Consider the following 51619-nt stretch of genomic DNA (forward strand, 5'->3'; position numbering starts at 1 on the left):
AGGTCCTGGCTGACAGTGCACTGACCGCTTGACACCGCCCATATGGCATAGAGGAACGCCACACGCCACGACCTGACCATCGCCCGCCGCCGTCTCCGGGGTGAGCGGCCCGAACCGCACGCACCGCTCCCGTGAGGCGTCGGGGCGAGCAGGCGCCTGGGCGGGACGGAGTCCGGGGCGGGCAGGCGTCGCGGAGCTCAGGGGCTGGGGAGGTCAGGCGCCGGCGGAGGGGGTCTCGACGCGTGAGTCGGCGGTCGAGGCGGCGCGGCCCGCCGCCCCCAGCCGGATCGGCAGGAACGCCGCCAGGCCCAGCGCCGTCACGATCACGATCCCGAGGATCCCGGTGCGGGTCTCGCCGGAGAGCGCGACCGTCGCGGCGAAGGCCGCGGTGCCGAGGAACCCGAGCGCCCGGCCCGTCGTCGCGTAGAGGCCGAAGTTCTCCGTCTCCCGGCCCGGGAGCGAGAGCCGGGTGAGCAGGTTCCGCGAGGCGGACTGCACGGGGCCGACGAACAGGCAGATCGCCAGGCCCGCGACCCAGTACACGATCGTCGGCTCGAAGGCGAGCACCACCAGGCCCAGCACGATGATGCCGGCGCAGCCGGCGATGATCACGGGGCGGGGGCCGACGCGGTCGTCGACCCTCCCGCCGAGGAACACCCCGACGCCGGCGACGAGGTTCGCGGCGATGCCGAAGACGATGATCTCCACCGCCCCGAAGCCGTAGGCGTTCGCGGCGAGGACGCCCGCGATCGAGAACACGGCGCCGAGTCCGTCGCGGTAGATCGCGGAGGCGACCAGGTACTGGAGCATCACCGGCTCCTCCTTCACCGCCCGGAGCACGCGGCGGATGATCGAGGCGTAGCCCTGCCAGGGGTTCCAGCGCTCGCCGGGCGCGGTGGCCGGGTGGCGCGGGGCGCGCAGCATCAGCGGGAGCGTCCCGATGAGGATCCACAGCGCCACGAACAGGGGGATCGCCCGGTAGTTCCAGCCGTCCTCGCCCGTGATCCCCAGCATTCCCGTCCCCGGCATCACGAAGAGCACCAGCACCAGGCCCAGGCACACGATCGAGCCCCAGTAGCCGACCGCCCAGGCGGTCCCCGAGACCCGCCCCCGGTTCTCGGGGGTGGAGATCTCCGGCAGCACCGAGTTCACGAACACGCCGGCGAGCTCGCTGAACACGACCGCGAGCGCGATCAGCACTGCTCCGAGGGCGAGGTAGTCGGAGTCGAGCCTCACCAGCGGCATCAGCGCGACGGTCGCCACGGTGGCGAGCGTCGTGATCCGCAGCAGGGCGTTGCGGGCGCCGCCGGAGTCGGCGAGGTTGCCCAGCAGCGGGGCGAGCAGCGCGACGGCGACAGCGCCGATCGACTGCCAGGTGGTCAGCACCTGCGAGCCGTGGGCCTGCGCGGCGGTGATCGCCTCCTCGCCGACCGCGCCCTCGGAGGCGACGCCGCTGGCCACGTAGGTGGCGAAGACGAAGGTGAGGATCACGGAGCTGAAAGCGGACATGCCGCCGTCCCACAGTGCGAAGGGGACGACCGGGGGACGGAGCCGTCGGGGCGAGGTCATGGCCACACTCTACGGAGCGACGGGCCCCGTGCCGTGGGCCCCGCCCGCTGTGAGATCAGTGGAGGCCCGGGAACGGAGCCGCCCCCTCCCGTAGGATGGCACCTGGCCCTTTCCCCGCGCCGGACGGAGATTCCGTGTTCACGATGCTGCTCGCCCACATGGTGGCGGCACTCGTGGCTCCCCTCCTCGTCCGCTGGATCGGGCGCAGCGCGTTCTACCCCCTGGCGGTGGTGCCCGCCGCCTCCGCCGTGTGGCTGGCGACCTTCGATCCGCGCTCCCTCGGGGAGGCGCCGGTCGAGGTGTCCGTCCCCTGGATCCCCGCCTTCGGGATCGACCTCGCCTTCCGCCTGGACACCCTCAGCTGGGTGCTCGGCCTGATCGCCACCGGCATCGGGGCGATGGTGCTGCTGTACTGCGCGCGCTACTTCAAGGACTCCGAGCCGGGGCTGGGCCGCTTCGCCGGCGTGCTCACCGCCTTCGCCGGCGCGATGGTGGGTCTGGTCCTGGCCGACGACGTCATGGTGATCTACACCTTCTGGGAGCTCACCACCGTCTTCTCCTATCTGCTGGTGGGCCACTACCAGGACAAGCAGGCCTCTCGCCGTGCGGCGCTGAACGCCCTGATCTCCACCACCGCCGGCGGCCTGGCGATGCTGGTGGGCATGCTGATGGTCGCCGCCGAGGCGGGCACCCTGCGCCTGTCCGAGATCGTCGCGGACCCGATGTGGACCGAGGCAGGCCCCTTCCTGATCACCGCCATGGTGCTCATGCTCGCGGGCGCGACCAGCAAGTCCGCGCTCGTGCCGACCCACTTCTGGCTCCCCGGCGCGATGGCGGCCCCGACCCCGGTCTCCGCCTACCTGCACGCCGCGGCGATGGTGAAGGCGGGCATCTACCTGATCCTCCGCATGGCGCCGGCGCTGACCCACCTCGAGGTGATCACGGTCGTCCTGGCGGTGCTCGGCGCGGCGACGATGCTGCTCGGCGGCTGGCGCGCGCTGCGGCAGACCGACATCAAGCTGCTGCTCGCCTACGGCACCGTCTCCCAGCTCGGATTCCTCGCCGCCGTCACGGGCCTGGCCACTCACGACGCGGTGCTCGCGGGGCTCGCGATGCTGATCGCCCATGCGCTGTTCAAGGCACCGCTGTTCATGGTCGTGGGCATCATCGACAAGCGGTTCGGCACCCGCGACCTGCGCATCCTCTCCGGCGTGGGCCGGGTAGCGCCCGTCCTCGCCGTGATCGGCACGCTCTCGGCGGCCTCGATGGCCGCGGTCCCGCCGCTGTACGGCTTCGTCGCCAAGGAGTCGATCTACTCGGCGCTCTGGTACGCGGGTGGCTGGCAGCGCCTGCTCCTGATCGCGCTGGTCGCCGGCTCCGTCCTCACCGTCGCCTACTCCTGGCGCTTCGTGCGCGGTGCCTTCGGCCCGGCACCCGGCGCCCCCCGCGTCGCCGCCGTGCGGATCACCCCGCTGTACTGGCTCGCGCCCGCGCTGATCACCGCAGCGTCCCTCGCCCTGATCGTGCTGACCTCGCCGCTGGAGGAGGTGCTGCGCACCTACGCCTCGGTGCTCCCGGAGACGGGGGAGGGGATCCACCTGGTGGTCGTCCCGCACCTGGGAGTGCCGCTGCTCGCCTCGGCGATCACCCTCGGCCTGGGCATCGTCCTGTGCCTGATCCCGCGGCCCGTGGCGCTGCTCCAGAAGGCGGTCTCCCCGTTGACCTGGGCACCCGAGCGGGCGCTGGACGTGCTCGACGCCGAGCGCGGCTTCCGCCGCATCCTGCGCACGGTCGACAAGCTCTCGATCATCATCACGCCCCTGTTCCAGCGGGGCTCGCTGCCCTACACCCTGGGCACGATGCTCGTGGTGCTGCTGGCGCTGGTGGCCCCGGTCGCGCTGACCCAGTCGCCGCTGCCGGACAACCTGGTGCTCTTCCAGCACCCGGTCGAGCTGATCGTCCTGCCCGTCGCGGCGCTCACCGCGATCGGCGCCGCGCGCTCCCGGCGCCGTCTGCGGGCGGTCTTCCTGATCACCGTCACCGGCTACAGCGTGGCCGTGCTCTTCCTGGTCGCGGGCGCTCCCGACGTCGCCACCACCCAGGTGCTGGTCGAGACCGCGATGACCGTCGTGCTCGTGCTCGTGCTGCGCCGTCTGCCGCTGCACTTCTCGCGCCGGCCGCTGCGGATCGGCGCCTGGGGCCGATGGGCGATCGCGATCTCGACCGCGCTCGTGCTGTGCGGCGGCACCCTGTATGCGGCCGACGCCCGCTACCGCGAAGCGCTCGGCAAGGGACTGATCGAGCCTGCCTACGAGATCGGCGGCGGCCACAACGTCGTCAACGTGACCCTGGTCGACGCCCGCGTCTGGGACACGATGGGCGAGATCTCCGTGCTGCTCGTGGTCGCCACCGGCGTCGCCTCGCTGATCTTCGTGACCCGGCGCGAGCGGCCCATCGCCCGCGTGCGCGACCTCGACGCCTCGCGCACCTCGATCTGGCGCCGTCGCGCGGACCCGGCCCTGCCGCAGAACGCGCTCGACTTCGATGCGCGCCCCGATGACGTCGCGGGCGGCAACCGCTGGCGCACCTGGCTCTCGGCCGGGCTGACCCTCGCGCCCGAGCGGCGGATGGTGATCCTGGAGGTCATCACCCGCATCGCCTTCCCGATGATGATGATGTTCTCCGTGTACCTGCTGATGGCCGGTCACAACCTGCCCGGCGGCGGATTCGCCGGAGGTCTCGTCGCGGGGCTGGCCCTCGCGGTGCGCTATCTCGCCGGGGGCCGCTACGAGCTCACCGAGGCCGCCCCGGTCCAGGCCGGCTTCGTGCTCGGCACCGGCATGGCCCTCGCGGTGATCTCCGGGGTGCTGCCCCTCCTCGTCGGCGGCAACGTCTTCTCCCAGGCGACGCCCGTGGTGCACGTGCCGCTGCTGGGCGAGCTGCACTTCCCGACAGCGCTGCTGTTCGACCTGGGCGTGTACCTCGTGGTGGTCGGCGTGATGCTCGACTTCCTGCGCTCCCTCGGCGCCCAGATCGACCAGCAGCAGGAGGCCGATGTCGATGCCCGTTAGCCTCGCCCTCCTCCTGACCGCCGGGGTGCTGATCGCCTGCGGCATCTATCTCGTGCTCGAGCGCACGCTGACCCGCATCATGCTCGGCTTCGTCCTCGCCGGGAACGGCGTGAACCTGCTGTTCATCGTCGCCGCCGGACCGATCGGGACCCCGCCCTTCGAGGGCAGCGGCGACCCCGAGCAGATGACCGATCCGCTGCCCTTCGCGATGGTGCTCACCGCGATCGTGATCTCGCTGGGCATCACCGCCTTCGGCATGGCGCTCGCGTACCGGGCCTGGCAGCTGTTCGGCCACGACGAGGTCCCCGACGACGTCGAGGACCGGCGCGTGCTGCGCCGTCGTCGGCGTCGCAGCGAGGACGCGGAGCGGCTGCCCTGGTCGCAGGCTCTCAGCGAGGAGGCGCGGCGCGGCGCGCTCGCCCAGTCCCAGGGGCTGGACGACGAGGACGACGACCCGCTGGGCTCGGACCTCACCAGCGCCGAGGACGTCCCCCAGGACGCGACGGAGGCCGACGAGGGCGACGCCGACTCGCTGCGCGAGAGCGCGCGCCGCCGCCGCGAGCACCGCCGCGGGGAGGCCGTGGCGCTGCGCCACGAGATCCGCGACCGCACGAGCGACGAGGAGGACATCTGAGCATGGAGCTCCTCCTCGCCCTGCCCGTGATGCTGCCGCTCGTCGGCGCCGCGATCACGCTGCTGCTGCGCCACCACACCCGGCTGCAGCTCGGCCTCGCGGTGATCACGCTGCTGGCGATCTTCGCGATCGCGCTGGTGCTGGCCTGGCACGTCACCCAGGAGGGCGTGCTGGTCCTGCAGATCGGCAACTGGACCCCGCAGCTGGGGATCGTGCTGGTCGCGGACCGCCTGACAGCGCTGATGCTGACCGTCTCGAGCTTCGTCACCCTCGCGGTGCTCGTCTACTCGAGCGCGCAGAGCGTGAGCGAGAACGTCGAGCGGACGCCGGTGGCGATCTACCACCCCACCTACCTCACCCTCGTCGCGGGCGTGTCCATGGCGTTCCTCGCCGGGGACCTGTTCAACCTCTACGTCGGCTTCGAGGTGCTGCTGGCCTCGAGCTACGTGCTGCTCACCCTCGGCGGCTCCGCGAGCCGCGTCCGCGCCGCGACCACCTATGTGATCGTCTCGGTGCTCAGCTCGGTGATCTTCCTGTCCGCGATCGCGGCGATCTACGCCGCCGCCGGTACCGTGAACCTGGCCGAGCTGGCGGTGCGGCTGGACGGGCTCGAGCCCGGCACCCGCATGATCCTGGAGCTGATGCTGCTGGTCGCCTTCGCGATCAAGGCCGCGATCTTCCCGCTGAGCGCCTGGCTGCCCGACTCGTACCCGACCGCACCCGCGCCGGTCACCGCGGTCTTCGCGGGGCTGCTCACGAAGGTCGGCATCTACGCGATCCTGCGCCTGGAGACGCTGCTGTTCCCCTTCTCGCAGATCTCGAACCTGCTGCTGGCCGCGGCCGGGCTGAGCCTGTTCATCGGGATCCTGGGCGCCGTCGCGCAGACGGACCTCAAGCGCGTGCTGTCCTTCACCCTGGTCTCCCACATGGGCTACATGCTGTTCGGCATCGGCATGGTCACCCAGCTCGGCATGGCCGCGACGATCTATTACGTCGCCCACCACATCACTGTGCAGTCCACGCTGTTCCTCGCCGCCGGGCTGATCGAGCACCGCGGCGGGACCACCAACCTCATCCGGCTCGGCGGACTCCAGAAGCTCGCCCCGCTCATCGCGGTGCTCTTCTTCATCCCCGCGATGAACCTCGCCGGCATCCCGCCGTTCTCCGGCTTCATCGGCAAGGTCGGCCTGATCGAGGCCGGCATCGCCTATGACAACACCGCCGGGTGGATCCTCATCGCCGTCAGCGTCATCACCAGCCTGCTGACCCTGTACGCGATCGCGAAGATCTGGAACCGCGCCTTCTGGCAGGAGCCGAGCGAGGAGATCATCGCCCGGGACGTGCCGATGCCGAAGGTGATGACCGGCGCGACCACCGCCATGATCGCCTTCTCCCTGGCGCTGACCGTCTTCGCGGGCCCGCTGATGAACTACGCCGACGAGGCCGCGCACTCGGTCCTGCAGCGCACCCCCTACGTGGGTGCGGTGCTCGGTGACGAGGCGGCCGGGGACCTGCGCTACCGGATCGACGACCAGGGCCAGCGGATCGAGGACGGCGTGATCGCGGAGGTGGACGGATGATCTCGCGACGGTTCCGCGACCTGCGCCGCTCCTGGCTGTGGGTGCTCACGGCCGTGGCCCTGTGGTGCCTGCTGTGGGGCGGGGTCGACCTGAAGAACGTGCTCGGCGGCGCCCTGGTGGCCGTGCTCGTCTTCGTGCTCTTCCCGATGCCGCCCACCGGCCACGAGCTGACCCTGCGCCCGGTGCGCTTCACCCTCTTCGTGCTGCGCTTCCTGACCGACTGCGCGATCTCGGCGGTGCAGGTGGGCTGGTTCGCGGTGCGTCCCGGCCCGCAGCCCCCGAGCTCCGTGATCGCGGTGCAGATGGCCTCCCGCTCGGACTTCTTCCTGACCTTCACGGGCGTGCTGTGCACCCTGATCCCGGGCTCGGTCGTGGTCGAGGCGCAGCGCGCCACCGGCACCCTCTTCCTGCACACCTTCAACGCGGGCACCCCGGAGGCCGTGGAGAAGGCCCGTGAGAGCGTGCGGGCGCAGGAGGAGCGTCTGCTGTGGGCCGTCGGCCGTCGCGAGATCCTCGAGGAGGCGGGTCTGCGATGAGCGCCTTCGACGTCGTCCTGGTGGTCTACGCCACGATCCTCGCCCTCGCCGGCCTCGCGATCGTGTACCGCATGATCGTGGGCCCCACCATCCTGGACCGTGCGATCTCGAGCGACTCCCTGGTCACCCTCGTGGTGATGGGCCTGGCGCTCCACGTGGCGCACTCCGGCGCGGCCTGGGCGGGGCCCGCGATGCTGAGCCTGACCGGGCTCGCCTTCGTCGGCACCGTGACCTTCGCGCGCTTCGTCGCGCGGGAGGACCCGATGCAGGGCCGGCGCCGCCCCCATCCCCAGGAGCCCGACGCGGACACCGGGCCGCACGAGGCGATCCACCTCGAGACCGACTCGGCCTCCGAGGACGGCTTCGCCACCGAGGGCGGCTTCGTCTCCGAGGACGGCTTCGTCGGCGAGGACGGGTTCGGTCAAGAGGCCGGCACGGTCGCCGAGGACGGTGCCCTCGCGCCCGATGACGGGCACGCCCGTGTGCTCGGGGCGGCGGACGCGTCGGAGCAGGCCGACGACGGCTCCGAGAAGGGCTTCGGCCTCGACGGCACGGCGGACGGCTCCGACGCGGGCGACCGGGGCTTCGAGGACGACGACCGGCTCGCGGACGGTCCGACGGGAGGTGCACGATGAGCGCGGTCGAGATCATCGCGTCGGTGCTGATCGGCGCCGGACTCCTGCTGGGCGTCCTCTCCGCGATCGGGCTGAACCGCTTCGACGGGGTGCTGATGCGCATCCACGCCGCCTCCAAGCCGCAGGTGCTCGGCCTGATCCTGGTCTTCGCCGGGGCGGCGCTGGCCGCGAGGTCGTGGAGCGTCGCGGCGTTCCTGCTGGTCGTGCTGCTCGCGCAGATGCTCACCGTCCCCGTCGCGAGCGCGATGGTGGGGCGCGCCGCCTTCCGCCGCGGCTTCGTGCGCGGCGGCGACTACGCGATCGACGAGCTCAGCGAGCGGCTCGCCACCCCGTCCGACGACGATGACGACGAGGACGGCTTCGTCGACGAGCCGGACGACGACCACGAGGACCTGCACGGGGGCGGCCATGAGCTGTTCCCCGAGAACGTCGTCACGGACACCGTCGCGCCCCTCACCGGACGGAACTGGGAGGAGCCGGAGGGCGGCGCCGCGGACGTCGAGGACGAGGACGGGCTGGACATCGACCTCGACGACGAGACCGAGCTCGAGGCCGAGGAGGTCGCCGAGCGCGACGAGCGGCGCTGACCGGCGACACCGACGACGACGCCCGTGCCCGCGATCACCGGGCACGGGCGTCGTCGTGCGGGGGAGCGGGGGTCCGGGACGCTCGGCGCGTCCCGGACCGGCCGGGCTCAGAACAGGCCGATGGACTCCCCGGTCTCGGTCACGCCCATGCGCAGGGCGGCTGGCTCCTTGGGAAGTCCCGGCATCGTCATGATCGCGCCGGTGAGCGCGACGACGAAGCCCGCTCCAATCTTCGGCACCAGATCGCGCACGTGCAGCACGTGCCCGGTCGGGGCGCCGAGCGCGGAGGGATCGTCGGAGAACGAGTACTGCGTCTTCGCCACGCACACCGGCAGGGTGTCCCAGCCGTTGCGCCTCAGCATCTGCAGCTGCGCCGGGGCGCGGTCCTCGAAGACCACGTCCTCGGCGCCGTAGACCTCGCGGGCGAGGGTGCGCAGGGACTCCTCGATACCGTCGGCGGGGTCGTAGAGGTGGTGGAAGTCGGGCTCGTCCTGCTCGATCGCGGCGAGGACCTGCTCGGCGACGGCGCGGCCTCCCTCGCCGCCCTTCGCCCACACCTCGGACAGCGCGGCGCGGAAGCCCTGCTCCTGCGCCCAGCCGAGGACCGCCTCGAGCTCGGCCTCGGTGTCGGTGGGGAAGCGGTTCAGCGCGATCACCGGCTCGAGGCCGAACTTGCGCAGGTTCTCGACGTGGCGGGCGAGGTTCTCGGTGCCGCGCATCGCGGCCTCGACGTCCTCGGTCGCCAGATCGGTCCTGGCGACGCCGCCGTGCATCTTCAGCGCGCGCACCGTGCCGACCACGACCGCGGCGTCGGGGGCGAGACCGCCCACCCGCGACTTGATGTCCAGGAACTTCTCCGCCCCGAGGTCGGAGCCGAAGCCCGCCTCGGTGACGGTGATATCCGCGAGCGAGAGCGCGAGCCGGGTCGCGGCCAGCGAGTTGCAGCCGTGGGCGATATTCGCGAAGGGGCCGCCGTGCACGAGCGCGGGGGTGCCGCCGAGGGTCTGGACCAGGTTCGGCAGCAGCGCGTCCTTGAGCAGCATCGTGATCGCGCCGCCCACCTCGAGGTCCTCGACGGTGACGGGCCTGCGGTCGTAGGTGAAGCCCACGACGATCCGGTCGATCCGCTCCTGCAGGTCCTTCAGATCCGTGGCCAGGCACAGCACGGCCATGATCTCGGAGGCGACGACGATGTCGAAGCCGTCCTCGCGCGGGACGCCCTGGGCGGCGCCGCCCAGGCCGATCACGGTCCTGCGCAGGGCGCGGTCGTTGACGTCGACCACGCGCTTCCACTGGATGCGGCGTGGGTCGATGCCCAGCGCATTGCCCTGGTGGATGTGGTTGTCCACGAGGGCGGCGAGGGTGTTGTTCGCGATCTGGATCGCGTGGAAGTCACCCGTGAAGTGGAGGTTGATGTCCTCCATCGGCACCACCTGGGCGTGGCCGCCGCCGGTCGCACCGCCCTTGATGCCCATGATCGGGCCGAGCGCGGGCTCGCGCAGCGCGACCATGGTGCGGTGGCCCATCAGCGAGAACGCGTCGGCCAGGCCCACGGTCGTGGTGGACTTGCCCTCGCCGGCCGGGGTCGGGGACATCGCCGAGACCAGCACCAGGCGCCCCTGCTTCCCGCTCGGGGTCATCTGGCGCACATCCACCTTGGCCTTGTAGGAGCCGTAGGGCACGAGCGCCTCCCCGGGCACGCCCGCGCGCTCGGCGATCTCGGTGATGGGTTCCAGGGTCGCCGCCTGGGCGATGGCGAGATCAGGGTTGTCGGCTGACATCATCGTCCTCCACTTCGTGGTCTCACACCCGGGCATCGGCGTCCGGGCAGGGTCGTGGCCCACCTTACGGGGCAGATCCTGGGCATATGCCGCCCCTTCGTCGGATGGACGTCGCCCGGTCCTCGCGCCGCTGCGCGACGGCCCGACCGCCCTGTCGGCCCGTTCGCCGCGCGTCGTCCCCGAGCGGTGTGACCGACCAGCCGCCCGGCGGCCGGGGACATGGGGACCTCCGGCTCTCGCCGTCCGACAAGCGCTGTGGGAGGTTCGGCCGACGACACAGCGCACGATCCCCGCCAGGGACCGCTCCCGATGCCGGCGCGCAGCAGCGAGGCATGTCCGAGGAGCGATCTCCGCCCGCGGCTCGGTGCCCGGAGGGAAGGAACCCGACATGGCGAGCGAGGGCGCAGCCGCACCGCGCACCACCGACATCCTGACCAGGCGGAGGATCCTCGGCTGCGCGATGGGCGACGTCGCCGACAACGTCGCCTTCCAGATGACCTCCCTGTACCTCATGGTCTACATGACGGGCATCGCCGGGGTCTCCGCGGGGATCGCGGGCGCGATCTACGGCGTGACGAAGGTGTGGGCGGGCGTGACCGATCTCGTCGCCGGCAACACCGTCGGCCGCCGGGAGACGAAGCACGGCCGCCTGCGGCCGTGGATCCTCGGCGTCAGCCCGCTGCTGCCGATCGCCCTGGTCGGGCTGTTCACCTCCCCGGCCGGGCTCGCGCCGATGGCGACCGTGGCGTGAATCCTGCTCTTCGACGCCGCGTTCCAGCTGTTCTACTCCTTCGTGAACATCCCCTACGGCTCGCTCTCCGCGGCGATGACCGAACTCCACCGACCGCTCCCGCCTCGCGGGCGCCCGTTCCATCGGTGGTGCGGTCACGGGCGTCGCGCTCTCGCTCGTGCTTTCCCCGCAGTTCGAGGACACCGGGGCCGACGGGATTCGGCTCAAGTTCACCATTCCGACCGTCGTGCTCGCCGTGGCGGCGCTCGCCCTGTACTGGGTCTACTTCGCCGAGGTGGTGGGCCTGGTCAAGGGCTTCGGCGCCGTGGTGCTGGGCCGCGACGCGACCGCGATCCTCGGCTCGATGCGCGGCGCTGTGCACATCCGCATCATCGGCGACACCGAGGACCGCATCGAGCGGGCCATGCGGGACCACAGCCTCCCGCGCGAGGTCGCCGAGCAGCGCCAGGTGTGCGAGGACCGGATGCGTCCGCGCATGTCCCGCCGCCTCATGCACTGGGAGCCAACGGACGAGGGTCGCTACCACCTCATCATCGACTCGACCCGGATATCGCTGGACGAGGCGGTCGAGGAGAACGTCGCCGCCGTCGAGGCCGAACGGGAGATGGTCGACCTGGACGTCCCGCCGGAGGAGCGGAGCGAGGGTTCGCCCGGGGACGACGCGCGGGACTGACGTCAGATGAGGGAGGGGCGGGGCGCGGACCGGTGACGGCCGGCGCCCCGCTTCGTCGCGGTCCCGCCCGTGTTGGGTGACCGGCCTCCTGCCCCAGCGCAAAGGGGCTCTTCCCAGATGAGGGTGTAGGTCGGCGGGGCGCGTCGGTCCGCAGATAGACGTCGAGATCTCCCGACGATGGAGGTTCCTACGCCATCCATCCGAAAGACCTCGACGTGACCGACGCTACCCCGCCGGCCGGCTTTTGCTGAGAGGTGGTTCCAGTCGAGCACTAGCACACCGGCTACAGGCATTGCGATAGGTCAGGAACGGCGTCGCTCCCTACGCAGGAGGGAGCGCAGAGTCTCGGCGTTCGCGTATCCGACCCTTAGCGCGATCTCGGCGGAGGTGAGGTCCGTGGTTGCTGAGAGGTGCTGAGCTCGTTCGATGCGAAGCCGTTGGACGAAGCCGAGCGGAGTGAGGTTGAGCGCCGCACGGACTCGTCGTTCGAGGGTGCGCCGGCTGGTGCCGAGCGACTGCGCGACGAAGGCGACGTTGAACGGTTCGTCCAGGCGGGCGCGCACGAAGCGTTCGAACTCGACGACGATCGGGTCCTCGTGCCGGAGATGTTCGTAGGCGACGAAGGCCGCCTGCGACGGGCGCTCGTCGATGATGAGGAGCTTGGCGACATGTTGGGCCAGGTCGGGGCTGATCGATCGCACGAGTGAGAGCGCGAGGTCGATGTGGGCGAACGCGGCGCCGGCGGTGACGAGGTTCCCGTCGACCACGACCATGGTGTCGAGATCGAGGGCGACGGTCGGATAGCGCTTCAGGAACTCCGGCCCCAGGAACCAGCTGGTCGTCGCCCGCCGATGATGCATCCGTCCGGTCTCGGCGACAGCGAACACGCCGGTGCACGCCGCGGCGATCCGGGTGGTCGCCTCGTCGAGGCGCCCGAGCGAGGCGATGACCGAACGAGCATCTCGGCTCTGGAGGACGTCGTTGGTAGCGGCGGCCGTAAGGGTTCCAAGCGCAGGGACGACGACCACGTCGAACTCTCCGGACTCCGACAGCGGCTGGTCCACCGACAGGGTCATCGATGCCGTCGTGGTCACTCGCCGTTTCGGTCCGAGGATGGCGAGTTCGATCGGGTCGATCCGCGGGTCGACATCGCCGCGAGCTCCGTCGGCCACCCGGACGATGTCGATGACCGACGCGACAGCCGAACCGAAGCAGCCGTCGATCGCGATCAGTCCGATACGCATGACGTAAACAATAGCAATACTGCCGTATACGCCACTCCCCATCGGCCCTCGCTCGTCATACGCTGAACTCGTCCCACGAAGAACCCCGACACCTAGGAGAGTCCCTCATGTCCACACCCGCATCACTTCCGTATGCCTTCGTCGCCAAGATCGTCGCGGCCGATGGACAGCACGACGCGCTCGCCGATCTGCTCGCCGGCGCTGTCGCACTCGCCAACGAAGAAGTAGGAACGATTGTCTGGTTCGCGGTCAGGACCCACGCCGACACCTTCTGGATCTTCGATGCATTCCCCGACGAGGCCGCTCGCGACGCCCACGCCAACGGCGCCATCGTCGCAGCCCTGATGGCCAACCAGCACCTCCTCAGCGCAGCACCCGAGATCCTGGCGGCCGACGTCCTCGCGTCCAAGCTCCCGTAGTCCGCCAACGCACGAGACGATCGCGCCCCGCCGAGCCGTCGCTAGGTCGCGACGCAACGCCATGCTGCGTTGCCGAGCGGTGCGAGGCCTATCGGCACACGGACAGAACCGGCCGCGAGCGCTCAGCCGGCGAGGGGTCCGTCGCAGAGGAGAGCGACGTCGGTGTCGGGCAGAGCCGTGAGGCCAGCGCATCGCGCGACCACCAGAACCGAACCGTCCCTGACCTGCGTTTCCGCAGGTCAGGGGCGGTTCGCCGGAGCCGCCTGTCGGAATCGAACCGACGACCTCATCACGTCGGCTTTGCGTCTATCGCTTGATGCGCCCACTGGGCGAAAGAGCCGCTGACCTGCGCAAACGCCGAGCGTGGCGGACGCCGCCATCCGGTGGTGACCGACGACGACCGACCAGTACCGACCGTTTCACCGGAGCTTGCGGCGGCGTCGAAGCCGAGCAAGCTCCATTCCTTTAGCTCACCGCGCCCTCCTCCTCGCCGGTCCCGTCATCGTCGAAGACGTTTCAGGGGTCTTCAGCAATAGAATGGTCAGTCAGCCTGACTTTCGGACGCGGGGGCGCCATCGGGCGTCATGTCGGTCGTATGCCGCCGTGCCGAAGCGGAGCAGTCTCAAGGTGGAGAAGCTGGGGGGCGAGAGTCCCGGCGGACAGTACCGAGCAACGACGAAGCCCCCTGGCGGACCAGGGGGCTTCGTGGTGGTGGCTCCGACCGGCGTCGATCCGGTGACCTTTCGATTTTCAGTCGAACGCTCTACCAACTGAGCTACAGAGCCGTGGTCGTCGTGACGACCGAGGACAAGCGTAACAGCCCCTGCGCGGTGGTGCGCACCGGATGCGCCCCGGTGAGAGGCAGACCACGGCGACGGGTCCGGGGCTCGGGGTGCACAGGCCCGAGCCTGTCCGCAGCCGAAACGCCTCCGTCTCCACCCCGACCCGCCCGGCAGCCCCGGCGCGGGTCGGGCGTGCGAGTCAGGACGGCGTGATCAGCGCCTTGCCGAGGTTATCGCCGCGCAGCATCCCGACGAACGCCTCCGGCGCCCTGTCCAGCCCGACGGTGACGTCCTCGCGATAGCGCACCTCGCCGGCGGTGACCCAGGCGCCCATCTCGCGCTGGAAGTCCTCGAACATCGTCGGCGCGAACTCGCGCTGGATGAAGCCGCGCAGGGTCAGGCTCTTGGCCAGCACCTGGCCCATCAGGGCGCCGCTGCGGTCGGGCCCCTCGGGCAGTGAGGTGGCGTTGTAGTTCGCGGCGAGCCCGCACACGGGCACGCGCGCGAACTCGTTCAGCAGCGGCAGCACTGCGTCCCAGACCGCGCCGCCCACGTTCTCGAAGTACACGTCGATGCCGTCCGGCGCCGCCGCGGCGAGCCGGCCCGGCAGGTCCGGGGCGCGGTGGTCGAGCGCCGCGTCGACGCCGAGCTCCTCGAGCAGCGCGATCTTCCGCTCGCCGCCGGCGATCGCGATCGTGCGGGCACCGCGCAGGCGGGCGATCTGCGCGACCGCGGAGCCGACGGGACCGGCCGCCGCGGCGACGGCGAGGGTCTCCCCGGGCTGCACCTTCCCGATCGCGGTGAGACCCGCATAGGCGGTGAAGCCGGGCATGCCGAGCACGCCGAGGGCGGTGGTGACCGGCGCGGCCGCGGGATCGAGGCGGCGCAGCCCAGCGACCTCCTCGACGCTGTACTCCTGCCAGCCGCCGTAGCCGAGGACCACGTCGCCCGGGGCGAGGGAGTCGTCGGCGGAGTCGACGACCTCCGAGACGGTGCCGCCGACGATCACGTCGCCGACCTCCATCGGAGCGGCGTAGGACTTCGCATCGTTCATCCGGCCGCGCACGTACGGATCCAGGGAGATGTGCAGCGTGCGCAGCAGCGCCTCGCCCGGACCGGGGGAGGGAACGGGTGCGGTGTCGTGGAGGAAGTCGGAGGGGACCGGCTCGCCGTGCGGGCGGGAGGCGAGGCGGATCCGGCGGTTCTGCAGTTCGGTGCTCATGCCTCGAGCGTATGCAGATCCGCAAGGGGCACGAAGAAAGCCCCGGAGCGATGCTCCGGGGCCTTCTCGAGGGGCGACCCTGACCGGGCTTGAACCGGCGACCTCCGCCGTGACAGGGCGGCACTCTAACCAACTGAGCTACAGGGCCTCTCGTGTCTTCCGGCTTCTCGCCTTTCGACTCGAATAACTCTACCGGAGGTTCTGGGCTCTCACGACCACTTTCGCTGTGAGCCGCCTCGCACCTCGGCGGAGCAGTACCCCCAACGGGATTCGAACCCGACCGGACAGTCGGCAGATTCGGTGCTTGGCCAGCGCGTGCGCTCGATCTGACCCCGAGCCTACCGCGAGCACCCGCACGCAACCCACCTGCACCGATAGCGCAGGGGTGAAGCCAAGACTACAGCGGCCGTTCGAAGGGCCCGGAATGGAGGTCGTTCTCCCGCACGCCGACTGTCTCTCCGCGCTGCCAGACTCCGCTCCATGGACGCCAGCGGCCACGAGCTCTACTTCGCGCACCAGCGCGCCGTGCAGACCATCCACGGACTCGTCGTCCGATACCGGCTCGCGTTCATCGGTCCGCGCATCGACGTGGCCCACTCCGAGCTCGACCAGTCCCTCCCCGAGCACTCGATCCGGGTCCGCGCCGGCGACGCCGAGCTGCTGATCGACTCCGCGGACTGGGTCGGGCGCCGCACCGAGCTCGAGGAGCATGCCCTCGCCTGGTTGCTCGAGCATGTCGACCTCCGCGCCGCCCGGCCCCGCCCCGCAGCGCGCCGCTATGACGAGGTGTGGATGCAGGCGTGGAGGGACGCGAACCCCGGACGGCGGTGATGCTACGGGGGACGGGCCGGGAAGCCGTGCGCGTGAGAGTACCGGAGCCCGTGGAAGCGGCTCGCAGGAGGCGCTTCGTTGGTACCCTGCGCTCAACGGCTAACAAGGAGAGAAGATGCCCGCTACCTGCGCTGTTTACAACTGTGGCTCCGAGGGGGAGCGGGTGCTCCCGCTGCTCGCCGGCGGGGAAGTCCGGATCGAGTATGTGACGTGCGTCGATCACGACGCCGCGATCCGAGGCGGAGAGGAGTACCTCATCGAGGGCCGAGGTCGGTCTGGACGAGAGATTCTGATGGGGAACGACCTTCCCCCGAAGCTGAAGTCGATCTCGACGAGCGGACTGGGGAACTCCTCGGTCCTCTACCTCAATCTAGTGCTGCGCAACGGCGAGGAGGGGCAGGTCGCCGTCACGGTCACCCCTGAGGACCTCGAGCTGCTTGGCAATCCGATCAGCAAGGAGTCGATGTTCGAGCCGACCCCGATCGCTGAGCAGTGAGCACGGCACAGTAGAAGCACGAAAGCGCCCCCACCCAGCCATGTAGGCCAGGTGGGGGCGTTCTCATCGTCGGCAGGCGTCGTGGTCGGCGGCGTCGTCCTCGTCCGCGCACCAGCGCGCCGAGGTCGGGTCCGTGTACCGTGCGCCGCAGCTCGGGCACTCGAACTTCAACCACCGACCTCAGCGGTCACGTGCGTTTACCGGGCGTGTGCGATCAGCACTGAGCCGGCCGATTCGTTCGGAATCCGGTGACGAACACTGCCTGGTCATTGTTCACGCCGCTGGTGATCGCCTGTCGTCCCAAATTGTCGTAGCGGATGGTGAACGTCTGGACCGGCCCTGTGAAGGCGATGTCGATCTGTCCGCCAGGTCCATCCTCGCTCTTGTTCCCCTCGGTGCTGTTCTGCCACGGGCTCGCAACGGTGCCTGCTCCCGTGACGGCGGACCCGCTCGGGACGGTGGCAGTGAACCGCGAGCTGCTGGTCAGAGAGACGCCGTCGATGAAGTCTCTCGTCGTAGACGTCCAAGCGCGGTCGATGTCGGTGATCGAGAAGCGCAGGTTGCTGACGCTCTCGCTGAACGTGAATCTGATCGTCTGATAGTCGTTGTCGCTAGGCGTCGTGCTTCCCGTCGCCCCGATCTGCTGCCGGACGTAGTAGCCGACCTGACCGATGCCACCGACGTTGAAGGTCGAGATGGTGCCGTTCGGGGTGGAGCCTCGCGCCTGACCGAAGTACGTGTGCACGATCGTGGCCCGGAGCGGCGAGTTGAGGCTCGGATAGGTTCCGTTCGGCGGGTTGGGATTGAAGGTCACGTTGGTCGTGAACGACGAGGTCAGCGACGGAGTCCCTGAGTACTGGGCGACGCCCCAGTTGAGAGCCACGTCCTGGCTCGCGCAGGTGGGGGACACGGCGAGGGCGGGTGCCGAGACGCTGGCAATGGCAATCGGCGTAGCCCACGCAGCTCCCCGCATCACGCTTCGTCGAGTCGTCGAGTGAGTACTTTGGGATCGTGGCACGTCGCCTCCAGGTCTGGGGGTCTACAGATGTCCCGATGGCCGCGCGATGGCGCAGCACCCCCGGGGCATCGTTGATTACGGTCGCACGTTACCCGCGGGTTACGAGTGGCGAGCCGGCAACTCTGGGCGTGTGATCGAGTCGACGATGAAGCTGAGAACCTCCAGGAAGAGTCCTGGATGTGTGAACCCGCGCACTTCGGATCCCAACGGCCCGGCAAGTAGTTGCGCCACCACTACGCTGATGCAGGGAGACGTTTCGCGGAATGAGTCGTGTTGGCGTGGGTCAACACGTCGATGATCGTCGGCGTCAGACTGCGACCCGAGCAGCTTCGACGAGGCCGAGGTTGTGCGCTAGGAGGGCCAGCTGTCCGCGTTCTCGCCCACGATTTCCCTGAGGATCCTGGTGAAGGCCTCGTGGTCTTCCTGGAGCGCGGAGAGGAAGCGCGCATCGCGCTCGGCGGTCTGGTTCTGTCGGTGGTACTGGTCCACGGCTTCGTAGAACGCCTCCCGCTTCTCTGCGGGCAAGCCCGGGCTCGTGGTGTCCAGCCACACCGTCGCCTCCCGACGCCAGCAAGGCATGTTCTCCACATCAGCCCGTCATCAGTCTCCTGCGACTCTACGTGGCTGACCAGTAACTTCGCGACTTTCCGAGACGGGTGACCGCATTCTGAAACGCCCCCACCCTCCCGCAGGAGAGTGGGGCGCTTCGCTGCTCAGGGCTCGTCGTGCAGGTGTTCGGCCTCGCACTCGTCACGGTCGACCGGGTCGGAGTAGCGGGCCGGGCAGAGGCGGCACTGGAACACCGCCTGGTCGACGTACTTCTCGTCAGGCGTCGCCATGGGACCGCTGCACGTTCTCGGCGAGGGCCCGGGCCTCGGTGTGCACGCCAGTGCCGAGCCCGATCACCTCGAGGACGGGCTGAGCCCACGGACGGGTGAGCAGCCACTGCACGAGCCCGGTGCCGACGACCCATGCCGCCGCGGTGAGGGAGTCGATGATCGGCTGGGACAGCGGGGTCAGGTCGACGCCGAGGACGCGGACGAGCCACGCGAGGACGACGCCGACCGCCGCGGCCACGAAGGTCCGGACGACGGAGCGCCACGGGTGCGCCTCCTGCGTCGAGACGGGGACTGCACGGTGGGTGTTCACGGGGTGACCTCCTCGGTCGGGGTAGGTGTAGGTGCGGGGCCGTCGGGGGTCGCGGCGATGCACGGCCCGGCGTCCTCGCTCGTGTCGTCGGAGTAGGTGATGGTCCAGCGGCCGTCGGTGCCGCACTGCGCGGACTTGATGCCGCGCCCATCACTCCCGTCTGCCCCCGGCGGTCCCGATGGGCCAGCGGGCCCGGGCACGGTCGAGTCCTTGCCCGGTGCCCCGTCCTTGCCCGCCGGGCCGACAGGCCCCTGGGGGCCGGTCACGGACTTGCCGTCTCGGCCCGCCGCTCCGGTGTCGCCCTTCTCGCCCTTCACGGACTCGCCCTGATCACCCTTCGGGCCGGGGACAGTCGAGTTCTCGCCATCGGCGCCCGGTGCGCCGGTCGGGCCTGGCACGGTGGAGTCGTCTCCGTCCGTGCCGTCGCGTCCGTCGCGGCCAGGCTCGGCCGGGTAAGCATCCGCCCCGTCTGCGCCGTCCGCCCCGTCACGGCCAGGCCGGCCCGGTGGCCCCTGCGGCCCCTGCTCGCCCTTCGCCTGCGCCACTGCCTGCTCAGGATCCTCCTGCGCGGCCTGCTCGGCCTCGTCGCAGACGGCCTGCCCAGCGGCGTCCTGCTCGATCGCACCCGACTCGCACAGCTCGAGGACCGTCCGGGCCTGGGCCTGGCGTTGCTCCGCGACCTGGACGGCCGCCGAGTCGGTGTCCGAGAGCTGCTCGGCGAGCGCGTCGACCTGCTGCTGCCGCTGATGCCCCATCGTGAGGCCGTACGCGGTCGCGCCGGCGAGGGCCAGCACGATGACCAGCAGTACCCACACGCCGACCTGGCGGTGACGGCGTGCACGGGTCTCGTCGTGCTCGAGCTGCTCGAGGGTGTCTCGCTCGTCCTGGGTCACAGGTCATCACCGTCCTCGATCGGGGGGATGGGGTCGATGCCGTGCTCGATCAGCAGACGCCAGTAGGCGCGGGCCCTCGCCCACGCCCGGTCCTCGCGTTTCTCCGCCGCTTCGGCGCGGGCCTTCGCCTCGTCGGCCTGTTTCTTGTAGAGCTCGATCATCTGGGCCTGCCTCGTGTCGGAGCGGCGGTAGGACTGGATGACGAGCCAGCCGATCCCGCTCGCGATGAGGGGGAGTAGGACCAGCAGTTGCGCGTTGACGTCAAGCACACGCCCCCTCACCTCCTGCCGGTCACTGGGCGTTGAGCCAGCGCTGCAGCGCCTTGGTGGTGCCTTCGTAGACGACGCCGTCCTGGGCGACACCGACGAGCTTCTGCAGGCGCCGCATCGTCTTCGAGCCTTTGGACTTGCGGCCGGAGAACACCCACCCGTTCGGGGAGATGCCGTTGCCGAGCTCGGTGTGCCGGTAGGACTGGTGCTCGATCACCCCGTCCACGACGGGATGGCCGAGGAACCGCTGCAGCGCCTTCCACGTCGCGGGGCCAGTACGCCCGTCGACCTTGAGCCCTGCCCTCACTTTCGCGTTGAGGAACCGCTGCAGGGCGGACGTGGTCACGGTGCCCCACCGGCCGTCCTCGACGAGCTTCCCGTCCTTCACGGCGGGCTTCGCGGCGGGGACCGAGGCCCCACCGGACGAAACCTTCACCGGGGCCTTCACGCCCCGTGCGAGCCGGTCGATCTTCCCGAGGTCCCACACGCCTGGGCACGCCGTCGACGTCCACGCCCGGTGCGGCTTGAGTGGCAGGTCCCCGTACACGGCGCGGAGGTCAGCGACGAGCGCAGCCACGGTCGCGTAGTCGCCTTCGGTCGCTTCGGGCCGGCACTCGATCCCGATGCTCTCGTGGTTGCCCTTGCTCGAGCCGGCGTGCCAGGCGCGGCGGTCCGGATCGACGATGCACGCGACTCTCCCCGCCTCGACGACGTAGTGCGCGCTGGTGCCGGCGCGCTCGTCGCACAGCCAAGAGACGACGTTGTCGAATCGCTGACCGCGGGACCCCCAGTGGTGGATCGTGATGGACTTGATCTTGGAGTTGCGGGCGTTCTGGTTCGGGCTGGTCCTGCTGGTGATGTACGTGTAGGCGCGAGCCATGAGGTGCCACCTTTCGGGCATGAGAAAGGCCCCCGCGATCGTGCGAGGGCCGAGAGGGGTGCGAGGGGTCAGGTGTCGGGGTGCTCGTCCTGCTCCGCGAGCCTGGCCTCTGCCGCGTCGGCTCGCGCTTCGGCGAGGACGGCGCGCTGAGTCAGCCTGGCGACCTCCGCCCCGTAACGGGCGATCAGGTCATCGACGGTAACGGTCATGCATCTGCTCCTGTAATAGCTTCAATGAGAGTGATCTGGTCCCCGCCGTTGTCGCGGTACTCGTGGTCACCCCGCCACGTACGACATCGGCGAAAGCTGGATGACCGTCGTCCCCGCCACGCTTCGGGGAATCCACACTTGGAACTGCCCGGACGTGTTCGTCTGCAAGTATGTTTCCGGGACTTGCGACATGGCGGACGTGATCGTCGGTCGCTGCACGTTAAACGTGGGGGTCGCCGCAGCGGGGAGTACACCAATAGTTGTCCATCCCCCCGACCAGCTAGCACCGGGCAGAGTCACCGAGCCGCGCAAAAACACGGTGCCGCTCTTGATGCGGTACGCGGGAGAGCCCGCGCCTGCGAGGGCCGAGTTCATCGGGAACGTACGCCAGCCCGTGTCACTCGCGGTCTCCTCAAGATTCCACGACTCCGTCACGCCCGACCTGTTCGTCGTCACCCACGTGCCGCTAGTGTCCACGACGAGAGAGCGATCAACGGTCCCGCCCGACTTCACTATGGCTTCACCATTCTGGCGAACCTCGATAGAACTAGAGACACCCCCCGCCGCAGCCTGGATTGTCGCATAGCCCGGGATTTTACTCCCGCCCACCACCTGGGAGAGTGCGGAGCGCACAGTCGCGCTCTCTGATCCGTCAGTAACCCTGGACTGCAAGCCCACGCCGCTATTGTTAGCGGTGAAGCTGTTGACCTTCTCGGCACTTCCAGCCGGGGTAGTTACCGTCGCGGCCAACCCGCTCGACCTCACGTTTAGTGTTGACGTGTTGCCGCTTTCGGACTTGCCGCCACTGAGTGCAAGCTGATCGCCAAGGATGCCTAGACCAGGCGGGTGAATCATCGTAGAGCCCGCAGGGGTGAACCGAATCCCAGGAGCTGCGTACCCGTCGTGCGGGTAGATGTATGCCCTATCCCCGAGCGTGAACGATCCACGGGACTCGTCCGAGCCGGTGCGAATCTCGCCGCCCTCGATCACGGTTCCGTACAGGTACTCGCCGGACATTTCTTTGGCGAGCAGTTCCCCGGTCACGTTCACGTTAGCGAAATCGACCGTGCCCGTAAACGCGCCATCCTTGCCGACGAGCTTGTCGGTGACGTTGATTTCCTGGACAACAGTCTCGCCGAGTAGGGTTGCGTTCCGCAGAATCTCGTCCTCGCGGATATGCCCCTCAGCATCGAGCGCAGTATCGATCCGTGTCTTCGCTCCTGCGAGGTCTCCCTCGGCGTCTTCGATCCGCTGCCGGGCGTCCGCGATGTCAAGGTCCACGTCCCGCACAGAGACAGCGGTCCCGTCCGGGCGGGGCCACACCACGTCACCCGACAGGCCGAGGTCCTTCACCCCGGCCGCGCCGGTCGCCGACCCGCGGGTCTGGATCTTCTCGTCGATGATCTCCCGGAGCGACCGCTCCGGGGGCGCGTTGAGGTTGGTGTACTGGGCCACTACTCGATCTCCTCCTCGTCCAGATAGTCGTCGGGGCCGTGCACCGCGTCGTCCTGGAACGACAGGTCGACCATGCTGTTCTTCCACGACCCGGACGCGGCGATGATCCGCTTCGACGTCGTCCCAGCGGGGACAGTCAGCCACTCGTCACCCATCGTGACCCTGGCCGCGTCACCGACCCTCCACCGGCCGATCTCCGCCCGCGGATCCGCGCCGTTGACGCGCATGTCGATCTGCGTCACCGGGGTCTTCGATGCGGCGAGCTCGCCGAGGGCGTGGTCCCGGATCAGGTTCCGGTTGTCGGAGTCCGACGTGGAGCCGACGGTCTCGAGCAGCGGCATCTGGTCCGCGAGCCGGGAGCGGTCCTCCGCGACACGGACCATCGTCGTGGAGCCCTCGCCGGCGCCCGTCCAGTAGACACGGGACGCGAGACGGGACGCGTCCGTCGTGACGTTCACGGAGGCGATGGGGGAGCGGTGGGACGTGGTGTCGAGGTCCATCGCCCAGGTCTGTGCGATCTGGGGTTGCGCGTGGGTGCCGTGCACCATCACCCACTCGAGGTTCCCGTCGTCCCGCCAGCGGGGGCGGAACGCGATGTCCGGCCCGTTCCGGACACCGGACAGTTCGGCGAGGCGCTTCCACACCTGGTTGTTCGCGAGGTTGTACCCGTCGTAGGTGCGGGTCCTGAGCGTGGAGCCCTGCTCCCTCGGGGACCCGAACACGATCGGATAGGACCCGCCGACCTTCGCGAGGCCGCGCTTCACGACCTCCTGTGCGATCGTGCCGTAGGACATGCCGGCGTAGCGGAGGTTCTTCGTCATCATCTCGACCTGCGCCGCGGTCGACAGGTTGATCGGCTCCTGCGCTGTCAGGACCCGCTCAGCAAGCGCGGCACCGATCCCTCGGCATGGCAGAGTCGCCGTCGTCCTAGACTCTCCCGACGGAAGGTTGACGAGCGGGCCGGCGACCCATGCGTCGAGGGACCCGTCCTCACGAACCCACGACACGGCGACCGAGACGCGCCACGGCTTCCACCACAGCGGGTCCAGGCGGAGGAGCTGCCGCTTCCCGACCGTCACCGAGAACTCCTCGATGCCGTTCAGAGGGATCTCCCACCCGCCCTCATTGGAGAGGGTGAGCTGCGCGCCGCGGGCACCGTCCATGGTGCGGACCAGGTGGGCGACCCAGGTCACTGCGCGACCCCGACGTGCCAGACCTCGAAGCGATTGCCCGGCCAGCCGTCCCCGCCCCCGTTGTGGTGCCGCCAGCCCGGACCGGACAGGCCCTCGATCTGATCCTGGAGGATGTGCACCTTGTGGCTCCCCTCGCTGAGCTTCTTCGTGAAGCTCATGAAGTTCGTCTGCGGCGCGGCGCGCGTAACACGAGTGGTGAACGTCGCGGGCTCGATGACGTCGTCGATGTAGACCCGCCACCGGATCGCCGCCGACGCTTGGGACGTCGGATCCTCCTGGATCGCGGAGATGCAGTGCAGCATGTCGAACCGCACCCACGAGTCCGCCGGGAGCGGGGGCAGCATCTTCGTCGCGAGCTGGATCGTGGAGACGTTGCCCTTGATGCCGTCGGCTTCATCGTGGAACAGATGCATGGGGCCGAGCGACGCGCCGGCAGGGACGGCGAAGTTCCGATCCACCGTCTGCTGAGCAGACCGGGTCGACGTGACCCCCGCCGGGACCAGGTACCGGCCCAGCGTGATCCCGCCCCCGGGCGCCTCGCCCTGCGTCACGTACACGAGCCCGTCGCGGTCCATCACGATCCGGTCCCATCGGGACCCCGTCGAGGGTGCGGGGATCGTGTTCACGGTCTGCTGCTCGACCGAGTACGCGAGTCCTCGGCCGGCCCCGTCCTTGAGGACGACCGACCCCGCGGTGACGAGGTACGCCATGGACGAGGTGCCATACACCTCGCATCCGCCGGTGGGCTTCACGCCCGAGGTATGCCAGTTCGCGCCCTCGATGCGCTGCAGCTCCTCCGAGGACGTGCCCTGCAGGATGTCGACGACCGTAGGGGCGGGCTGCTCGCCGATCTTGATGGGGGCCTTCGGCCAGGGATGCACCATCACGTGCTCCTCTCAGATGTTGGTGTCGCGGTGGCGGACAGTCGCCCAGCCGGTCCCGCCGTTCAGGAATTCGAAGCGCACGGACTCGATCTCTCCGGGCGGGACCAGGCCCCAGCGCCGCTCACCGAGGAGGTGAGACTGGTCGACGCCGCCGACGAGGACCGCGCCGGCCATGTCGACCGTGATCGGGATGTCCATGAACGTCGGCCACGGGTACGTGACCCGCTTGTCGCCGACGCTCACCGCGAACCCAGGCGAGTTCGCAGTCACCACGAACTGCGGTGCGGACCAGGCGTTGCCCTCGTTCCACACCCACTCATCCGTGCTGACCGCAGACCCGAACGTGATCACGCCCCCGCGGGAGAAGGGCGCGAACTCGAACCCCACCCCCGCCCCGACGGGCTGTAGCGTCGACTCACGCCACGCCGAGTACAGGAACGCGTCCTCGGAGTGCATCGAGATCTGCCACGACGCCGTCACCGGGCCGAGGGGCTTGAACTCGACCCGGTCGATCAGCTGGAAGTCGCCGCCGATGTTCTCGCCGGTGTGCCGGCCCCAGACGGGGAACGTGCCCCCGTCCGGGGCCGCGGCCGTGAGCGCGTTCCGCATCCACTCGAGCTCCGCATGGTCCTTCGCGGTCGCGAGCCCGGACGCGACGACGACCCGCCCCGCCCATCGGCCCCGGGCGGCGAAGTCGCCATGCCCCAGACGGGACACGGACTCGACCTCACTGCCCGGGGTGTCCCACCAGCCGTCTGTCAGCTCGAGCCCCCACCGGTCCGCGGTGAGGTCCAGGCCGTTCACGGACAGGTACTCCATCAGGACCCCCTCAGTGAGCCGACGACACGGTTGAGGACGCGGGTTGCGGAGATCTCCGCCGCCTCGCCGCCGACCTCGTGGAAGTGGTTGGTGACGGAGGGTGCACCGCTGACTCGGCCCCCGCCGAGGGATGCGGCGAGTTCCGCTCTCGTGGCGCCCGCGTTGATCGCAGCCAGCGTCGCGTTGTGCTGCGCCGAGGAGACAGGGTTGATGACCCATTCCCCACCGGCGAGGGGCTGGTCCAGCCACCTCCCCGTCGCAGCGCCCTTGAGCGGCCACAGGACGTTGTCGATCCCCGGTCCCGGGTAGGGGGCAGGGACCATCCCGTACCCATCACCGACGGTCCCGCCAGAGGCGAGGCCCGACGCGATCCGGCCACCGTTCGCGTAGGCGAGCTGTGCCCGCGTGCCACCGCCCGGACCGTTCGTGCGCACCGTGATGGTGGACGTCCGGTTTCGGGCCAACCAGTTCAGCTGGTTCTCCGCCGTCCAGGTGGTGGCGTCAGCGGTGATCCGCGAGGACCGGTTCCGGGCCGTGTGGTTGATGTCGGAGTTGGCCCCTGACGTGTTCGCATCGACGTCGATCGTGCCCGTCGTCCCGTCGGCCTTCCGCTTCGCGGAGTCCGTGGCACGGTTCGCACCCGAGTTGTCACCCTCGATGTCGACGACGCCCTCGGTCCCGTCGATCTGCCGCTTGACCTCGCCGGTCTTGAGCTGGGCGGGGACCTTGTTGCCGTCGATGTCGACCGTGCCACCACTGTTGTTGATGTGGTCGGTCAGCTGCAGCAGAGCCGCCTCCGCGTTCACGGGGGTTCCGTTGATGTCGACGTACCCCTGCCCCGCGTTGACCTCCTGCACCAGTGCGGCCAGAGCCTGCTCACCGTTCAGGGTCTCCCCATTGATGGTGACCGTGCCGCCAGCCTCGTTGACCGCGCCCTGGAACTTCCGCAGCTGGTCCTCGCCGTAGTACGTGTCCGCGTTGATGATCACCGTCGCCGGCACATCCCCAACCTGCGACCCGAAGACGTGGACATCTTCCTCAGCAGTGGAAGTGTCCGCCCCGACCGTGACGTCCGCGGGATTGTCACCGACGCCGCCTCGGAACTGCTGCACATCACCCTCCGCCGGGGCCGTGTTCGCGGTGACCGTGATCTCCGTACCCTCGTCCGCGAGCGCCATGACACGCCCGACCGCGTCCTCAGCCTGGACCGTCTCACCGTTGATCGTGAGGGTCCCGTCAGAGTTCGCGACCTCCTCGATGAGGGTGTTCATCGCTTCCTCACCACCGGTGGTGTCACCGTTGATGGTGATCGTCCCGCCGGGGAGAGAGTCGACGTGCGCGACGAAGCTGTCGAGGTCCGCGGCCATGCCGTTGATCGCGTCGTTCAGCCTCGCCTGCATCTCGACCGGACCGGCGAAGTCGAGGAACTTCTGCTCCGCCTCGTCGATCGCGGGCAGGGCCGTGCCCCGGATCGTGTTGGCCATGTCGTCGGAGTTGTCGGCGAACGTCTGCATGTCGTCCGCGGCGTCCTGGATGTCCTGACCCAGCGCGGCGAGCTCGAGGTCACCGGTCGCGAGACCGATCGCCTCCACACCGAACCCGATACCCTCGATGATCCCGTTCACCCCGCCGACGACGTCACCGAGTGCCTCGATGGTCTGGGCACCGAACTCGACCGCGGCGCGGGCGACGTCGAAGAACGCCTCGCCGACGTCGATCAGGAACCCGACGATCTCGGCCGTGTTGTCCGAGATGTACCCGGTCGCCTCAGCGATCGGTTCCTCGAGCGCGACGGCGAGCCCGCCGAGGAGGTTCGTTGCCGCGGTGGTGACGGTTCGCTTCGCGGACTCGAGCGCGGTCGCGGAGTTGTCAGACATGCGCTGCATCGCGTCTTCGGTCGTGTCTCCGACGTTGACCCACGAGTCGCCGAGGTCGTCGAGGTCCATCGCGAGGACGCCGGCGCCGTTGCCCATGTCCTCCCACATGGTGCCGAACAGGGCCACGCCGGCGGCGTTGCGGGCCATGGGGTCCTCGATGCCGCGGAGGCCGTCGAGGACCGTGTCGAGGCCCTTCTTCGCGTCGTCGCCACCGGCGGCGAACTTCTTGCCCATCTCGTCGGCATCGAGACCCATACCCTCGAACGCGGCGCGGGTCGTCTTCGAGTCGTCCTGCGCCCGGATGGAGAACTCCTTGAGCGCATCCGCGGCGACATCGGAGTTGCGGGCGCCGGCGTCCATCGCCTGCTCGATCAGACCCCCGGCCTCCGCACCGGACAGGCCCACGGACTCGAACATCGCGCCGTACTCGCGGAGCGTGTCGATCCAGTCCTCGGACCTGTTCAGGCCCTCCTGCTGCCCGCGGATGATGACGTCGAACGCCTCTTCCGCGTTCGCGGCGAGGCCGTTCTTGATCATGCTGCCTGCGGCCTCGGCGGCTTCGGACACGTCCACGCCGAGGATCTCCGACACGGCGGACAGCTGCTCGATCACGGCCTGGATCTCGCGGCCCGTCGAGTCGGGGAGCACGAGAGCGTTCTCGAGCGCGGCCGTGGCCGTGCCCATGTTCGCCTCGATGCTGTCGCCCCACGCGTTGGTGTAAGCGAGCCCGGCGGCGGCACCGAACTTCCGTGCCGTCGCCTCGTCGAGACCTGTGCGGGCACCGAACACGTCCTGCTGACGCACGGACTCGAGCACCGCACCGACCACACCGGACGCGACGTAACCGCCGACGGCGGCGACGAGGCCCGCGATCGCACCCACCACGGGGGTGGAGTTCAGGCCCGCGAGGAGGGACCGGCCCGCCCGGGCGCCAGCGTCATCGCCGGCGTCCTCTGCCGCGTCGCCGAGCCCCTCGAGGGACTCCTCAGCGTCGTTCGCGTCGACGGTCACGACCATCTCGGCCTTCGCGCCCTGCAGGGCCTTGAGCTTCGACTCGGCAGTGTCGAGGTCGGAGCGGGCCTGGTCGATGGAGACGTTCAGCGTCGCCTCGGCCTCGAGCCGGTTCATGTAGTCGATGCGACGCTCGAGCCCCTCGATCTGGGCTTCGGCCTGCTCCACGTCGGCGCGGACGGTCGCCTCCGCGTCGGTCGACTCGAGGTCGTCGATCTTCCCGAGGAGGGACTCGATCTCGGCCTCGGCCTTGTCGATCTGGACGTTCACCTCGGGGGTCGCGTCCATCGCCTCGAGATCGCGGAGGTTCTCCCGCACCGCGTCGAGGCGGGTCTCGGCCTCGTCGATCTCCGCGTCGATCTGGATCTGCGGGTCGATGTCCTCGAGCCGCTCGATCTCGGTGCGGAGCCGCGCGATCTCGGCCTCGGACTTCGCGACGTCGGCACGGATCACGGGGTCGACGGGGTTGTCCTCGAGCTTCTTCAGCTCGGCGGACAGCTTCCGCACTTCCGCCTCTGCGTCGGCGATGTCGAGGTCGATCTGCGGCTTGACGTCGCGCTTGCCGGTCTGCTCGAGGGCGGCGTCGAGCTTGTCCGCCGCGTCCGCGGCCTTGTTCGTGTCGCGTGCGAGGTCGGTCAGGCCGCGCTGGGCCCGGTTGACGACGGCCTCGTAGATCGTGCGGACAGTCTGATCAGCCACCCGGTGCCTCCTACATGTTCTTCGCCTTCGCGGGGTTCAGGGACGGGTGGGGGACGAACGTGGAGACGTAGGGGTCGTTCTTGAACCGCTCCATCGCCATGAGGACGGCGCGCTGCTTGTAGCAGCGGCTGATCGTCACTTCCCACGCGTGCTGGTAGGCGGGGTTCTGGCAGAGTCCCGCCGGGTCGTCCCCGCCACAGATCGGGCACCTGCCGGCGTCCTTCGCCGCGACGGCCAGAGCCCAGTCGCGGTCGTTCTCGTCCGCCTCATCCCAGACGGACATCGGCATCCCGTAGTCGCGCGCCGTCCTCGCCTCCATCAGGAGGGCGGGGGAGTCATTCAGGAGGCGCGCAGCAGAGGGACCCGGTTCCCGCCCTGGGTCTGCAGGGCGAGGGCGGTGCGGAACCACTGCTCGAAGTCGAACGGGGAGACGCCCTCGTCGTCGTCGAGGAGGGCGTCGAGGTCGAGGTCGACGAGGCCGCCGGCGTGGTCGACAGCGTTCACGGTGACGGCGCGGATCAGCGCGGCACCGAACGTGTCCACGTCGTAGCCGAACTTGGCGTCGATCTCGTCGTCGGGCTTCGGGGGGTGGTTCTTGAGGAGGTTCCGGTACTGGCCGTGCCCGAGGGTGCGGACGCGGACGTGGATCTGGCCCTCGGCGATGTGCTGCTCGAGCTCGGCGAGGCGGGCCTGGACCTCGTCGGCGCGGGGGTCGATGTCGTCGCCGGTGCGGGCGGCCGCGAGCGCGAGACGCTTCTCCTCGGCGCGCAGTGCCGCGGCCTCAGCGACAAGGTCCGAGTGCGCATCGATCGTGATGGTGACGGTGGCAGTAGGTCGAGTGACCACGGTGTTCTCCTGGGGGATGATGGGGGATGGTGCGCCGCCCCTAGATCCCCCGACCAGGGGCGGCGCACGATTGGGGGAGACCCGTAGGTCAGGCGGCGGTGAGGGTCACGTTCGGGACGAACAGCGACCCGGCCAGGTCGGCGCGGGCCATGATGTCCTCCTCCGCGGACGCGGCCATGAGGTGCGCGATCTGGGAGACACGCACACGCCACAGGTCACCGACCGTGGTCGCGTCCGGAGCGACGTCCTGGTCCCAGCCGTGAGCGATGAACAGGAACACCTCGCCACCCTCGGGGAGGGCCTTGTACGCGGCGTTGATCGCGGCGTCCTCCGGGTCGGCGGAGTTCAGCTTCTGCTGGTCCCACACGATGGTGAGGGTGCCGGCGATGGTCTCGCCGATCTTGATCTCCTCCGCGACCTTCTGGCAGGCCCGCTGCCGGGAGCGGGTGTTCGCGGTGCGGTCCAGGGTCAGACCACCGAAGTCGTAGTAGCAGTCCAGCTTCTGCCCGCCGGTGACGGCGGGCAGGGGGATGCTGGTGGTGTCGTCGGTGATGTCGGTCAGGTTGGCGACGTCGATCGCCCAGGCGGGCTGGCGGCCGGCGGCGACGATCCCGGGGATGGCGGTGGTGCTCATGCTTCCTCCTCGCCCGTGACGGGCTGGTCGGTGTCCCCGGGCGCGTCTGCGACGGGGGCGAACCGTCCGTGGGCGTCACGGACGGGCTGGATGTTCTTGTGGGGGAGTGGGGGGAGCCACCGGCCGTGCTCGTCGACGGCCGGGCGGTCTTCGAGGATCCGGTCGCCGCGCTTGTCGGCGAGGTGGCGGGTGGTGGTGTAGTGGTCGCCGGTGTCCTTGTGGCGGGCGCGGACGACGTCCATGGGCCTCATCGGGGCTCCTTGCTGATCGCGTCGAACTGGATCGAGAGCGAGACACGGACGGGATCCGTGCCCGGCTCCGGGATGGGCTGAGCGCCCGTGAACCCGCCCTCACGGACCCTGCCGCCGTTGCGGGTGGAGGCGGTGAGGCGCGCCCCCTCGAGGGCCTTCCGGCCCTTCCCGACAGCGGCGAGAGCGTCCAGCACCGTCGCCCCGACGAACACCGCCAGGACCGAGTCGGTGCGCTGGTGGACGGGGGACCCGTTGCGGGACTGCTCCGTGCCTGTGGTGGGCCACAGGACGCAGCACTGGGCCACAGACCCGCCCTCGGTGGGGAGGGTGTCGGCGGGCCCGAACTGGGTCGGCAACGCGCCGTTGAGGGTGCGTTGGACCTCGTTGTGCCATGCGGTCAGAGACGCCATTCCAACCTCCGATAGCGCTAGCGATAGCGCATGTGCTATCGTTGGGTTCATGACGACTAAGAAGCCCCGCGGAATCCGCATGTACGACGACCTCTGGACGGCCATCACCGAAGATGCGCAGCGGCTCGGTGTCTCCGTGAATCGGTACGTCGAGACCGCCTTATATAGGGAGCTCGAGAAGTCACCTCGGAAGTGCTTCTACTGCGGCGCTCCCGGAGATGCGGAGGTGACCGCGGAAGTGACACGGGCTTACTCCGAGGACACCTCACTGGATGACTTCTTCCCTGAGCAGGGCAAGGCTGAGGTGCCCGAACAGGCATTCACGCCCGCGATGCTCTCCGTAACCGTCTGCAACGACCACGACGGAAGCCTCGGCGCGGTCTTGGTCGAGGAGTACGGAGCCTGTGTGGGCTGGCCGCTCAGCAAGGGTGACTACTTGCGCCACCCCTTCGAGAACGGGGGCGTCATGGAAGAAATGTCCCGGATGCTTCCTCGCGGAGGGCAGCGAGGTCGCGGAGGTGCTGCTCAGCCCGACGCGTGACCGCCTCGTAGAGCGTCTCCTGACGCCCGCGCGGTCGCACTGCGAGCAGGGACAGGTAGAAGATCAACATCAGTCCCCCTCAGCGAGTCGTGCCATCGCCTCCCGGAACTTCGGTGCGTTCCGGTCGGTGGCGGGGCCCATGAACGGCTGCGGCGCCATGCGGGACGTCCCGGACTCGACCCAGTGCGCGTAGGAAGCGGTGGCGACGACAGCGGCACGCAGCCCGTCGCCCTGCACCGCCGTGGTGATCGAACCGCGGAGGTTGCCGGTGTCGACGGGGGCGAGCGCCTTCGCGTCCGCCTCCGTGTCCAGAGCGACCTTCCGCACCACCTGGGAGGCGCGGGGCTGGATCGTCGCGGCCTGCCTGGTGAGGTCCGCGGCGACACGACGGATCGCGTCGCCACTCACTGGGCACCACACGCCATCCGGCACGCCGTCGGGATCGCGCTCGCCTCGATCGCCTGGACCCACACGTACTCCGGCACCCCGGCACGCGGCCCGATCACCCGCACCCTGTCCCCTTCGCGCGGGGTGTTGCCCCACGGGATGGTGACGAGCGCGGTGCGCGGGGTGACGAGCTCACCGGAGGTGGTGACGATCGGGGTGCCGTGCGGGAGAGCGACCCGGGCAGCGCCGGCGTAGACCGGCGAGTACACGTCGACGGTCTTCTGCAGCTCCTCCGACCAGGCCGTGCCGGTCTTCCGGTCCACCTCGACCGAGTCGAACAACAGCGACCGCTGATCCTCACGCATCTGGTCAAGCTCGCCAGGGGTCAACATCCGGGGTCACCCCCTCGAACGCGCTGCGCGGCACAGGACCGATCGCGGGACCGAGGTCGATCACCTGCACCGGACCCGACGGGAACGCGAGGTCGAGGTACTCCTGAGCAAGCGCCCGGAACTGCTCCGCCGACGCGCCCTCCGTCCGGGTCACCGAGGACCCCTCGGAGGAGAACGACTGCACGCCGGCGACCTTCGTGACCACGGCCAGGGTCGCCTTCTGCCTGAACAGCAGGTGCGCCGCGTAGTAGCCGTTCCACGTCGGCACCCAGCCGGGATCGACCGGCGCCCGGCCCTCCGAGTCCACGATCCGCGACGCGTTGAGTGCTTCCCGGACCTGCTGTCCCGTGAGGGTGGGCGCGACGTCCACGGCAGCCGTCGCACCGAGCCATGCCCGGAGTTCCTCTTCATCCGTGAACGTCACGCCCGATCACCCCCTCGATCAGCCAGCCGGCGGCGTGTCCGACACCGTGGTCTCGCCGGTGTCGTAGTTGTGGGTCACGTACTTCGTGGATCCGTCCGGGCCGACACGCTCGTACGTCTCGGAGCGGGTACCGGTCGGAGCCGGGTCCGGGACGTCACCGGACTTCACGACCGCGTTCACGGTCTGGTGACCCGCGGCCGCGGCAGCGGCCTTGTCGGCGCGGGCCGAGGTGGCGCGCTCCTTCGAGTCGTAGGTGTCCGCAGGAGCGTCCCCGGGATCGGTGGGCTGCGGCTTCGTCACGTCGGACGACAGCCGGGTGGTCTTCGGAGCGGGAGTGCGTGCCATGTGATGCCTCCTTCAAGGCTGGCGGGCGGCAGGACGTCATGCCCTGCCGCCCTGGGGTGGTCAGGCGGCGGTCTTCACCGCGCGGAGACGGGCAGCGGCCTTCCCGCCCTGCACCGCGAAGCCGGTGTAGAAGTCGATCCGGGTGCGGTACGCCGGCTTCTCCTGCAGCTCGCCGAGGGAGTACGCCTGCAGCCCACCGTTGGTGAGGCCGAGGACGCCGGTGGTGCCGAGCCCGGACGCGAGCTTGACCGCGTACACGTCGCCGCCGTTGGTCGCGTCGTAGCCGAGGATCTTCCGGCCGGACCAGTGCTCGCCCGGGTCGAGGAACGCGACACCGTTCCAGGTGAACTCGCGCTTGCCGGTGATCTCGGAGTTGATGTACTCCGCACCGCCGACCTTGCGGCCCAGCGACTTGAGACGAGCGATGACCTCCGACGGGGCGTAGACCACGTCGGGACCACCGGACACGGAGCCGAACAGGGCGTCGAGCTCGTCGAGGAACGCCTCGGTGTTCGCCGGCGCCTCCGAGTCGATGACCTGGGAGCCGACGAGACGCTTCCGCAGCCCGTCGAAGCTCTTCGGGTCCACGGCCACGTCACCGTTGAACATGGTGTCCGTGAAGGTGGCCTGCGCGGACTCGAGCTTCATGCGGATCTGGTCCGCCATGAGCACGCCACGGCTGGACTGCATCGTCGACTCGATGAACTTGTCGACGTCCGCGTCGCCACCGAGGATCACGAGACGCTCGGTGTCCTGGTTGATGACACCGGTCGACTCGACGTACGCCTCGTTGACGGTACGGAAGCCGGTGCCGGGGAGCACCTTGTCCTTGTCGTACGCGTACGCGTTGCCCTGGATGTTCTCGAAGGGGAGACGGTCCCACACGAGGGACACGTTCACCGCCTCCTCGAGAGCACCCCGACGGACGGGATCCGCCTCGAGGGCGGCGGCCTGAGCGAGAGTGACGGCCATTGCCGATCACGCTTCCTTTCTGGGTGTTCGCCGCCCTGTGACGGCTCAGTTCTTGGGGTTGGTGTACTGCTGCTCGAGCGCTGCGGCCATGCGGGCCGCTCCGGGCTTCGCGTTCGCGGAGGCGTCCGGGGTGCCGTTGCGGCCGCTCCACGCGGCGTCCCGCGCTCCCGGCACACGGCCGGGCTGTGCGGCGTACCGCGGGTTGTCCTCCACGAACTTCTCGACGTGGGCCTTGACCGCGTCGCGGTCGGTCGCGTCGATGCCGGCGAGGGAGTCGGTGAACCGCTTCGAGTCGAGGAGGTCGTCGGGGTCCGCGGCGCCGGCCTGTGCGGCGATGCGGAGGACGACGTTCTCGGCACGGAGGGTGGCGAGCTCGGTGTCCTGCTGGGCGATCTGCGCGTCGCGCTCGTCGACCTTGCTGGCCTGTTCCTTCGACGCGCCCTCGAGCTCGGCGAGCCGCTTCGCGGCGTCAGCGTTCTCCTTGGCGCGCTTCTCCTGCTCGCGGGCCTTGCCCTTCCAGAAGTCGACCGTTTCGGTCGGCTTGGGCTTCGGCGGATCCGGGGTCTCGGCCGGCGGGTCCGGGGTCTCCGTTCCGGGGTCCGGGTCGCCGCCCTCCTCTCCGTTCGCGTTCATCTGCGCATCACCGAACGAGACGCGGTGGAAGTCGAGCAGACGCTCGATCCCACCGGGCGCGGTGATGTCGATGCCGTGGGGGAGAGCCTTGAGGGCTCGTGGGGTGGTGGACATGTGATGCTCCCGTTTCGGGTTGGTCCTGGTCCGTTGCGGTCCAGGGAGGTCTAAGGTGGTCGTCATGCACGAGGACGGCCCGCAATGGGCACGGATGACGACGCGAACGATGGACCGGGCGAGTGCCCGGGCCATGCGTGGAGAATGACGAGCGCGCACCTCGACGACTGGGGTCTGTGGCGCTCGTACCGATGCGTGCTGTGCGGTGGGGTGCTGGTCGCGAACCCTGACGAGGCCGAGCCCGTCTAGGCCGGCGGGCGCCGCACCTGGAACGAGTCCCGCCACCCATCGCTCGATCGGCGGATCGCCCACTTCTCGACCGGGTACTTCCCGGCCTTCCACGCCGTATAGCCGCGGGCGCCGAGCATCCTGCGCATGTCGTCGTCGGACATGCCGTCGAGGATGTCGTCGCGGGACTCGCCGGCCGGCTTCCGCTCCCGCATGCCGGGGAACCCCAGCTCCTCCCACGTCTTCGTGACGGGGACACGGGAGCAGCGGCAGTTCGGATGCCCGAGCGGGCCCGGGGTCTCGGTGTCGTAGCGGGTGCCGTGCATGGACAGGCAGGCCGGGCAGAGCCGCTCATCGGCGTGTGCCTGCCACTCCCACCCCGCGAGCACGTCCGTGTTCGCTTCCTCCGCGGCCTGGGCGGCAGAGCGGTGGGCGTCGATCTGCTCCGTCCTCGCGATGGTCATCGCGCGGGACAGGGCGAGGTCCGATGCGTCCTCGAGGGACCGCACCATCCGGCGAGCCACCTGCCGGGGGTTCTCGCCGACGGCGATGCCGCGCCGGATCTCGCGACGCATCACCCGTTCCGCCTCGGCACCGAGCGGCATCGACTGAGAGACGATCCGTTGCGTCGTCCGCTCCACGATCGCGGTCACCTGTGCTGGGGACGCGGCGACGACAGCGGCCTGCAGCTCGGCGCGACGAGCACCGGTCAGCTGCGCGGCGATCATGTCCCGCGCCCCACCCGATGCGGCCTCCGCGCTACGCGACACCGTCACGCCGGCGAGGGACGTCGCGATGGCCCGCTCGATCGCTTCCCGGATCGCTCGCAGGCCCCGCAGGACCCGCTCGTTCCGCAGCGCGAGCCCGGACACGGACCGGCCTTCCTCCGCCGCGGAGATCATCGCGGACGCGATTGCCTCGGCCTCCTGCCGGGTCACGCGCAGCACGTCAGCGAACGCCGCGACGAGCAGCGCCTCATGCTCGTCGAGGTTCGTCGCGAGGAGCCGGTCGAGCTCCTCGTCGATCCGCAGGGTCTCCCGGTTGACGGTCACGGCTCGTCCGGGGCCGTCACCTGGCCCTGCTCGAACGCGGTACGGGCGGCGCGACCGATCGTCGCCTCCTCACCCGCCTGCGCGCCCAGGACCCGGTCGATGTCGTCCTGATCCCAGCCCATCGCACGCAGGTTCTCCCCGAGGGGGAACCCGAGCCGGTCCCGCGCCTCGGCGAGGGTCCACTGCTCCGTCTCGTCCGTCGGTGCGGGATCTGTGAACTCCGGGAACGCCTCCGCGATGCCGAGGAGCGCCATGACGTTCGCGATCCGGCCCCGGATCGACCGGTTGAACGACCGGACCGTCGCGGTACGTCGTGCCGCGAGGACACGCAGCGCCGCACCCGAGGGGATGTTCCCCAGGTCCGGGACGATGTCCGAGACGGGCACGCCGACGGTGTTCGCGATGTCGGCGTGCCAGTCCCGCTTCACCTCGAGGATGTTCTTCGCGTCCGGGGGGTCGAGCTGGACAAGCTGCCCGTGCTCGCCCTCGAACGCGTAGATCGACTTCCGGGTCGGGTCGACCTTGAACTCCACCTCTCGCTGACGGCCCGTGAGGGGGTCGATCTCCTTCGCAGCGACGTAGTTCAGCAGAGCACGGAGCGGGGCAGCGTACTGCTCCGTGTTCACGATGATCGCGTGCACGGCATGGTTCAAGCCGTCCTGCATCGGGACCACGTCCCGGAGGATGGATCGGCCGTGCCCGCCCTGAGTCTGAGCGTCGAAGGGGATGTGCTCCCACGGCATCCCAGGCACGCCGGCCTGCGCGTAGGTGACCTCGGGGCCGTCCTCGTCCTCCGAGAGCACGTAGCCGCCGGCGTCGGTCCGCCACGAGGCTGCACCGTTGCGGGCGGTGCGGATCTTGTACCGCGACTCCCACCGCTCGACCCGGTCCTCGTAGTACACGTTCACGCGGCCATAGTCGTCGGCGTCGATCCACAGCTTCGCGACCCACAGGAACCGGTCCGGGTTGCCAGGGTCGCGCTTGAAAGCGACCTGATCGGCGCGGTGGTACCAGGGGCGGAGGTTCCCGTCCTCGTCCGGCCACACCAGGATGTACCCGTCCCCGCACCGCCACGCCTCGTTGATCGTGAGGTCGAGGACCATGTCGAGGTCGCTGGTGTCGGCGTACTGCTGCGCCTTGACCGCGCCAGCGCCGGACCACGCCTGGATCTCCACGAGGTCCGTGAAGTTCGCGCGGACCGTGTAGCAGGCGTTCGCGCGGGCCTGCGACAGGATCCAGCCGAAGTTATCTCGGAACCCGCGGGACGCGTACGGGTACTTGTGCCGGCCTTCCTCGTAGTCGCGGAACAGGTCATAGGTCGGGGCGCGGTCGATGTGGTCCTGCACCGCCTCGAGGACGTCAGCAACAGGCATTGCGGCTCCTCTCAGTGGATGCGCGACGGGGTCTTGTAGTGCTTCGGGATCGCGTACGCGAGCGCGAGAGCGTCAGCCCGGTCGGGGGAGGTAACGCCGCGCTTGAGCATGTCGTCCTTCGATTCGATCTTGATCTGTCCGCGGGACGTGTACTCGAACCGGATCTGGCCGAGCTGGGTCGCGAGCTCGTCATCGTTCGGGTCGATGTCGATGTCGCCCTGCTCGAACCGCTCCCTGAGTCCCCAGAACCATTCCGCTCGCGCGTTCGCGAACTTCCCGGTATCGCGGGCGGCGGACCCTGCCTGCATGTCCTGCACCGGGTAGCCCTGCTCGGTGAGCATGTCCACGACACCGCCACCGACACCGACACCGTCGACGTTGATCGCGTCCGCGATGTGGGTCTGCTGAGCGTGGATCACCTGGCCGGTGGTGGCGGTGGTGGCCTGGCCCTGCCAAGTGTTGAGGACGCGGGCGTGGTCGCCGGCGCGGGCGATGATGACGGTCTGGTCGGTGCCGTACCGGGCAACGTCCACGCCGAGGGTGCGTTCCCCGATCGCGGGCAGCGTGCGCTGCTGGGCGGCGAGGATCCAGTCGGGCCGGATGAGCGTGTTCTCGGACGCGTCGGGGAACTCGCCGAGGACCTTCGCCTTGTAGACGGGGGAGTCCTCACCCCACCGCTTCGCAGCGTCGTCGACCCACTCGCGGGAGGGGAGGAGGGGCCGCATGTACTCGGGCACCCACTCGCCGGACAGGTTCGGGGTGTCGAAGCTGCTGATCTGCAGGACGTTCCATCCCGACCCGGGCCCGCAGACGGTGCCGAACTGGGTGTTCGGGTCGTCCGGGTTCCCGATCGCGAGGATCCGCGCATCATCGTTCGTGGTGATCGCCTCGACCGCATCCCACAGCGGGGCGGGGATGCCGCAGGCTTCGTCGAGGAGGACGAGGACGTAGCGGCGGTGGATGCCCTGGAAGCCGTGCGCGTCGTGGTCGGCGGGCTTGCGGCCCATGCCGACGAGGATGTCGCCGACCTTCCACTCGTCGTCGAGGGTGACGGTGCCGTCGAGTCCGCCCTTGCGGTGCTGCTTCCGGATCTCCTCCCAGAGCACCGCGTGGACCTGCTTGTAGGTCGGGGCGGTGGACACGACGATCGCCTCACCGGGTGGGTGCGTGTCGATCCACCATGCCGCGAGCGCACCCGCCGAGAACGACTTGCCGGCACCGTGGCAGGACTTCACCGCGGTGCGACGGTTGGTGGTGACGGACTCGAAGATCGCCCGCTGCTTGCTCCACAGGTGAACGCCGAGCTTGTCCTCAGCCCACAGTGCCGGGTCACGGAGGTACTTCGCCGACGGGGACGGTTCGAACAGCTTCGCCGCGTGCTCGGCCCAGTCCAGGACCGTCACGTCACACCCCCGCGCTCAGTGCCCGCAGCTCCTCGGGGACGATGGTGGGGACGAGCTCGGCCTGCCACTCTAGGAGGTCGAGACGTTCGAGGATGCGACGGATCGCGCCAGCGACAGCGGAACCCTGGTCTTCGGCGAGCTTCACGCGGCGCTCCTCGACGCCGGCACGGAGCGCGGCGGCGGCGTACTTCGCGAGGCGGCCCGAGGCTTCGTTCAGCATCCGGTACGCGACCGGGGGCACGGCTTCCTCGACGGTCTTCGACATGTAGCCGCCGTCCTCGCCGACCCCGACACCCTCCTCGGTCTTCGTCTGTCCCCACGTCAGGGACTCGACGTCGTCCTCGGCGATCCGAGCGACCTCGGCACGCCAGTACCGGACCTCACCGGCCGTCCACTGGACGAGCTCGAGGAGGGCCTGCGCGGGGTCGATCTCGACCGGAGCGGCGAACAGGCGCATCTTCGCAGCCGCCTTCTCCTCCGCGACGCGCTGCGCGGCCTTCGCCTTCACCGCGGGGATCGACCCGCCATGCATCCGGCACACCTCAGCACCCTTGATGGCGTGATTCCCGCACTGCTCACCGTTGCGACGATGCGCCTTGCACTGCATGGGATCACCACCTTCTCGGTTCTTGCATGGGATGTGGGTGCCGTCTCGTACTGTTCGAGCAGACGAGGGGAGGGGGTGATGGTGATGACGAAGAAGTACGACCTTGGCAAGCCCTCTGACATGCGGAAGCTGCAGAAGGATCTGACGAGCGGGATCCCGAAGGAGATTGAGATTCCGTTGGACGGGTCGGAATCGGCTGCGGTGTCGAAGGTGAAGCAGCAGTGGAGAAAGGCTGGGTTCACCCCGAGCGATTCGGAGATTCGCAAGTGGGTCCGTGACGCGCGCAAGCAGCACGGCGGTTGATTGGTGCCCGCCGGCCCCGGTCCACTTGTCTCGGTGGCCGGGGCGGCGGGTTGCGCACGGCGAGGTTCCCCATGGGTGTGCGTTGGGTCTTCCTGCGTGCGCGGCCCGAGGAGCGGGTGTGCTCGGACTCGGGGTAGGACGCGGGAGAGGTTGCTGCGTGTCCACAGCTCGGCTTGTCCGCGCGCATACCGCCGGGGCCAGTTAACGTCACCGCTCGAGCCTCCCGCGGGGTTCGAACCCGCGCCGCCTGGGTGGAAGCCAGGTGCTCTGCCTGCTGAGCTAGGAAGGCGAGTGCCCCAGCGGCACGCCTATGGCGACACGACTGGGGCGGTACGGGTGCGACCCGCGATTTCAGGACGTCGGACACGAGCGCGAGTGGACCTGAGGCCCGGGCAGCTCGTCCGGCATGGGGTGTCCTGGTGCCCGGTGGGTGCGACCCTCCCCGGACAGATGGGGTGCCGGGGGACACGGGCTGTCGCGTCGTCGTCGGGTCCCGGTCTTTGATCTTCGGCCGCAGTGCGCTTCGGTGAGTGGCGGGGCCGGAGTGAGCACACGAGAGAAGCCCCGGCCCGTGAGGGTCGAGGCTTCGTGTGCGTGCCCCCGTGAGGGGACAGTTTCTCCATTCAGTCAGAGACTATCCGGCATGGGCCGGGTGCGCAAGTCCGCGATGGAATGCGGTCACCGACGCGGCATCGACGTAGCCCCTCCGGCCGCCGGACCCTCTGGCGCCCCACAGGTCTCCCCGCTCGAGGAGCCGGCCGACGGTCCGGTCGGAGATGCCGAGGATCCTCGCGGCCTGCCCGATGGTGAAGTGTCCTGCGCCGGCGGCGTAGGCGTGGTCGGCGAGGGATGCGAGGTGCCCGCCCTTGCAGCGGACGTACGCGACGTGCTCGTGGTAGACGAACTGCTCGCTTCCGCACTCGCACGGTTCGGGGACGCGGGTGCGGCGGGGGTGCATACCGAGGACGGCTGTTGCGCGCTGAACATGCTCGGAGAGGGTGCGGAGGACGTCCTCGCGCCCCTCGTGGCCGATGATGCGCTCCACCCACTTCCGGGCGTACGCGGCGGCACCGGTGGCGTCGAGCCCGTCGGGCCATTCGCCGGTCGCTTCGGCGAGGTCGAGGGCGAGCTCCTGGAGAGTGGCCGCGATGTCGACGGCGAGGTCGTGCATCGTGAGGTTCAGGGGAGTTCCCGGGGTGTTGCTGGTCGTGACCTTTGGGCCCTGGGGGCCGGAGGTCTGGGCGCGGGCCATACCTTGGAGGATGAACCACGCCTCCTCGGCTTGGGCGATGACCTTCTGGGCGTGCTGGACGTCGATCGTCACGATGTCACCTTCCTGCGTAGTCGCCGAAGCGATCGATCCGGGCTTGCTCTGCTGCCTGCTGTGCTTCTTCGAAGGTGTCGAAGTAGCCGACGTGGTCGCCGCCTGCTCCGACACGGACTTCCCACCGGTCGCCGGACCGGCGAACGTTGCGCACGGGGGTGGCTTCGCTCGCCCGCCCTGTCGTTGACAGGTTCGCGGAGTTCTGTGCAGGAGTGGCGAGGCGCAGGTGCTCCGCCTTCACACAGGCACGGTTCCAGCAGATGTGGTCCACGTACATGCCGCGGGGGATTGGCCCGTTGGCGCGCTCCCAGGCGTAGCGGTGGGACTTGATGCGGATCCCGTTCCGCTGGATCGTCCCGTATCCGTTGTGCTCGAGCGGGCCGGTCCACACCAGGCAGTCGCCGTCGGGCTGGGTCCGTGCGGCGAATGCCTCCTCGGGGTCGGTGTACCGCGCCTGGAGCGGCTTGTCGGCCATCGGGTCACCGAGGCGGGAGACGCGGCTCTTGTGGCCCGCGCAGTACCCGTTGGCGTAGTGAGGCTGTCCGCACCCGTTGATGTCGCAGACAGCGCCGGGGCGCTTCGTGGCGAGGGGGATGTGTGCCTGCACGTCACCGGTCCGCTCCAGGCGGTTGGCGTGCCCCTTGCAGTGCCCGCCGTAGCTGTGCGGGTTGTCGCACCCTTCGACGGTGCAGACGTAGATGGGCTTCCTCAGCGGGGCGAGGGGCTTGCCTCTGCGCTTCTGTGCGTAGTGGGACCCGCAGAGCATGTCCTTGCGGGACTTGATCGGCTTGTCGCACCCGGGGAACGAGCAGGTAGAGTTCATCGGAGCCACTCCTTGATAGTGGTCAGCCCCCGGGTTACAGCGTTGGCGCGCTGCCGGGGGCGCTTTCAGTTGTGCACTCATTCTAGCAGGTCACCTCGTGTTTCTGGCGGATGTCCTCGAGGCGGTCGCGCATGGTGCCGATGAGTTCGAACGAGGTCACGGGGTCTCCTCCCAGTCGGTGGTGTAGCGGCGGCGGATGCCGTACGCGGTGGGGTCGTTCCGGGCGTCGTCCTCGTCGGCTTTGAGGTGCCATGCGCCCTCGTGGAGGGTCTTCCACTCCTCCTCGGCTTCGATGGGCACGAGAGCCGTCCAGCCGACCATCGCGTCGCGGTGGCGAACCGTCCCCCACGGCGCGATCCAGGAGACGGGACCAACCTTCTCGCGGGCGTAGTGGTTCTTGCAGATCGCCACGGTGCCGCCGGGCAGCGCTTCGGCCTGCTCGACGGACTCGATCAGGACGGGGCGGTACAGGATGGTCATTCGTCGTCTCCCTCTGCGAGGTCGTTGGTGAGGATGTGGGCGAGGCCGACGCGGACCGCCCAGGAGCCGATGCCAGCCATGTCGACGTAGTTCGAGTCGTGGTCGTGGATGGTGACCGTCTCGGTGGAGATCACGAACGCGGTGACAATGCGGTCGGGGTCTTCGGTGTCGGCGCGGACCCAGTCCTGGACCGCGTCTCGCAGCTTCTCGAGGGCGGTCTCGGCGTTCACGGGGTGTCCTTTCGCTGGGCGAGGGTGGCGCGGATCTGCGCGATGCGTGCCCGCGCCTCATCCGGGGAGAGGGGTGTTGAGCACTTCCGGCAGTCGTGCGCCCACTGATCGGAGTGCTTCCCGCACTCCTTCCCGACCGGGATCTTCCGGGCCGCACGCGCACGAACCCACGACGACACATCCGACGGGCGGAGGAACCATCGCTCCGTCCGCGGGCCCTGACGGACGAAGTACTCGCGCGCGGCCTCGAGCCCCTCGCGGGGGAGGCCGGCGAGAGCCTGGTGCCACAGCATCAGCCGGTCACGGTTCGCGTGCCGGACCTTGTCCTGCTGCTCGGCGGTGCCGGTGCGGGGCTGCCACTGCTCCACGAGGCGGGCGAGGATCAGCGACTCGACGTATGCGGTGATCCACTCGCCGGTGACGGCGGTGCCCTGCCACTGGATCGCGGCGCGGGTCCCGTCAGGGGCGGTGACGATCTCGGTGGCGGGCTGGTCGATGGTGTCGAGGGCGGATCCGATCGGGGTGGGGTCGTTCATGAGGGTGCTCCCATCTGTTGCATGTCGAAGTGGGCTTGGACGAGCGAGTCGCGTGAGTCGACCTCGCGGTTCGGTCGTTGTTGACGGGACTGTTCGGGGCGGGCCTTGCGGAGCCAGTTGCGGAAGCGGGCGTCCCAGTCCTTGCCGGTCTCGCCCTTGCCTGCGGCCCAGTCGCGCATCTGCATCGCTTCGAAGTCGCAGTCGACGCCTCTCTCGGCGGCGAGGGCTCGATGCTCCTCGGTGGGCGTCCAGTCGTCGGGGAGTGCGCGGGCGCGCTTGGCGCCCACACTCTTCGTAGAAGAGTGTTCTGTCTCTGTCTCTGTCTCTGTCTCTGCTTTCTTCCGGGTACCCGAGTCGGTAACCGGTTCGGAAACCGACTGGGTTTTTCGGGGACGGCCTCCCTTTCTCCCGTTCTGCGCGTTGACCTGGCGTCTCGCCGCGATCTCCTCCCTCGTCTCCTGCATGTCGGCGTAGCCGTACAGGAGGTAGTCCCCGCTCGGCTGCTCGACGAGCGAGGGGGCGTCGGGGTCGTTCCCGAGCAGTTCGGAAACCGACTCGGTTCCCCACCGGGTTTCCGCGAGGCGCTTCGGGATCCGCCCATCGGTCTCGTACCGGCGCGCGTAGAGGATCATCTCGACGTGGGCGCGGAACGCGGCGTCGCTGAGGGACACGACCTTGGGGTGGTCGGCGTAGTCCAGGGCGAGGCGTGCGAACAGCTGCCCCTTGAGCTTGGCCACGGGCCCTCCGTTCATGTTGTGGGGGTGATGGTGAGCCGGACCTGCCACAGTCCGGTCGTGCCGGTCGCGGGGTCCCGGCGGTACGCGACGGCGGGGATGTGGGTGGAGTCGTCGTCTGCCCAGATGCCGGCGTCGGTGAGGCCGTCGAGGATGTGCTTCACGACGGCGGCGTTGTGGGGGTCGGCGCGGCCGTTGCGGGGGTAGGCGATGTGGGCGGTGACGGTGCACGGCCCGGTGACGGGCGCCAGGTGGGCGCGGGCGAGCATCGCTGCCTTGCCGCGGACGGCTTTCGCGATGCGGGCTCGCTTGTAGTGGTGGATCCGGTCGTTGAGGGAGTACCACTCGGGCTTCCCGAGCCGGATGACGAGTTCTTGCATGGGGGTCCTTTCGGGCATGAGGAAGGGCCCCCACCACGCGGAGTGGTGAGGGCCCTTGGAGGGGTGGGGTCAGGTGAAGGGGAGGTCGTCCACGCGTCCCTCGTCGGCGATCCCGAGGCCGATCTGCTGGGCGCCGAACGACAGGAACCGGACTGCCTCGGCGAGCTCGCGAATCACGGGGTCGGTGGTGGAGTCGCGGGCGTGGATCGCCTTCGCGGTGGCGGACTTGCAGTTCTCGATGCCCTCGAGGACGATGCTCCGTCGGCTGCTGATCATGGTGCTCCTTCTGCTGGTGGGGGCTTCATCATGTCCGGGCGGGATGACGAACGGCCGGGAGGCGCACAGTTCGTCGCGGAAGTGTGACTACTGCCCGGACGGGGGAACACTTTCCAGCGCGCGGCGGATGTCGGAGGTTGCGATGCGCTCCTTGTCGCCCCAGATGGCCGTGTGGGAGTAGTCGTCGCACATGTCCCGCGCGGCCTTGATCCGCGCCTCTGCCTGCCATGCCCTCTTCTCGGCTTCGTAGGCGCGGGCCATCCAGGAATCCAGCTCAGCCTCGGCCTGGCCGAGCTGGTCCCTGAGCCATGCGGTCTCGCAGGGCCATTCGCAGCCGTCCACGACGCACGTGGTGAAGCACTCCGGGTCCCCGCATCTGCCGGGTCCGTGATTGTCGGGCTGGTGCTCCTTGGCATCCTCCCGTAGTGCGGCTGCTCGTAGCTGGTCTCGGGTGGGCTGCTCAGCCATGTTCCGCCCCCTCGGGGTAGTGGGTGTCGCGGTAGCCCTCGGCGAGCCCGGCCACGGTCCACCAGTGGCTTCGGAAGCTTTCAGCGTTGCCATCCTCGGCGAGGGCGGTGGCGTGCTTGGTCAGCCCGTCGAGTGCTTCCCGTGCGGCGTCTCGGCGGACACTGGCGAGGAAACGGTCGAACTCCGGCCCGTACTCGGCGCGTAGCTCAGGAAGGGAGAGCCCCGGATCTTCGCTCCCGCGCCCGAACACGTAGTTGTCGGCGGCGTCCTCGTCGCTCGGCACGTACTCATCGGTGCTCATCGGCACTCCTCGTCTCGTACTCGGTGGCGGCGGCGAGCAGGAAACTCTCGTCCCCGCTGTCGTTCAGGTGCGGCGCGATCTTCCTGAGCGCTTCGGCTTTCGCTGCCTGCACCTCGGCGGCGATCCCCTGCGCGATCCTGGACGCGATGGGAGCGACCGTGAGTCGGCAGTCCTCGCACTCGTCGTAATCGCCAGGCTCGTGGACGCCCTCGAACGTCCAGCCCTCATCGTTCAGGACGCGTGCGATGCGTTCCTGTATCGCGGTGGTGTCGGTGGTCATCGCTTCTCCTCCCGTAGGCGGGTGTTGATCAGGTGGTGAGGGTGGTCCTCGTCGATGCCCCGCCCCGTCGCACTGCACCGGCCGTTAGGGGCGGGAGCTTCGCAGGTCAGGCACATAAGATCAGTGATCGGGCCGTCGTACCCGACCGCGACTGTCACGGGCTCCACGACGCACTCGCTCATCGCTTCCCCTCGTCTCGTCGGGCGGCACGAGCGGCGGACAGAGCGGCGCGCATGGCCTCCGCAGGCTTGTCGCCCCAGTAGTCCAGCGACGGGGCGGGGTGCATCTTCGGGGACACGACGACGCCCTGCGCGTTGAGCGCCGCCAGGACTTCGCCGTCGGTCGGTTCCTGCGCGGCGAGGTGAGTACGCGCCCACACGGCACCGACTGCGAAAGCTGCCGTGCGAGCGATTGCTGTCTCCCGGTCCGGGTAGTCGGGATCGTTCTCGATGTAGCGCCGTTCGGCTTCTGCGCGTGTGGCCTCGGTGAAGTTGTCGGTGGTCATCGGTTCGTCTCCTTCTCGGTGAGGCCGACCTCGGGCTTCCATCCGCCCATCCGAAGCAGGCCGTCGGCTTCCTCGCGGGTGAGAGTGACGTTCCCGCGTGCGTCGGGCGTGGTGGTGAAGCGCAGCCGGTGGCCGTTCTCGTCGGTGCGGGTCCAGCTGGTCACGGTGCCTCCCGGTGCTCTATGGGCCGGTCCAGGCCGACCTCGGCCAGGGCGTGCGCGAGAGCCTCAGCGTGGGTGGCGCACCCCGGGTGCCGAGGGTTGAGGACCGCCCCTCCCTGCTGGGCGATGCCCTGCTCGGGATCCCAGTCCTCGGCGCGCCGCACGTCGACCCACCATCGACCCGACGCGCCCTTCCAGACGCCCGCTCGGCGCTTCATGCCGCACCGTCCTCTCCGACGACACGGACGCGCATGGCTGCGAGGTGGTCCGCGAGCGCGTCCCGCTGCGCCTCCGTCATCTCGACGCCGACCGCCGTTCCGGCCTGGAACAGGCGCACGGCCACATCCTCGGCTCCTTCGGGGCGTGCAGGGGGTTCGGTCAGCGCGGCGAGCAGATCGTCGCGCACCCCACGTCGGGGGTACTCGTCACCGGGGGCGGTGGGCCGACGGACCGTGTCGGCGCGGGATGCGACGAGGCGGTCGCACATGTCGTTGGGGATGTCCTCGCGGGTCAGCCCACCCTTCATCGCGGCTTCAAGATGCTCGCGGGCTGTCATCGCGGCCGGGGTGAGGGGGCGGGACTCGGCGGCTCGGAGCGAGTTGATGAGCGCGTCCGCCTCCTTGACGGCCTCGATCGCGCCCTCCCAGGCGTCGCGCATCTCGTCCCGCTCCTGCTCAGCCTTCTCCGCACGGGCACGCTCCTTGTCGGCGCGCCGCTTGTGCATGTCCTTCGTGGCCCGCGCCTCGTCCCGCTCCCGCTCGGCCTTGTCACGATCCGCGACGGCCCGGTCCAGCTGGAGCTGCAGCGCGGCCTCGTCGCGGGTGCTGCCGTACGTGTCGCAGGGGGCGATCTTCACGCCGTAGACCTGGGTGGTGTGCCCGTCCCCGTCGGCGACGTCCTGGACGATGCGGCCCAGGCGCTGCTGCTCGTCCCGTGCCGCGAGGTACTGGCGGGCGTCCTCGGGGGCGGCGTCGGATTCCTCGGCCTCCTGCTCGATCAGCGCCGCCGCGACACCGCCGTCCGCCTCGTCCAGCAGCTCCGCGTCCGCCTCGTCCAGCAGCCGCGTCATCTCGGCCTGCAGCCGGGCCAGTGCCTCGCCAGTGGTCTCGTCGGGGTCGGGAGTCGTGCGCGTGTACGCGCCGAGGGTCTTGTCGGTCATGGTCATGCTCCTTCGGGGGATCGGGTGCGGTGCATGTGGCAGACGGGGTACTCGTGCCCGTCCTCGGGATCAGTACAGGTGGTGGTGGCAGTGCGGTCGCATGGGGCGAACATGCCGTCCCGGTCGATCACTTGCTCGTGGCAGAGGCCCCACCACGTGTAGAAGCGGTGCTCCGTGAGGCTGGGGGTGTGCACGCACTTCGCGTGTGGCAGGTGATGCCCAGCGGGCAAGGAGCACGACAGGGAGTCGCCCTTCTTCGACGGGCACCGGTCGTCGGGGACGGGACGGCACGGGCAGCTCATGCCGCCTCCCCGCAGTCCGCGCCGTCGTCGGGCGCGACCTCGTCGAGGTGCGACTGCCAAAGCTCGCCGATCGACTGCTCGGGCCCTCCCGCGGAGCCCTGCGACTCCATCTCCTCGCCGCAGGTGCACCGGCACCAGGCTTCGCCCGGCTGCTCGAGGGTGGGAGGGTCGGTGCGGTGGTCCTCGAGCTCGTGGACCGACTCGGTGATGACGGCACCGTGGCCGTCGTAGCGGATCGTCATGACGTTCTCCTGATCTGGTCGAGATGCCGCAGAGCTGCGGCGCCTTGCTGGGGGACGACCCCGTTCCCGAGGGCCTTCAACTCCTGGTTCCGGGTGAGGCCGATCCCGGTCACGTGGCCGGGGTCGAGGCCCATGAGCCACTCCACGAAGCGGGAGGAGAGCCGGGGGCGGGTCTTGCCCGGCTCCGTTGGGTCCGGTGCAGGGCGTCCGAGGACGTGCTCCCAGCGGGCGATGACGGGCGCGTAGGGGCCGAACCGCTCGAGGTGCCCCTCCTTCGCGAGGCCTTTCAACAGCAGCTCGTCACCGCGTACACCACCGCGGCGCTCGTGACCGCCGGTCGCGTCAGCCACCGAGGGGGTCGGGATGAGCCGCCCCCCGGTCTCGAACAGGCCGTGCTCGGCGATGATCGACAGGTCCGTGACGACGGCGCGCCCCGGCTTCTTCCCCAGGTGCTCCTCTGGGCTGTTCCCCGACGGCTGAGACACCGGCGTCGGCATCAGACGGAGATGATCCCGTCCTCGATCGCCTCGTTGATCTGATCCGACAGGCGCATCGTCGCCCCGGGCCGGTGCCGATCCCGCAGCCCACCCTCCGCTTCCGCCGCCGCTGGTGTCCTCAGCAGGGTGTGCGGTGATGAAGACTCGGAGGCGTCCATGGGGGGCTCCCACGTCGGCAGCTCGTAGAGAGACCCATTGCGCGTCATACCCGAGCTCGGAAAGCGTGGAGAGTACGGCGTCGACAGCCCGCAGAAGCACGGTGTCGCTCCCGGCCCCTCCGTCTCCCAGACAGAGCGGGTGGGACTCCATGACGCGAGTAGCTTCGGCACTGAACAGACCTCCAACGTTCTCGATGACGACGAGCTGCGGACGCAGCACGTCGATGGCGTGGGCCATGTGGGACCAGAGGCCGGAGCGGGTGCCGTCGGTCATGCCGGCGCGGCGTCCGGCCACGGACACGTCCTGGCAGGGGAATCCGCCCGTGAGGATGTCGACTGGCGGGACGGCCGCCCAGTCGATCTGCGTGACGTCGCCGTAGTTCGGGACGCCCGGGTGGTGGTGCGCCATAACGCGGGCGGGCGCGTCGTCGAACTCGGAGTACCACGCGAGCTCCCCGCCGTAGACCTGCTGGACGGCCATGCCGAGCCCGCCGTAGCCGGCGAACAGCTCACCGATCCGCGGGCCGCTCACGCCGCGACCTCCTGCACGGGGATGGCGAGGATCGCGTCAGCGATCACGGCCCGCGTCCACGTCGACTCACCCGAAGCGATCAGGGAGATCGTGGAGTGGGAGCAGCCGGCGGCGGCGCCGACGCCCCGCTTCGTCCACCCCTGCGCCAGGAGCGCCTCGAGGTGGGTGCGGGCAGGGTCGACGAGGACGAGGTCCGGGCGGGGCTTGGTGACCGCACCAGGGGCCCAGCCCGGGGCGGGGTCGAGCGGGATGCAGAGGATGTCCTCGGACAGTTCCCCGCCGATGAACTGCCACCTGCCGGAGCGGATCGCGTGGAGGGTCGACTCGCCGTACCCGAGGGTCTTCGCGAGGGTCGCGATTGACCAGCCGTACTTCGTGGTGAGCGTGACGACGTGCGCCTGTGCCGTCGAGACGGGGACCGACGTCGGCATGCGGTAGCCGCGCGGCGTGGACTCGCGGACGAGGACACACAGGTTGCAGCCGCAACCCGTCGCGACCTTGCGGGGCGAGCCGTGAGCGTGAAGAGCCATGAGAGGGGCCTTCCTAGAGGGGTGGGTGGGGGTGCGGAGCGCCCCGGCCGGGAGTCGGACCCGGCCTGCGACCATCGGGGCGGCACGACAAAGGCCCCCGCGCAGTGCGGAGGCCTCGGTGGTGCGGTACTGCTGGTCAGGCGGCGGCGCGCGCTGCCTTGCGGGCTCGGTAGCGCCGCTGGACCTCGAGCGTGCAGGGGCGGCACTTCCACTTCCCGCCCCAGTGCACGAGCTCTGAGTCGGGGTGCCCGTTGATGCACTGCCCGAGCGGCCAGTCCCGACCCGAGGTGCGCCGGGCGTTGTCGAAGTTCGACAACATCCGGAGATGATCGAGACGGACGCACCGGCGGTTCTTGCAGAGGTGGTCGACCGTCATCCCCTCGGGGATCGGGCCGTTCCAGTGCGTCCACGCCGCCCGGTGTGCAGTCGTGCCGGTGTGTGCGCCGGTGATGTCGTCGTCCCATCCGAGCTGCCCGTATCCGTGGGAACCGGTGGAGTAGGTGGAGACGTGGCATCCATCGCCGTCCACAACGAAAGAGAGAGCCGCCTTCTCGGCGACTCTCTCGGGGATCCGGTGAGGGGTGGGCGGGGCGTGCTGGTCAGAACGGCGCGGGGTCGTAGCCACCCTGATCACCCCCGGCCCACGGGTCAGCAGCGGGAGCGGCCTGGGGCTGGCCGTACCCGCCCTGCGGCGGGCCCTGCGGAGCACGACCCTGCTGCGGGCGCCGCTGGTCCTTCGGCGGCTTCACCTTGAGCCCCGACGCGTTCACCTTCACCGACAGGAACTCGTTCCCGTCCCGGGTCGTGAACTTGTCGACGCCCTCGATCGTTCCCGTGACGATCACCTGCGACCCCTTCTCCGGGTGCAGGGACGCGAGGAGGTCGTGATGCTCACGCCAGAACGTGCACTCGTACTGCGTCTTCGTGATCTCCTCCCAGCCGCCACTGTCGAGCGGGCGGGAGCGGCCGGCGAGGACCGCGAGGTTCCCCACGCTGGTTCCGTTCTGGGTGGCGGAGTAGCGCGGATCCCACGGGACCCCGCCCTCGATCGTGACGGTTGCGTCAGGCATGCATGTTCTCCTTCATGGGTTCAGCGGCGGTGGCCCCGCCGTCGTTGTCGTACAGCACCCACCCGGACCGGGTGAGCACAGGGGTGTCCTCGGGAGTGCGGATCCCGAGGCGGGGCACCATCCGCCCGTACGCGTACGAGGCGGAGGGGTTGGCGTGGATCTCGCCGTGGTCCCCGCGGACCCCGTCACCGCAGACGGTGAGGAGGTTCGCGAGGCGGTGAGGGTCAGGACCGGACCGGCCCTGCCGGTGATGGGTCGACTCCGCGGTCCGGCCACAGACGACGCAAGCGCCGCCGTCCCGTTCCCAGGCGCGGCGGCGCTGACTTTGGTAGTACGCCTGCCCCTTCCGGTTCATGTCGCCTGCCCGACGGGTTCGGCGGCGAACTCGGACCGACGCGCCGCGGAGATCGAGCGGCCGATCTCGAGCCGGTCCCGGAGCACACGGATGCGCTCCTTCGCCGCCCTGGTGAGCTGGTCGGCGATCTCCGCCTCGAGCCGCAGCGGCTCGACAGCGAGGACCGCAGCCTGCTCCCGATCCTTGATCGAGCC

General features: G+C 69.6%; 68 protein-coding genes and 3 tRNA genes (1 of these 71 cut by a window edge). 13 read left to right on the forward strand and 58 right to left on the reverse strand.

Features of this window, described 5'->3' with window-relative positions:
• Positions 1-213 precede the first annotated feature (213 nt).
• Entirely contained in the window at positions 214-1569 is a 1356-nt protein-coding gene (locus tag Y09_RS06320) for an MFS transporter (RefSeq protein ID WP_053916971.1), read from the reverse strand.
• 143 nt (positions 1570-1712) lie between these two features.
• Between Y09_RS06320 and Y09_RS06325 the strand changes: the two genes are divergently transcribed.
• The 6 genes from Y09_RS06325 to Y09_RS06350 are packed head-to-tail and all read left to right on the forward strand — an operon-like array spanning position 1713 to position 8612.
• Positions 1713-4640 (forward strand): Na+/H+ antiporter subunit A, encoded by a 2928-nt coding sequence (locus Y09_RS06325; protein WP_053917089.1) that lies wholly within the window; start codon positions 1713-1715, stop codon positions 4638-4640.
• Positions 4624-5274 carry a Na(+)/H(+) antiporter subunit C gene (locus Y09_RS06330; RefSeq protein ID WP_053916972.1) on the forward strand — a complete coding sequence of 217 codons (651 nt, stop codon included), beginning with the start codon at positions 4624-4626 and terminating at the stop codon, positions 5272-5274. The genes Y09_RS06325 and Y09_RS06330 overlap by 17 nt, the downstream gene beginning before the upstream one ends.
• A gap of 2 nt (positions 5275-5276) precedes the next feature.
• Entirely contained in the window at positions 5277-6854 is a 1578-nt protein-coding gene (locus Y09_RS06335) for a Na+/H+ antiporter subunit D (RefSeq protein ID WP_053916973.1), read from the forward strand.
• Positions 6851-7390, forward strand: a complete 540-nt coding sequence (locus tag Y09_RS06340) for a Na+/H+ antiporter subunit E (protein ID WP_053916974.1) — start codon at positions 6851-6853, stop codon at positions 7388-7390. Before Y09_RS06335 ends, Y09_RS06340 begins: the two co-directional genes overlap by 4 nt.
• Complete coding sequence (locus Y09_RS06345) at positions 7387-8025, forward strand: monovalent cation/H+ antiporter complex subunit F (RefSeq protein ID WP_053916975.1); 639 nt, start codon at positions 7387-7389, stop codon at positions 8023-8025. The genes Y09_RS06340 and Y09_RS06345 overlap by 4 nt, the downstream gene beginning before the upstream one ends.
• Entirely contained in the window at positions 8022-8612 is a 591-nt protein-coding gene (locus Y09_RS06350; RefSeq protein WP_053916976.1) for a monovalent cation/H(+) antiporter subunit G, read from the forward strand. Before Y09_RS06345 ends, Y09_RS06350 begins: the two co-directional genes overlap by 4 nt.
• Positions 8613-8719: 107 nt before the next feature.
• Here the strand turns inward: Y09_RS06350 and Y09_RS06355 are convergent, their stop codons facing one another.
• Entirely contained in the window at positions 8720-10393 is a 1674-nt protein-coding gene (locus Y09_RS06355) for a formate--tetrahydrofolate ligase (RefSeq protein WP_082358664.1), read from the reverse strand.
• 388 nt (positions 10394-10781) lie between these two features.
• On the opposite strand from Y09_RS06355, the gene Y09_RS17650 reads away from it, so the two are divergent.
• Together Y09_RS17650 and Y09_RS17655 are read left to right on the forward strand one after the other, a co-directional pair.
• Positions 10782-11144, forward strand: coding sequence for an MFS transporter (locus tag Y09_RS17650; RefSeq protein ID WP_053916978.1), 363 nt, complete (start codon positions 10782-10784; stop codon positions 11142-11144).
• 157 nt (positions 11145-11301) lie between these two features.
• Positions 11302-11817 (forward strand): AAA family ATPase, encoded by a 516-nt coding sequence (locus Y09_RS17655; protein WP_053916979.1) that lies wholly within the window; start codon positions 11302-11304, stop codon positions 11815-11817.
• A gap of 302 nt (positions 11818-12119) precedes the next feature.
• Here the strand turns inward: Y09_RS17655 and Y09_RS06370 are convergent, their stop codons facing one another.
• On the reverse strand, positions 12120-13061 hold the full coding sequence (locus Y09_RS06370; RefSeq protein WP_053916980.1) for a GlxA family transcriptional regulator: 942 nt from the start codon (positions 13059-13061) through the stop codon (positions 12120-12122).
• Positions 13062-13168: 107 nt separating this feature from the next.
• Between Y09_RS06370 and Y09_RS06375 the strand changes: the two genes are divergently transcribed.
• Positions 13169-13480 carry a putative quinol monooxygenase gene (locus Y09_RS06375; RefSeq protein ID WP_027020518.1) on the forward strand — a complete coding sequence of 104 codons (312 nt, stop codon included), beginning with the start codon at positions 13169-13171 and terminating at the stop codon, positions 13478-13480.
• A 709-nt stretch (positions 13481-14189) separates the two neighbouring features.
• On the opposite strand, the gene Y09_RS06380 is transcribed toward Y09_RS06375, so the two are convergent.
• From Y09_RS06380 to Y09_RS06390, 3 genes are all read right to left on the reverse strand, one after another.
• Positions 14190-14265, reverse strand: a tRNA-Phe gene (locus tag Y09_RS06380).
• A gap of 196 nt (positions 14266-14461) precedes the next feature.
• Positions 14462-15484, reverse strand: a complete 1023-nt coding sequence (locus tag Y09_RS06385; RefSeq protein ID WP_053916981.1) for an NADP-dependent oxidoreductase — start codon at positions 15482-15484, stop codon at positions 14462-14464.
• Positions 15485-15558: 74 nt separating this feature from the next.
• Positions 15559-15632: transfer RNA gene (locus Y09_RS06390), tRNA-Asp, on the reverse strand.
• Positions 15633-15964: 332 nt separating this feature from the next.
• On the opposite strand from Y09_RS06390, the gene Y09_RS06395 reads away from it, so the two are divergent.
• The gene (locus Y09_RS06395; RefSeq protein WP_053916982.1) at positions 15965-16315 is read left to right on the forward strand and encodes a hypothetical protein; all 351 of its coding nucleotides are present in this window, start codon (positions 15965-15967) and stop codon (positions 16313-16315) included.
• 292 nt (positions 16316-16607) lie between these two features.
• The gene (locus tag Y09_RS17150; RefSeq protein ID WP_148639556.1) at positions 16608-16811 is read left to right on the forward strand and encodes a hypothetical protein; all 204 of its coding nucleotides are present in this window, start codon (positions 16608-16610) and stop codon (positions 16809-16811) included.
• Between the two features lie 214 nt (positions 16812-17025).
• Here the strand turns inward: Y09_RS17150 and Y09_RS06405 are convergent, their stop codons facing one another.
• The 18 genes from Y09_RS06405 to Y09_RS06480 all read right to left on the reverse strand — a co-directional run bounded on the left by Y09_RS06405 (position 17026) and on the right by Y09_RS06480 (position 31308).
• The gene (locus Y09_RS06405) at positions 17026-17694 is read right to left on the reverse strand and encodes a hypothetical protein (RefSeq protein ID WP_148639557.1); all 669 of its coding nucleotides are present in this window, start codon (positions 17692-17694) and stop codon (positions 17026-17028) included.
• A gap of 486 nt (positions 17695-18180) precedes the next feature.
• Positions 18181-18354: a hypothetical protein gene (locus tag Y09_RS17470; protein WP_159419637.1), complete on the reverse strand. Its 174-nt coding sequence runs from the start codon at positions 18352-18354 to the stop codon at positions 18181-18183.
• 188 nt (positions 18355-18542) lie between these two features.
• Positions 18543-18668, reverse strand: coding sequence for a hypothetical protein (locus tag Y09_RS18100; RefSeq protein WP_255351652.1), 126 nt, complete (start codon positions 18666-18668; stop codon positions 18543-18545).
• On the reverse strand, positions 18655-18978 hold the full coding sequence (locus Y09_RS06415) for a hypothetical protein (RefSeq protein WP_053916986.1): 324 nt from the start codon (positions 18976-18978) through the stop codon (positions 18655-18657). Before Y09_RS06415 ends, Y09_RS18100 begins: the two co-directional genes overlap by 14 nt.
• Positions 18975-19871 (reverse strand): collagen-like protein, encoded by an 897-nt coding sequence (locus tag Y09_RS06420; protein ID WP_053916987.1) that lies wholly within the window; start codon positions 19869-19871, stop codon positions 18975-18977. Before Y09_RS06420 ends, Y09_RS06415 begins: the two co-directional genes overlap by 4 nt.
• A complete protein-coding gene (locus Y09_RS06425) occupies positions 19868-20140 on the reverse strand; it encodes a hypothetical protein (RefSeq protein WP_053916988.1) in 273 nt (90 codons plus the stop codon). The genes Y09_RS06420 and Y09_RS06425 overlap by 4 nt, the downstream gene beginning before the upstream one ends.
• 22 nt (positions 20141-20162) lie before the next feature.
• The gene (locus Y09_RS06430) at positions 20163-21020 is read right to left on the reverse strand and encodes an N-acetylmuramoyl-L-alanine amidase (RefSeq protein ID WP_053916989.1); all 858 of its coding nucleotides are present in this window, start codon (positions 21018-21020) and stop codon (positions 20163-20165) included.
• A 68-nt stretch (positions 21021-21088) separates the two neighbouring features.
• Positions 21089-21229: a hypothetical protein gene (locus Y09_RS17475; RefSeq protein ID WP_159419638.1), complete on the reverse strand. Its 141-nt coding sequence runs from the start codon at positions 21227-21229 to the stop codon at positions 21089-21091.
• Between the two features lie 66 nt (positions 21230-21295).
• The gene (locus Y09_RS06435; RefSeq protein WP_053916990.1) at positions 21296-22684 is read right to left on the reverse strand and encodes a hypothetical protein; all 1389 of its coding nucleotides are present in this window, start codon (positions 22682-22684) and stop codon (positions 21296-21298) included.
• Entirely contained in the window at positions 22684-23877 is a 1194-nt protein-coding gene (locus tag Y09_RS06440) for a hypothetical protein (RefSeq protein WP_053916991.1), read from the reverse strand. The genes Y09_RS06435 and Y09_RS06440 overlap by 1 nt, the downstream gene beginning before the upstream one ends.
• Positions 23874-24761: a hypothetical protein gene (locus Y09_RS06445; protein ID WP_053916992.1), complete on the reverse strand. Its 888-nt coding sequence runs from the start codon at positions 24759-24761 to the stop codon at positions 23874-23876. Before Y09_RS06445 ends, Y09_RS06440 begins: the two co-directional genes overlap by 4 nt.
• Before the next feature lie 12 nt (positions 24762-24773).
• Positions 24774-25580 (reverse strand): hypothetical protein, encoded by an 807-nt coding sequence (locus Y09_RS06450; protein ID WP_053916993.1) that lies wholly within the window; start codon positions 25578-25580, stop codon positions 24774-24776.
• On the reverse strand, positions 25580-29167 hold the full coding sequence (locus tag Y09_RS17480) for a phage tail tape measure protein (RefSeq protein WP_053916994.1): 3588 nt from the start codon (positions 29165-29167) through the stop codon (positions 25580-25582). The genes Y09_RS06450 and Y09_RS17480 overlap by 1 nt, the downstream gene beginning before the upstream one ends.
• 10 nt (positions 29168-29177) lie before the next feature.
• A complete protein-coding gene (locus tag Y09_RS06460; RefSeq protein WP_148639558.1) occupies positions 29178-29450 on the reverse strand; it encodes a hypothetical protein in 273 nt (90 codons plus the stop codon).
• 56 nt (positions 29451-29506) lie between these two features.
• Positions 29507-30013 carry a hypothetical protein gene (locus tag Y09_RS06465; protein WP_053916996.1) on the reverse strand — a complete coding sequence of 169 codons (507 nt, stop codon included), beginning with the start codon at positions 30011-30013 and terminating at the stop codon, positions 29507-29509.
• Between the two features lie 88 nt (positions 30014-30101).
• The gene (locus Y09_RS06470; protein ID WP_053916997.1) at positions 30102-30647 is read right to left on the reverse strand and encodes a hypothetical protein; all 546 of its coding nucleotides are present in this window, start codon (positions 30645-30647) and stop codon (positions 30102-30104) included.
• Positions 30644-30898 carry a hypothetical protein gene (locus Y09_RS06475; protein WP_148639559.1) on the reverse strand — a complete coding sequence of 85 codons (255 nt, stop codon included), beginning with the start codon at positions 30896-30898 and terminating at the stop codon, positions 30644-30646. Before Y09_RS06475 ends, Y09_RS06470 begins: the two co-directional genes overlap by 4 nt.
• Positions 30895-31308 carry a hypothetical protein gene (locus Y09_RS06480; RefSeq protein ID WP_053916999.1) on the reverse strand — a complete coding sequence of 138 codons (414 nt, stop codon included), beginning with the start codon at positions 31306-31308 and terminating at the stop codon, positions 30895-30897. Before Y09_RS06480 ends, Y09_RS06475 begins: the two co-directional genes overlap by 4 nt.
• Before the next feature lie 49 nt (positions 31309-31357).
• Between Y09_RS06480 and Y09_RS06485 the strand changes: the two genes are divergently transcribed.
• A complete protein-coding gene (locus Y09_RS06485) occupies positions 31358-31849 on the forward strand; it encodes a hypothetical protein (RefSeq protein ID WP_148639560.1) in 492 nt (163 codons plus the stop codon).
• 69 nt (positions 31850-31918) lie between these two features.
• Here the strand turns inward: Y09_RS06485 and Y09_RS06490 are convergent, their stop codons facing one another.
• The 10 genes from Y09_RS06490 to Y09_RS06535 form a co-directional block, all read right to left on the reverse strand.
• Complete coding sequence (locus Y09_RS06490; RefSeq protein WP_053917001.1) at positions 31919-32257, reverse strand: HK97-gp10 family putative phage morphogenesis protein; 339 nt, start codon at positions 32255-32257, stop codon at positions 31919-31921.
• Positions 32254-32601 carry a DUF6093 family protein gene (locus Y09_RS06495; RefSeq protein ID WP_148639561.1) on the reverse strand — a complete coding sequence of 116 codons (348 nt, stop codon included), beginning with the start codon at positions 32599-32601 and terminating at the stop codon, positions 32254-32256. The genes Y09_RS06490 and Y09_RS06495 overlap by 4 nt, the downstream gene beginning before the upstream one ends.
• A gap of 4 nt (positions 32602-32605) precedes the next feature.
• Entirely contained in the window at positions 32606-32998 is a 393-nt protein-coding gene (locus Y09_RS06500; protein WP_148639562.1) for a hypothetical protein, read from the reverse strand.
• Positions 32999-33070: 72 nt separating this feature from the next.
• Positions 33071-33397, reverse strand: coding sequence for a hypothetical protein (locus Y09_RS06505; protein ID WP_053917004.1), 327 nt, complete (start codon positions 33395-33397; stop codon positions 33071-33073).
• Positions 33398-33457: 60 nt separating this feature from the next.
• A complete protein-coding gene (locus Y09_RS06510) occupies positions 33458-34369 on the reverse strand; it encodes a major capsid protein (RefSeq protein WP_053917005.1) in 912 nt (303 codons plus the stop codon).
• Between the two features lie 45 nt (positions 34370-34414).
• Positions 34415-35116 carry a hypothetical protein gene (locus Y09_RS06515; RefSeq protein WP_053917006.1) on the reverse strand — a complete coding sequence of 234 codons (702 nt, stop codon included), beginning with the start codon at positions 35114-35116 and terminating at the stop codon, positions 34415-34417.
• A 245-nt stretch (positions 35117-35361) separates the two neighbouring features.
• Positions 35362-36396 (reverse strand): phage minor head protein, encoded by a 1035-nt coding sequence (locus Y09_RS06520; protein WP_053917007.1) that lies wholly within the window; start codon positions 36394-36396, stop codon positions 35362-35364.
• On the reverse strand, positions 36393-37769 hold the full coding sequence (locus Y09_RS06525; protein WP_053917008.1) for a phage portal protein: 1377 nt from the start codon (positions 37767-37769) through the stop codon (positions 36393-36395). Before Y09_RS06525 ends, Y09_RS06520 begins: the two co-directional genes overlap by 4 nt.
• Before the next feature lie 11 nt (positions 37770-37780).
• On the reverse strand, positions 37781-39172 hold the full coding sequence (locus Y09_RS06530) for a hypothetical protein (RefSeq protein WP_053917009.1): 1392 nt from the start codon (positions 39170-39172) through the stop codon (positions 37781-37783).
• Position 39173: 1 nt separating this feature from the next.
• On the reverse strand, positions 39174-39704 hold the full coding sequence (locus tag Y09_RS06535) for a hypothetical protein (protein ID WP_053917010.1): 531 nt from the start codon (positions 39702-39704) through the stop codon (positions 39174-39176).
• 27 nt (positions 39705-39731) lie between these two features.
• Between Y09_RS06535 and Y09_RS17165 the strand changes: the two genes are divergently transcribed.
• On the forward strand, positions 39732-40082 hold the full coding sequence (locus Y09_RS17165) for a hypothetical protein (RefSeq protein WP_148639563.1): 351 nt from the start codon (positions 39732-39734) through the stop codon (positions 40080-40082).
• 217 nt (positions 40083-40299) lie between these two features.
• Here Y09_RS17165 and Y09_RS06545 read toward each other — a convergent pair.
• The 24 genes from Y09_RS06545 to Y09_RS06660 form a co-directional block, all read right to left on the reverse strand.
• Positions 40300-40371 (reverse strand) — tRNA-Gly (locus tag Y09_RS06545).
• 345 nt (positions 40372-40716) lie between these two features.
• Entirely contained in the window at positions 40717-41406 is a 690-nt protein-coding gene (locus Y09_RS06550) for a helix-turn-helix domain-containing protein (protein WP_053917012.1), read from the reverse strand.
• A gap of 4 nt (positions 41407-41410) precedes the next feature.
• A complete protein-coding gene (locus Y09_RS17660) occupies positions 41411-42229 on the reverse strand; it encodes an HNH endonuclease signature motif containing protein (RefSeq protein ID WP_053917013.1) in 819 nt (272 codons plus the stop codon).
• Positions 42230-42385: 156 nt separating this feature from the next.
• A complete protein-coding gene (locus tag Y09_RS06560) occupies positions 42386-42709 on the reverse strand; it encodes a hypothetical protein (RefSeq protein ID WP_053917014.1) in 324 nt (107 codons plus the stop codon).
• Entirely contained in the window at positions 42706-42939 is a 234-nt protein-coding gene (locus Y09_RS06565; RefSeq protein WP_053917015.1) for a hypothetical protein, read from the reverse strand. Before Y09_RS06565 ends, Y09_RS06560 begins: the two co-directional genes overlap by 4 nt.
• Positions 42936-43475 carry a hypothetical protein gene (locus Y09_RS06570; RefSeq protein ID WP_053917016.1) on the reverse strand — a complete coding sequence of 180 codons (540 nt, stop codon included), beginning with the start codon at positions 43473-43475 and terminating at the stop codon, positions 42936-42938. Before Y09_RS06570 ends, Y09_RS06565 begins: the two co-directional genes overlap by 4 nt.
• Entirely contained in the window at positions 43472-44212 is a 741-nt protein-coding gene (locus Y09_RS06575) for a hypothetical protein (RefSeq protein WP_053917017.1), read from the reverse strand. Before Y09_RS06575 ends, Y09_RS06570 begins: the two co-directional genes overlap by 4 nt.
• Before the next feature lie 11 nt (positions 44213-44223).
• Complete coding sequence (locus Y09_RS06580) at positions 44224-44589, reverse strand: hypothetical protein (protein ID WP_053917018.1); 366 nt, start codon at positions 44587-44589, stop codon at positions 44224-44226.
• Between the two features lie 69 nt (positions 44590-44658).
• Positions 44659-44865 carry a hypothetical protein gene (locus Y09_RS06585; RefSeq protein WP_053917019.1) on the reverse strand — a complete coding sequence of 69 codons (207 nt, stop codon included), beginning with the start codon at positions 44863-44865 and terminating at the stop codon, positions 44659-44661.
• Positions 44866-44952: 87 nt separating this feature from the next.
• Complete coding sequence (locus Y09_RS06590) at positions 44953-45333, reverse strand: hypothetical protein (RefSeq protein WP_053917020.1); 381 nt, start codon at positions 45331-45333, stop codon at positions 44953-44955.
• Positions 45326-45634: a hypothetical protein gene (locus tag Y09_RS06595; protein WP_053917021.1), complete on the reverse strand. Its 309-nt coding sequence runs from the start codon at positions 45632-45634 to the stop codon at positions 45326-45328. The genes Y09_RS06590 and Y09_RS06595 overlap by 8 nt, the downstream gene beginning before the upstream one ends.
• A complete protein-coding gene (locus tag Y09_RS06600; protein ID WP_053917022.1) occupies positions 45621-45914 on the reverse strand; it encodes a hypothetical protein in 294 nt (97 codons plus the stop codon). Before Y09_RS06600 ends, Y09_RS06595 begins: the two co-directional genes overlap by 14 nt.
• A 178-nt stretch (positions 45915-46092) precedes the next feature.
• Positions 46093-46419, reverse strand: a complete 327-nt coding sequence (locus tag Y09_RS06610) for a hypothetical protein (RefSeq protein ID WP_053917024.1) — start codon at positions 46417-46419, stop codon at positions 46093-46095.
• Positions 46416-46583 carry a hypothetical protein gene (locus tag Y09_RS17485; RefSeq protein ID WP_159419639.1) on the reverse strand — a complete coding sequence of 56 codons (168 nt, stop codon included), beginning with the start codon at positions 46581-46583 and terminating at the stop codon, positions 46416-46418. The genes Y09_RS06610 and Y09_RS17485 overlap by 4 nt, the downstream gene beginning before the upstream one ends.
• A complete protein-coding gene (locus tag Y09_RS06615) occupies positions 46580-46798 on the reverse strand; it encodes a hypothetical protein (RefSeq protein ID WP_053917025.1) in 219 nt (72 codons plus the stop codon). Before Y09_RS06615 ends, Y09_RS17485 begins: the two co-directional genes overlap by 4 nt.
• Positions 46795-47739, reverse strand: coding sequence for a hypothetical protein (locus Y09_RS06620; RefSeq protein WP_053917026.1), 945 nt, complete (start codon positions 47737-47739; stop codon positions 46795-46797). Before Y09_RS06620 ends, Y09_RS06615 begins: the two co-directional genes overlap by 4 nt.
• Before the next feature lie 2 nt (positions 47740-47741).
• The gene (locus tag Y09_RS17175; RefSeq protein ID WP_148639564.1) at positions 47742-47933 is read right to left on the reverse strand and encodes a hypothetical protein; all 192 of its coding nucleotides are present in this window, start codon (positions 47931-47933) and stop codon (positions 47742-47744) included.
• 104 nt (positions 47934-48037) lie between these two features.
• The gene (locus Y09_RS06630; protein WP_053917028.1) at positions 48038-48283 is read right to left on the reverse strand and encodes a hypothetical protein; all 246 of its coding nucleotides are present in this window, start codon (positions 48281-48283) and stop codon (positions 48038-48040) included.
• Positions 48280-49470 carry a DNA cytosine methyltransferase gene (locus Y09_RS06635; protein WP_053917029.1) on the reverse strand — a complete coding sequence of 397 codons (1191 nt, stop codon included), beginning with the start codon at positions 49468-49470 and terminating at the stop codon, positions 48280-48282. Before Y09_RS06635 ends, Y09_RS06630 begins: the two co-directional genes overlap by 4 nt.
• Complete coding sequence (locus Y09_RS06640; protein WP_053917030.1) at positions 49467-50000, reverse strand: helix-turn-helix domain-containing protein; 534 nt, start codon at positions 49998-50000, stop codon at positions 49467-49469. Before Y09_RS06640 ends, Y09_RS06635 begins: the two co-directional genes overlap by 4 nt.
• Positions 50001-50136: 136 nt before the next feature.
• On the reverse strand, positions 50137-50709 hold the full coding sequence (locus Y09_RS18105) for an HNH endonuclease signature motif containing protein (protein ID WP_082358668.1): 573 nt from the start codon (positions 50707-50709) through the stop codon (positions 50137-50139).
• Positions 50600-51070 carry a single-stranded DNA-binding protein gene (locus Y09_RS06650; RefSeq protein WP_053917032.1) on the reverse strand — a complete coding sequence of 157 codons (471 nt, stop codon included), beginning with the start codon at positions 51068-51070 and terminating at the stop codon, positions 50600-50602. The genes Y09_RS18105 and Y09_RS06650 overlap by 110 nt, the downstream gene beginning before the upstream one ends.
• On the reverse strand, positions 51063-51425 hold the full coding sequence (locus Y09_RS06655; protein WP_053917033.1) for an HNH endonuclease: 363 nt from the start codon (positions 51423-51425) through the stop codon (positions 51063-51065). The genes Y09_RS06650 and Y09_RS06655 overlap by 8 nt, the downstream gene beginning before the upstream one ends.
• A protein-coding gene (locus Y09_RS06660) for a hypothetical protein (protein ID WP_053917034.1) crosses the window boundary here: on the reverse strand, positions 51422-51619 show its 3' portion. The gene runs 153 nt beyond the window's last position; the window shows 198 of its 351 coding nt (coding positions 154-351); the start codon falls outside the window, past its right edge; it ends in the stop codon at positions 51422-51424. Before Y09_RS06660 ends, Y09_RS06655 begins: the two co-directional genes overlap by 4 nt.

Source organism: Brachybacterium sp. SW0106-09 (genome assembly GCF_001293905.1).
In the GTDB taxonomy this organism is placed as follows: Bacteria; Actinomycetota; Actinomycetes; order Actinomycetales; family Dermabacteraceae; genus Brachybacterium; species Brachybacterium conglomeratum.

What these genes read in the sequence shown, in the direction of transcription:
- Y09_RS06330 (WP_053916972.1), top strand. Translation starts at nt 4,624, where the DNA reads ATGTCGATGCCCGTTAGCCTCGCCCTCCTCCTGACCGCCGGGGTGCTG.
- Y09_RS18100 (WP_255351652.1), bottom strand. Translation starts at nt 18,668, where the DNA reads ATGGCGACGCCTGACGAGAAGTACGTCGACCAGGCGGTGTTCCAGTGC.
- Y09_RS06355 (WP_082358664.1), bottom strand. Translation starts at nt 10,393, where the DNA reads ATGTCAGCCGACAACCCTGATCTCGCCATCGCCCAGGCGGCGACCCTG.
- Y09_RS17150 (WP_148639556.1), top strand. Translation starts at nt 16,608, where the DNA reads ATGGGGAACGACCTTCCCCCGAAGCTGAAGTCGATCTCGACGAGCGGA.
- Y09_RS06480 (WP_053916999.1), bottom strand. Translation starts at nt 31,308, where the DNA reads ATGGCGTCTCTGACCGCATGGCACAACGAGGTCCAACGCACCCTCAAC.
- Y09_RS06345 (WP_053916975.1), top strand. Translation starts at nt 7,387, where the DNA reads ATGAGCGCCTTCGACGTCGTCCTGGTGGTCTACGCCACGATCCTCGCC.
- Y09_RS06535 (WP_053917010.1), bottom strand. Translation starts at nt 39,704, where the DNA reads ATGCATGGCGGGTCGATCCCCGCGGTGAAGGCGAAGGCCGCGCAGCGC.
- Y09_RS17650 (WP_053916978.1), top strand. Translation starts at nt 10,782, where the DNA reads ATGGCGAGCGAGGGCGCAGCCGCACCGCGCACCACCGACATCCTGACC.
- Y09_RS06430 (WP_053916989.1), bottom strand. Translation starts at nt 21,020, where the DNA reads ATGGCTCGCGCCTACACGTACATCACCAGCAGGACCAGCCCGAACCAG.
- Y09_RS06505 (WP_053917004.1), bottom strand. Translation starts at nt 33,397, where the DNA reads ATGGCACGCACTCCCGCTCCGAAGACCACCCGGCTGTCGTCCGACGTG.
- Y09_RS06585 (WP_053917019.1), bottom strand. Translation starts at nt 44,865, where the DNA reads ATGATCAGCAGCCGACGGAGCATCGTCCTCGAGGGCATCGAGAACTGC.
- Y09_RS06595 (WP_053917021.1), bottom strand. Translation starts at nt 45,634, where the DNA reads ATGAGCACCGATGAGTACGTGCCGAGCGACGAGGACGCCGCCGACAAC.
- Y09_RS06580 (WP_053917018.1), bottom strand. Translation starts at nt 44,589, where the DNA reads ATGCAAGAACTCGTCATCCGGCTCGGGAAGCCCGAGTGGTACTCCCTC.
- Y09_RS06640 (WP_053917030.1), bottom strand. Translation starts at nt 50,000, where the DNA reads ATGGCTCTTCACGCTCACGGCTCGCCCCGCAAGGTCGCGACGGGTTGC.
- Y09_RS06655 (WP_053917033.1), bottom strand. Translation starts at nt 51,425, where the DNA reads ATGAACCGGAAGGGGCAGGCGTACTACCAAAGTCAGCGCCGCCGCGCC.
- Y09_RS06525 (WP_053917008.1), bottom strand. Translation starts at nt 37,769, where the DNA reads ATGCCTGTTGCTGACGTCCTCGAGGCGGTGCAGGACCACATCGACCGC.
- Y09_RS06630 (WP_053917028.1), bottom strand. Translation starts at nt 48,283, where the DNA reads ATGACGATCCGCTACGACGGCCACGGTGCCGTCATCACCGAGTCGGTC.
- Y09_RS06445 (WP_053916992.1), bottom strand. Translation starts at nt 24,761, where the DNA reads ATGGTGCATCCCTGGCCGAAGGCCCCCATCAAGATCGGCGAGCAGCCC.
- Y09_RS06615 (WP_053917025.1), bottom strand. Translation starts at nt 46,798, where the DNA reads ATGAAGCGCCGAGCGGGCGTCTGGAAGGGCGCGTCGGGTCGATGGTGG.
- Y09_RS06515 (WP_053917006.1), bottom strand. Translation starts at nt 35,116, where the DNA reads ATGTCCACCACCCCACGAGCCCTCAAGGCTCTCCCCCACGGCATCGAC.
- Y09_RS06340 (WP_053916974.1), top strand. Translation starts at nt 6,851, where the DNA reads ATGATCTCGCGACGGTTCCGCGACCTGCGCCGCTCCTGGCTGTGGGTG.
- Y09_RS06600 (WP_053917022.1), bottom strand. Translation starts at nt 45,914, where the DNA reads ATGACCACCGACACCACCGCGATACAGGAACGCATCGCACGCGTCCTG.
- Y09_RS06470 (WP_053916997.1), bottom strand. Translation starts at nt 30,647, where the DNA reads ATGAGCACCACCGCCATCCCCGGGATCGTCGCCGCCGGCCGCCAGCCC.
- Y09_RS06395 (WP_053916982.1), top strand. Translation starts at nt 15,965, where the DNA reads ATGGACGCCAGCGGCCACGAGCTCTACTTCGCGCACCAGCGCGCCGTG.
- Y09_RS06385 (WP_053916981.1), bottom strand. Translation starts at nt 15,484, where the DNA reads ATGAGCACCGAACTGCAGAACCGCCGGATCCGCCTCGCCTCCCGCCCG.
- Y09_RS06610 (WP_053917024.1), bottom strand. Translation starts at nt 46,419, where the DNA reads ATGACCACCGACAACTTCACCGAGGCCACACGCGCAGAAGCCGAACGG.
- Y09_RS06570 (WP_053917016.1), bottom strand. Translation starts at nt 43,475, where the DNA reads ATGAACGACCCCACCCCGATCGGATCCGCCCTCGACACCATCGACCAG.
- Y09_RS17660 (WP_053917013.1), bottom strand. Translation starts at nt 42,229, where the DNA reads ATGAACTCTACCTGCTCGTTCCCCGGGTGCGACAAGCCGATCAAGTCC.
- Y09_RS06460 (WP_148639558.1), bottom strand. Translation starts at nt 29,450, where the DNA reads ATGTCCGTCTGGGATGAGGCGGACGAGAACGACCGCGACTGGGCTCTG.
- Y09_RS06495 (WP_148639561.1), bottom strand. Translation starts at nt 32,601, where the DNA reads ATGCGTGAGGATCAGCGGTCGCTGTTGTTCGACTCGGTCGAGGTGGAC.
- Y09_RS17475 (WP_159419638.1), bottom strand. Translation starts at nt 21,229, where the DNA reads ATGACCGTTACCGTCGATGACCTGATCGCCCGTTACGGGGCGGAGGTC.
- Y09_RS06350 (WP_053916976.1), top strand. Translation starts at nt 8,022, where the DNA reads ATGAGCGCGGTCGAGATCATCGCGTCGGTGCTGATCGGCGCCGGACTC.
- Y09_RS06590 (WP_053917020.1), bottom strand. Translation starts at nt 45,333, where the DNA reads ATGGCTGAGCAGCCCACCCGAGACCAGCTACGAGCAGCCGCACTACGG.
- Y09_RS06375 (WP_027020518.1), top strand. Translation starts at nt 13,169, where the DNA reads ATGTCCACACCCGCATCACTTCCGTATGCCTTCGTCGCCAAGATCGTC.
- Y09_RS06560 (WP_053917014.1), bottom strand. Translation starts at nt 42,709, where the DNA reads ATGACCATCCTGTACCGCCCCGTCCTGATCGAGTCCGTCGAGCAGGCC.
- Y09_RS06450 (WP_053916993.1), bottom strand. Translation starts at nt 25,580, where the DNA reads ATGGAGTACCTGTCCGTGAACGGCCTGGACCTCACCGCGGACCGGTGG.
- Y09_RS06485 (WP_148639560.1), top strand. Translation starts at nt 31,358, where the DNA reads ATGACGACTAAGAAGCCCCGCGGAATCCGCATGTACGACGACCTCTGG.
- Y09_RS06510 (WP_053917005.1), bottom strand. Translation starts at nt 34,369, where the DNA reads ATGGCCGTCACTCTCGCTCAGGCCGCCGCCCTCGAGGCGGATCCCGTC.
- Y09_RS06370 (WP_053916980.1), bottom strand. Translation starts at nt 13,061, where the DNA reads ATGCGTATCGGACTGATCGCGATCGACGGCTGCTTCGGTTCGGCTGTC.
- Y09_RS06325 (WP_053917089.1), top strand. Translation starts at nt 1,713, where the DNA reads ATGCTGCTCGCCCACATGGTGGCGGCACTCGTGGCTCCCCTCCTCGTC.
- Y09_RS06320 (WP_053916971.1), bottom strand. Translation starts at nt 1,569, where the DNA reads ATGACCTCGCCCCGACGGCTCCGTCCCCCGGTCGTCCCCTTCGCACTG.
- Y09_RS06475 (WP_148639559.1), bottom strand. Translation starts at nt 30,898, where the DNA reads ATGAGGCCCATGGACGTCGTCCGCGCCCGCCACAAGGACACCGGCGAC.
- Y09_RS06335 (WP_053916973.1), top strand. Translation starts at nt 5,277, where the DNA reads ATGGAGCTCCTCCTCGCCCTGCCCGTGATGCTGCCGCTCGTCGGCGCC.
- Y09_RS06620 (WP_053917026.1), bottom strand. Translation starts at nt 47,739, where the DNA reads ATGACCGACAAGACCCTCGGCGCGTACACGCGCACGACTCCCGACCCC.
- Y09_RS06650 (WP_053917032.1), bottom strand. Translation starts at nt 51,070, where the DNA reads ATGCCTGACGCAACCGTCACGATCGAGGGCGGGGTCCCGTGGGATCCG.